The sequence below is a fragment of the Microbacterium sp. CFBP 8801 genome (genome assembly GCF_014839455.1).
Taxonomy (GTDB): domain Bacteria; phylum Actinomycetota; class Actinomycetes; order Actinomycetales; family Microbacteriaceae; genus Microbacterium.
This window is the reverse complement of the sequence record NZ_JACYNU010000004.1, coordinates 113338-168033: the sequence shown is the minus strand read 5'-3', so window position 1 is coordinate 168033 and position 54696 is coordinate 113338. Positions and strand designations below refer to the sequence as shown.

Here is a 54696-nt window from a genome sequence, read left to right as displayed (position 1 = left end):
GTCGTCGCGCGGTTCGTCGACGCAGCGGTGGGTGCGCGGCATGGAGGGGTCCGCGGTCGAGGTGCTGCTGGAACGGCTGGAATCGCGGGAGTGGCCGGGCTGAGGCTGCGGCCGTCGGTTCAGGAGCGGTGCAAGCGGCGCTTCAACCAGGCCGTCATGCGACCGGTGTGACGGTCGGTGAACTCGTTCGCGAGCTGGAATGCCTCGTCGCCGATGTTCGCGCCGGCGTTGATGGCCTCGATCGACCGCAGTGCGCGTTGTTCCTGTTCGTCGTCGTGGGCCATGGTGTCCAGCGTACGAGCGTCGGGAGGTCGGGGCGTCGGTCGTTGCGGTGAGAACGACGAAGCCCGCCTCGCGAGACGCGGGGCGGGCTTCGTGGTGATGCGGGGTGTGCCGGAACTCAGAAGTCCCAGTCGTCGTCTTCCGTCGCCTCGGCCTTGCCGATGACGTACGACGAACCCGACCCGCTGAAGAAGTCGTGGTTCTCGTCGGCGTTGGGCGAGAGGGCCGACAGGATCGCGGGGTTCACGTTCGTCACCGACGACGGGAACATCGCCTCGTAGCCGAGGTTCATCAGCGCCTTGTTGGCGTTGTAGTGCAGGAACTTCTTCACGTCTTCGCTGAGTCCGACCGAGTCGTACAGGCTCTGCGTGTACTGCACCTCGTTGTCGTAGAGCTCGTACATGAGCGAGAAGGTGTAGTCCTTGAGGTCCTGACGACGTGCCTCATCGACCGTCTCGAGTCCGCGCTGGAACTTGTAGCCGATGTAATACCCGTGCACGGCCTCGTCGCGGATGATGAGGCGGATCAGGTCGGCCGTGTTCGTGAGCTTCGCCCGGCTCGACCAGTGCATCGGCAGGTAGAAGCCCGAGTAGAACAGGAACGACTCGAGCAGGGTCGAGGCGACCTTGCGCTTGAGCGGGTCGTCGCCACGGTAGTAGTCCATGACGATGCGCGCCTTCTTCTGAAGGAACTCGTTCTCGGTCGACCAGCGGAACGCCTCGTCGATCTCTTTCGTCGAGCACAGCGTCGAGAAGATCGACGAGTAGCTCTTGGCGTGCACCGACTCCATGAACGCGATGTTCGTGTAGACGGCTTCCTCGTGCGGGGTGAGCGCATCGGGGATGAGCGAGACCGCGCCGACCGTGCCCTGGATCGTGTCGAGGAGCGTGAGCCCCGTGAACACGCGCATGGTGAGCGTCTGCTCTTCGGGGGTGAGCGTGTTCCACGACTGGATGTCGTTCGACAGCGGCACCTTCTCGGGGAGCCAGAAGTTGTTCACCAGACGGTTCCAGACCTCGAGGTCCTTGTCGTCTTGGATGCGGTTCCAGTTGATGGCCTGCACGTGGTTCAGCAGCTGCAGCTTTTCAGCCATGGCGTTCCTGCGTCCTCTATCGGTGGATGGTCAGCGGCTCAGAGCATGCACGAGACGCACTCGGTCATGTCGGTGCCCTCGAGCGCCAGCTGACGCAGACGGATGTAGTAGATGGTCTTGATGCCCTTGCGCCACGCGTAGATCTGGGCCTTGTTGATGTCGCGGGTGGTGACGGTGTCCTTGAAGAACAGCGTCAGCGACAGGCCCTGGTCGACGTGCTGCGTGGCCGCGGCGTACGTGTCGATGACCTTCTCGTAGCCGATCTCGTAGGCGTCCTGGTAGTACTCCAGGTTCTCGTTCGTCATGAACGGAGCCGGGTAGTAGACGCGACCGAGCTTGCCTTCCTTGCGGATCTCGATCTTCGAGGCGATCGGATGGATCGAGCTCGTGGAGTTGTTGATGTACGAGATCGACCCGGTCGGCGGCACGGCCTGCAGGTTCTGGTTGTAGATGCCGTGGGCCTGCACCGAGGCCTTCAGCTCACGCCAGTCGTCCTGCGTGGGGATCTGCACGCCCGCGAACAGCTCGGTCGCCTTCGCCGTCTGCGGCACCCACACCTGGTCGGTGTACTTGTCGAAGAACTCCCCCGACGCGTACGTCGAGTTCTCGAAGCCGTCGAAGGCCGCGCCACGCTCGATGGCGAGGCGGTTCGATGCCCGCAGCGCGTGGAACAGCACCGTGTAGAAGTAGATGTTCGTGAAGTCGATACCCTCTTCGGAGCCGTAGTACACGTGCTCACGAGCGAGGTAACCGTGCAGGTTCATCTGGCCGAGGCCGATGGCGTGCGAGCGGTCGTTGCCGTCTTCGATCGAGCGCACCGAGGCGATGTGGCTCTGCACGCTCACGGCGGTGAGGGCGCGGATCGCGGTCTCGACCGTGAGGCCCAGGTCGCCGCCGTCCATCGCCAGGGCGATGTTCATCGAGCCCAGGTTGCAGGAGATGTCCTTGCCGATGGTGTCGTACGAGAGGTCTTCGTTGTACGTCGTCGGGGTGTTGACCTGCAGGATCTCGGAGCACAGGTTCGACATGTTGATGCGGCCGGCGATGGGGTTCGCCTTGTTCACCGTGTCTTCGAACATGATGTACGGGTAGCCCGACTCGAACTGGATCTCGGCGAGGGTCTGGAAGAACTCGCGCGCGTTGATCTTCGTCTTCTTGATGCGCGGGTCGTCGACCATCTCGCGGTACTTGTCGGTGACCGAGATGTCGCCGAACGGCTTGCCGTAGACCTTCTCGACGTCGTACGGCGAGAAGAGGTACATGTCTTCGCCGTTCTTGGCGAGCTCGAACGTGATGTCGGGGATGACGACACCCAGCGAGAGCGTCTTGATGCGGATCTTCTCGTCGGCGTTCTCACGCTTGGTGTCGAGGAAGCGCAGGATGTCGGGGTGGTGGGCGTTGAGGTACACCGCACCGGCACCCTGGCGGGCGCCGAGCTGATTGGCGTAGCTGAAGCTGTCTTCGAGGAGCTTCATCACGGGGATGATGCCCGAGGACTGGTTCTCGATCTGCTTGATCGGCGCACCCGACTCGCGGATGTTCGACAGCAGGAGGGCCACGCCGCCGCCGCGCTTCGACAGCTGCAGGGCGGAGTTGATGCCGCGGGCGATCGACTCCATGTTGTCTTCGATGCGCAGCAGGAAGCACGAGACGAGTTCGCCGCGCTGCGCCTTGCCGGCGTTGAGGAACGTCGGGGTGGCGGGCTGGAAGCGTCCCGAGATGATCTCGTCGACCAGCTGCACCGCGAGACGCGGGTCGCCGTCGGCGAGGGCGAGGGCGGTCATGACGACGCGGTCCTCGAAGCGCTCGAGGTAGCGCTTTCCGTCGAAGGTCTTGAGCGTGTAGCTCGTGTAGTACTTGAACGCGCCGAGGAAGGTCTCGAAACGGAACTTGGCGCCGTAGGCGCGGTCGTTGAGCTCCTGGATGAAGTCCATCGAGTACTTCGCGAGCACGGTCGGCTCGTAGTACTCCTTCTCGACGAGGTAGTCGAGGCGCTCCTTGAGCGAGTGGAAGAACACGGTGTTCTGGTTGACGTGCTGCAGGAAGTACTCCCGCGCCGCCCGCTTGTCGGCATCGAACTGGATGTTGCCGTCGGCGTCGTACAGGTTCAGCATCGCGTTCAGGGCGTGGTAGTCCAGCCCCTCGAAACGGGCCTCGGTCTTGAATTCCGCCTTGAAGTGCACGTCGGTCAGTTCAGCTTCCACCATCGTTCCAATCCCTGGGTGACGCGCTCGACGTCGTCTGGCGTGCCGAATACTTCCAGCCGGTACAGGTGCGGCACGGTGCACTTGCGGCTGATGATGTCGCCGGCGAGGCAGAATGCGTCGCCGAAGTTCGTGTTCCCCGCGGAGATGACGCCGCGGATGTTGCGTCGGTTCCGCTCCTCGTTGAGGAAGCGGATGACCTGCTTGGGGACCGCGCCCTTCTCGACGCCCCGGCCGGCACCCCCGCCATAGGTGGGGGTGACCAGCACGAAGGGTTCGTCGACGTGGAGGGGCGGATCGATCGGTCGCATCGGAATGCGCACGGCCCGCTTGCCGAGCTTCTCGATGAAACGTGCGGTGTTGCCCGACACGCTCGAGAAGTAGACCAGCAGCGGAGCCTCGGTCGCCGACAGGACAGCGCTCATGACGGGAGTCGTCGAGGCTGTCGAGGGATCAAGCGAGGCGCGAGGCGAGCTCATCGATCTTGTCGGGACGGAAGCCCGACCAGTGGTCCTCGTCGGTGATGACGACGGGGGCCTGCAGGTAGCCGAGCGACTTGACCTGCTCGAGTGCCGACGGGTCTTCTGACAGGTCGAGCACGTTGTATTCGATGCCCTTCGAGTCGAGCGCACGGTAGGTCGCGGTGCACTGGACGCAGGACGGCTTGGTGTAGACCGTGATCGCCATGTTGTCTCTCTCTCCCCTGAAAATTCTTCGTCCGAGCAAGCAGGGCTAGCCGGGACCTCAATACTACATATGGGGACCGACATCGGAAGTCACCACAAGGGGTAGTAGTTACATCCGTGTGATTTTCCACCGCCTCTCCCCATGTACAACACAGGTTGTCCACGATTTCATCCACAGATCCCACTCCTCTCCGAAGCCGTTCGACCGGCGCGATTCCGCGGTTGTTAACAGCGGCGCGCCGACTTGTCCACAGATCGGACGCTAGCGAGGGGTTCCGACATTGCACAGGTCGGCCGATCCACTCTCCGGCGTGTCGCGGGCGTGTCGCCCCGGTGGGCCCTTCCCCCTCGTCGCCCGGGGTCGGAACACCGCCGTTCCCCGATGTCGGAGGGGGGAGATAGCGTTGTGCGGTGGCCGGCTACCGCGAACTCCTCCAGACCCCCGGCGTGGGTCGCATCATCGCCGCACAGTTGACGGCGCGTTTCCCCAACGGCATGACGAGCCTCGCCGTTCTGCTGCACATCGAGCACGTCACCGGCTCCTATGGGGCCGCGGGCCTGGTCCTCGCCGCGACCAGCATCGGGCAGGCCGTCGCCGGTCCCGTCACGAGCCGCTGGATGGGCATCTGGGGCATGCGCCGGGTGCTCTCGGTGACGCTCCTCGTGTGCGCCGCCGCCATCGCCACGCTCGCCCTGATCGAGATGCCCCTGCCCCTGTACATGGTCCTGGGCCTGGTCGCCGGCCTGTCGACTCCGCCGGTGCAGTCGGCCGTGCGCACCATCTACCCCAAGATGGTCCCGTCGAAGCAGCTCACTCCCCTGTATTCGCTCGACGCCTCCCTGCAAGAGATCATCTGGGTGCTCGCGCCCGTGCTCATCACCCTCGTGGCGACCCAGGTCGGCACCGTCCCCGGTCTGCTGCTCGTCGTCGTCATCCTGCTCGGTGGCGGTGCTTGGTTCATCCTCAGCCCCGAGGTCGGACGCGTGCGCATTCCGCGCAGCCGCCGCGGCCTCGGCCGGGTGCTCGGCAAGCCGCCGGTCGTTCTCGCGACGGCGACGGGGTTCCTGCTCATCGGCGCCTGCGCCGCGGTCGAGGCGGGTGTCGTGGCGACGTTCGACCACGGCGGCCTCGAGGCGGGACTCATCCTCGCCGTCTTCGCCGTCGGCAGCCTCGCGGGCGGGCTCTCGTTCGGCCACATCCCCATCGGTCCCTGGGCCATGGCCCGTCGCTTCGCGATCGTCGCGCTCGGACTCTCGCTCACCGTCTTCTCGCTCAACGCGTGGTGGATCGGCGCGACGCTCCTCGTCGCCGGCGCGGGCATCGCCCCGGCGCTCGCGGTGATGTTCGCGATGACCTCGGCGAGCGTGCGGTTCAGCGAGACCGCCGAGGCGTACGGCTGGATCAGCACGGGGCAGCTCATCGGAGCCGCCGCGGGCTCGGCCGTCGCCGGCTTCCTCGTCGACGGCATCGGCCCGCAGGGGGCCTACGTCGCCGCGGCCGCGTTCGCCGTCGCCGGGTTCATCGTCGCGGCGGTGTTCGTGCGCGGCTTCCCCGACCTGCGCCACCGCGACTCGAGCCCCATCCCCGACACCGAGCCTGTCGAGACCATCACCTGAGCCCGGATGCCGCATCCCCGGCATCCGTCGCCCTCACCGGCGCACGTTCACCCTGCCCGCGCGGGTCACGCATCCGGCGCGGGCTCCCCGGCCAGCGCGAGCTCCCCTGCCTGCGCCGACTCTCTGGCCCGCTCAGGTCTCGGCCGTCGCGAACTCCGCCTCCGGCGCGGGACGAAGGGAGGACCAGGGACGAAGGGAGGGCGAGACACCGGCATCCCCTCCTCCGTTCGTCCCTCACCCTCCGCTCGCCCCACACGCGAACGCCTGCACTCAAACGCACGGACGCAGCTCACCCGCACGCGAACACGCGCAACTCGACCGCACGCAATCCGCCCGCACGCGAAAGCCCCGCACCCAAACACCCACACGCGAACGCCCGCGCCCCACACACCCCCGCGTAGACGCCGCTACGCCGACGTCACTGCGTCCGCCGCAGCAGCTCCAACACGGCGAGCGCGTACGCGTCGGCCGGCTCGGGGTGGTCGAAGACGAGCGAGGCGCCCGCGACCGAGATCTCGACCTCGTAGGTGTCCGACAGTCGGCGCAGCGACCGGAAGGTCGCCCTCAGCAGCTCGCGCAGCTGCGACTCCGACGGCAGCCACAGCGCTTCCTCGGTGGCGACGGAGTCCAGCGCCCACTCCGTCGTGCCGTTGAATGCGAGGATGCGCCCGGTCGGATAGTCGCGGGGTTCGACGGTCATCTCGCTGACTGTGAAGACGTCGGCCTCGAACTCGGGCTCGTCGAGCTGGAAACGGTCGCCGGAGCGGGGATGCCACACCAATCCCGCCTCGCGCAGGGCCAGGGCCATCTCGGTCGAGATCATGGCATCCATTCTGGGGGCCGTCGCGCGATGCCGGGCCGAAGCGTGCACGCGGACGCGATCGATTCCCCCTGACGCCATGCGTCTCCGCGCGCTCCGGCGAGCGCGAGCGACGAGCAGAATGGATGCCATGACCTCCCCCGTCACCCTGCCCCGCCTGTCGTGGGGCGATCCCCGCGGACCGCGGGTGCTGCTCGCGCACGGTCTCGGCTCCGACGGCGCCCTGATGTGGCGGTACGCCTCGGCGTTGGCCGACGCGGGATGGCACGCCGTGGCCGTCGATCTGCGCGGACACGGTGACGCCCCGCGCACCCTCGACTACCGCATCGACGCGTACGCCGCCGACCTGTCGGGCACGGTGCCGGCGGGCGGGGGCGCGTGGGACGCGGTGGTCGGGCATTCCCTCGGCGGGGCGGCCGCCACGGTGGCCGCCGCGAACGACCGTTCGTGGACGCGTCGACTCGTGCTCGTCGACCCCGCGATCCGGTTGTCCGACGACGACCGCGCGATCGTCAGAGCGAGTCAGGAGCAGTCGTTCGCCGACCCGAGCGAAGAGGCCGTGCGCGCGGCGCATCCCACCTGGCATCCGATCGACGTGGAGCTGAAGGCGCGGGCGACGCGGCGCGCGAGCCGGTGGGCCGTCGAGCAGACGAGCACGCAGAACGACATCTGGGACGTCCGCGCGCAGGCCGCCGCCCTCGCTTTGCCGACGCGCATCATCGGCGCCGACCCCGCCGTGCACTCGATCTTCACCGGTGACCTGGCCGCCGAGGTCCTGCAGAACCCGGTCATCACCCTCGAGATCGTCGCGGGGGCGGGGCACTCACCTCACCGTGATCGCCCCGAGGCCGCGATCGCCGCCCTTCTCGCCGCGCTGGCGTGACAGGCCCCGGTGACGACGGCCGGAGCGGCGTCGGATCGTGCTGCAGCTTTCGGCACCCGCTGCCACCCCGCCCGCGATGTCGGCGCACCCGAGCAGAATGGATGCCATGACCCCGTTCGATCCGGCGCAGTACCTGCCCGATGACCTCCTCGCGCGCATCCGCGAGCGGGCCGTGGTGCACGACCGCGACAACACCTTTCCGCACGACGACCTCGACGAGCTGCGCGCGGCCGGGTATCTCGGCATCCTGGTGCCGGCGGAGCTCGGCGGCGCGGGACTGACCCTGGCCGACGCGTCGGTGCTGCAGCAGCGCCTGGCGGGGGCCGCCCCGGCGACCGCGCTCGCGATCAACATGCACCTGGTGTGGACCGGGGTGGCGAAGGTGCTGCGCGATCGTGGGATCGACGACCTCGAGTTCGTCCAGCGCGGGGCCGCCGCGGGCGAGGTGTTCGCCTTCGGCATCAGCGAGGCCGGCAACGACCTGGTGCTCTTCGGCAGCGACACCGACGCCGTCCCCGACGGCGACGGTGGGTATGCCTTCACCGGCACGAAGATCTTCACCTCGCTCTCGCCGGTGTGGACCCATCTGGGCGTCCACGGGCTCGACACCACGTCGCCCGACGCACCGAAGATGGTGTTCGCCTTCCTCGACCGTGACGAGGCCGTCGTCACCCGCGACGACTGGGACACCCTCGGCATGCGCGGAACGCAGAGCCGCACCACCGACCTGCGCCACGCCCGCGCATCGGCCGACCGCGTCGTGCGGCGCATCGATCCCGGACCGCAGCCCGACGCCCTCGTCTTCGGCATCTTCGCCGTCTTCGAGATCCTGCTCGCATCGGTCTACACGGGCATCGCCCGGCGCGCGCTCGACCTCGCGGTCGAGGCGGCGACGTCGAAGCGGTCGAAGAAGACGGGCACGACGTACGCGAACGACCCCGACATCCGTCGACGCGTCGCCGGAATGGCGATCGCCTACGAGGCGCTGCCCCCGCAGCTCGCCGCCCTGAGCGCCGACGTCGACGCGGTGGTCGACCACGGCTCCCGGTGGTTCTCGCTGCTGGCCGGCGTCAAGCACCGCGCCGTCACCATGGCCAAGTCGGTCGTCGACGATGCGGTCCTCGTCGCCGGCGGATCGGCGTACTTCTCGCGCACCGAGCTGAGCCGCCTCTACCGAGACGTCCTCGCCGGCATGTTCCATCCCTCCGATCCCGAATCGGCGCACTCCACCGCCGCCTCGGCCTGGCTCGGGCCGGTGACCGCGTGATGGCCCGCACCCCGTCGACCCTGCTCAGCCCGGCCGACCAGGAACGCCGCCGCGCGCTACGCGTGATGAAGGGCGTCGCCCTCGGTGCGCTGCTGGGCATGGCGGTCATCTTCGCGATCTCGTTCTCGCTGCAGCGCGAAATCGAGTGGATGCAGTACGTCCGCGCCGCGGCCGAGGGCGGAATGGTCGGTGCACTGGCCGACTGGTTCGCCGTCACGGCGCTGTTCCGGCATCCGCTGGGCCTTCCCATGCCCCACACCGCGATCATCCCCCGACGCAAGGACGAGATCGGCAAGCAGCTCGGCGAGTTCGTCGAGACCAACTTCCTCGAGGGCGACGTCGTGCGCACGAAGCTCGAGTCCACGCCGCTCGCCGCCCGCGCGGGAGCCTGGCTCGCCGAGCCCGCGCACGCCGACCGCCTCGCCGCCGAGGGCGCGACGCTCGCGACCAGCGTGCTCACGGCACTGAGCGACGACGACGTTCAGACGCTCATCGAAGACCTCGCCCGCGAGCACCTGCTCTCGCCCGACTGGGGCCCCTCGATCGGCGGGTGGCTCGAACGCGTCGTCGGGTCGGGCGCCCACCACGGCGCCGTCGACCTCGCTCTCGACAACATCGCCGTGTGGCTCGGCAACAACCGCGAGGTCTTCGACGGCCTCGTCTCGCGCCGCATGCCGACGTGGGTGCCGAGCATGGCCACGCGACTCGTCGACGACACCGTCTACCGCGAGGCCGTGCAATTCGTCGACGCCGTGCGCGCCGACCCGCGGCACCAGGCTCGCGGGGCGATCGACGGCTACCTCCGCCGCCTCGCCGACAACCTGCAGCACGACCCCGCCACCATGGTGCGCCTCGAAGAGGCCAAGGCCTCGGTGTTCGACAGCCCGCGCGTGCGTCAACTCGCCGCCGATGCCTGGAACACCGCGAAGAGCGGACTGCTGCGCGCCCTCGCCGACCCCGAGAGCGCCCTGCGCCGCCGGGCCTCGGCCGCCCTCGCCGAGGTCGGGAGCCGCCTGCAGCACGACGAGACCCTGCAGAAGCGGGTGGACGGGTGGGTGACCGACGCCGCCGTGTTCGTCGTCGGGCGCTACCGCCACGACATCGCCTCGATCATCACCGACACCGTCGAACGGTGGGACGCCGAAGAGACGACCGAGAAGATCGAGCTCATGGTCGGTCGCGACCTGCAGTACATCCGCTTGAACGGCACGATCGTCGGCGCCCTCGCGGGCCTCGCGATCTTCACGATCGCCCACCTCGCATGGGGCTCGTGAGTGTCTCGTGTTGTCTCCCGGCAGCCCGGCGTGAGGCTCCGGCCGCGGGGCGGAGAGGGCCGTCGACTCGAGGCGGCCCGGCGCGAAGGTCCGGGAGCGGGGCCGCGACGGCCGTCCTCCGGCGGCGCGGCGCACAGCTCCGACGACCGTGCCGTGACGGCGATCGCGTCGCACCGCCCGTCGGGGTCACCGGGTGGGTAGCCTGGGGCGCGTGAGCGACGGTTCGGGGCTCGAGGTCCTCTTCACCTACGGCACGCTGCAGCTGCCCGACGTACAGCTCGACACGTTCGGCCGCCTCGTCGGCGGCGACGCAGACGCGCTTCCCGGATACCGCCTCGAGTGGACCGACATCGACGACGAGCGCGTCGCGCAGGTCTCGGGCCTCGACAAGCACCCGATCCTGCGGCACACGGGCGACGCGCACGATCGCGTGTTCGGTCGCGTCCTGACGTTGACCGCCGAGGAGCTCGACGCGGCCGACGAGTACGAGGTGTCGCTGTACCGCCGTGCCTCGGTCACCCTGGCGAGCGGCATCCGAGCATGGGTGTACGTGGCCGCATGAGCGCTCTGTCCCTGGGTCCGCTCCGGCCGCGCGCCGGCGACGTGTCCGTGCGCGCCGGCCGCACCGCGGGGCGACGACCCTCCCCCGCCTCACACCCCGGTGCCGCCAGCGCCGACACCGACCACGCCCGCACCGTGCGGCTTCCCGCGCTGTGCACGCTCGAACTCCTGCCCGGATTGGCGGAAAGACGATGATCCAACTCATCCTCGCGCGACACGCAAAATCGGACTGGGCCGACGAGGGCCTCGACGATCATGACCGCCCGCTCGACGACCGGGGACGCCGAGATGCGCCGGTCATGGCGCGCCGCGTGGTGCGTCAGGGCGTGCGCCCCGAGGTGCTGCTGTCGAGCACGGCACTGCGCGCCCGCCAGACCGCCGAGGCCTTCGGCCGGGCGTTCGAGGTCGACGTCGTCGAGCAGGCCGACCTGTACCTCGCCGACCCCGACCATCTGCTGGCCGCCGCCCGCGCCGCCGGCGTCGACGAGGTCATGGTGGTCGCCCACGACCCGGGCATGAGCGCGCTGGTGTCGCGCCTGGCTGATCGCGACGAGCGCATGGTCACGTGCGCCGTGGCCGTGTTCACCTGGCACGAAGGAACTTGGGACGACGTGGATGCCACCCCGCCCGACGAGTTCGAGCTGCTGACGCCCTGAGAGCCGCGGTCGGCCGCACCCGCGTACCCACCCGCCCTTCGCGCGGGGCACCTGCCGTCGTATCGGTCAGGCGCGACCTGATTCGATCCGCGCGAGGGCGGCCTCCGCAACGGCACCCGAGAGGACGAGGTCGGTGACGGCCTCGATCTCGGGAGAGACGAATCGGTCGGGTCCGGGGCCCGCGACCCGCGTGCGCACGAGGTCGCGCACGGCGCCGGTGGCGACCGCGGGGGCGAGCGGGGCGCGGAGGTCGAGGGCACGGCATCCGGTCATCACCTCGATGGCGAGCACACGGGCGAGCCCGTCGACGGCGCGACGGAGCTTGCGGGCACCGGCCCAGCCCATCGACACGTGGTCCTCCTGCATCGCGCTCGAGGGGATCGAATCGACCGACGCCGGCACGGCCAGGCGCTTGAGCTCCGAGACGATGCCCGCGGCGGCGTACTGCGCGATCATCAGGCCGCTGTCGACGCCCACCTCGTCGGCGAGGAACGGCGGCAGACCGTTGCTGCGGGCCACGTCGAGCGCGCGGTCGGTGCGTCGCTCCGACATGGATGCCACGTCGGCGACCGCGATGGCGAGGAAGTCCAGCACGTAGGCCACCGGGGCGCCGTGGAAGTTGCCGTTCGACTCGACGCGCCCATCGACGGTGACGACCGGGTTGTCGACGGCCGAGAGCAGCTCGCGGTCAGCGACGGCCGCCGCGTGCGCCACCGTGTCGCGGGCTGCGCCGTGCACCTGGGGCGCGCAGCGCAGCGAGTAGGCGTCCTGCACGCGCGTGCACTGCGGGCCCCGGTGGCTCGCGACGATCGGCGAGCCGGCGAGGAACGCCCGCAGGTTCGCCGCCGACGCGGCCTGACCGAGCTGGGGACGAAGAGCCATCAGGTCGGCGGCGAAGACGGCGTCGGTGCCCAACTGCGACTCGATCGAGATCGCGGCCGACACGTCGGCGGTCGTCAACAGCATGTCGATGTCGTGCAGGGCGAGCAGCAGCATGCCCAGCATGCCGTCGGTGCCGTTGATGAGGGCGAGCCCCTCTTTCTCGCGCAGGGCGAGCGGGGCGATGCCGGCAGCGGCGAGCGCCTCGGCGGCCGTCGTGGCGCGTCCTTCGCCGTCGCGCACCTCGCCCTCGCCCATGACCGCGAGCGCCACGTGCGACAGCGGGGCCAGGTCTCCCGAGCAGCCGAGCGAGCCGTACTCGCGCACCACCGGGGTGATGCCGGCGGTCAGCAGCGCCGCGTACGTCTCGACCACGGCGGGACGCACGCCCGTGCGCCCTGTCGCGAGGGTCTGCAGGCGCAGCAGCATCAGGGCGCGCACGACCTCGCGCTCGACCTCGGCGCCGGTGCCGGCGGCGTGCGAGCGGATGAGGCTGGCCTGCAGCTGGGCGCGCCGGTCCTCGGCGATGAACGTCGTCGCAAGGGCGCCGAAGCCCGTCGAGATGCCGTAGTGCGGCTGCGGGTCGTCGGCGAGCGCCTCGATGAGTGAGCGGCTGTCGGCGACCCGGCGCAGCGCCTCGGCGGCCACCTCGACGCGGGCGTCGTGACGGGCGACGGCGACGACGTCGCGGGGGGCGAGGGGGGTGGATCCGACGGTGACGCTCGAGTTCATGCCCTGATTCCATCGCGGCGAGGGCCCCGTGTGGCGGGGATCTGGCATCGTGTGTCTGTCATGCCAGACATTCCTGCCCCGCAGGTTCCCGCCGCCGACCAGACGCTGCGGATCCTCTCACTGCTCGCGCGCCAGCCCGGGCCGGTCGCCGCGCAGACGATCGCGACGACGCTCGGCATCCCCCGATCGAGCATGTACCACCTGCTCGCCACCCTCGAGCAGCACGGGTACGTCGTGCACCTGCCCGGCGACCGGCGCTGGGGGCTCGGCACCGCGGCCTTCGAACTCGGCGGCGGCTACACCCGGCAGCAGCCGCTCGCCCGCCTCGGGCGCCCGCTGCTCGCCGCCCTGTCGGACCGCGTCGGCGAGAGCGCGCACCTGGCCGTGCTCACCGGGCGCGACGTGCTGTACATCGTCGAGGAGCGCGCCCCGCGCCGCCCCGCGCTGGTGACCGACGTCGGGGTGCGCCTGCCCGCGCACCTCACCGCGACGGGACGCGCGATGCTCGCAGCCCTCCCGCGCGAGCAGGTGAGGGCGTCGTTCCCGGATGCCACGGCCCTCACGCAGCGACACGGTCTCGGTCCCGCGACCCCGCGCGCGCTGCGCGAGATGCTGCGCGACGTGCGCGCCGCCGGGTTCGCGAGCGAAGACGGCGAGGTCACCCCCGGGTTCCGTTCGGTGGCCGCGGCCGTGCGGGATCACACCGGGTGGCCCGCCGCTGCCGTGGCTCTCACCTGGCCGGCCGAGGGCGCGGAGCGCGACGCCGCCGCCCTCGCCGAGGCGGCTTCGGCGACGGCCGCGGAGCTGGCCCGCCGGATCGGCCGCCCCGGCTGAGGCTCGTCGCCCCGCCTCCCGGCCCGGCCCGCGCGAGTCCGGCCCGCGCGAGCTCAGTCCCCGCCCGCCGCCCCGCCCCGCACGACGCAAACCCCCGGTGAGTGTCCAAGACACGCTGCGCCCCGCCCCTCCCGGGCGGCGTGTCTCGGACACTCAACGGACTCGTGTCCGCAGCGGTCGCGCCGCAGCGCGGGCGAAGCGAGGCACGCCGCCGCGCGCCGTCCCGCCCGCCCGGCCGACGCACACCCCGTCGAGTGTCCAAGACACGCCGCACCCCGCCCCTCCCGGACGGCGTGTCTCGGACACTCAACGGTCTCGGCGTCCGCGCCACCGCGGGCCGGGCGTCCGCGCCCGTCATGCCACAGTCCGCCGAAGCGCGCCCCGCCCGCCGCCCCGCCCGCCACAAACCCTCCCGAGTGTCCAAGACACGCCGCACCCCGCCCCTCCCGGACGGCGTGCCTCGGACACTCAACGAGCCAGGCGTCCGCGCCACGCCGCGAGCCGGGCCGCCGCACCGCCGCACCGCCGCGCCGCCGCGGACGCGCCCGCACCACCGCAGCCCGGGCACCCGCGCCGCGCAACCCGCCCCGCGTCTCAGCGCACGACGAGCCGCGGCTCCACCAGCACGTGCGCGGCGCCGGCGACGGCCGCGCGGGGGGCGACGATGGTGCCGTTCTCGCCCATGAGCAGGTCGAGGGCTCCGGATGCCACCCGCTCGGGGAGCTGCTCGACGCTCGACAGCCCGAGAGCCTCGACCGCCGGGGTGTTGTCGAAGCCGACGATGACGATGTCGTCGCGCCCGGCGACGCTGGCGGCGAGATGGGCGCCGATCGCCAGGGAGTCGCTCGCGCAGACGATCGCGCCGATGCCGGGGGTGTCCGCCAGTCCCGCGGCGACGGCGTCGCGGGCTGCGGCGACGTTCTCTTCGACCGTCCACCGCACCGGCTGGCGCCCGGCGTCGGCGACGGCCTCGCGCCAGCCTCGCTCGCGTTCGTCGCCGGTGCCCGACCCGCGGGGCCAGCCGAGGAACGCCACCGGTCCCGCTCCGTGCTGCAGGGCGTGTCGCGTGGCGGCGCGGGTGCCCGCCGCGCCGTCGACGTCGACCCACAGGTGCGCGGGGGCTTCGACGTCGTCTTCTCCCCAGGGGCGACCGAACGAGACGAAGGGGAGGTTCCGCGCCGTCAGCCACCCGGTGCGGGGGTCGCCGTGGAACGTTCCGGTCACCACGACGGCGTCGACCTCGCCACCTTCGAGCAGGTCGCCGAGGCGCGCGATCTCTTCTTCCGGGGTGCGCGCGGCGTAGAGCAGGACGCGCATGTCGCGCTCTCCCGCCCGTTCGGTGAGGGCGTGCACGAAACGGTCGAGCACGACGCCCGAGATCCCCCCGGCATAGGGATCGAGGTGGATGCCGATGGTCGAGCTGCGGCGCGTGCGCAGACGCCGGGCCGCGGCGTGCGGCCGGTAGCCGAGCTCGGCAATCGCGGCCTCGACGCGCAGCCGCGTCGACTCGCGCACGATGTCGGGGGTGTTCACGACGTTCGAGACGGTCTGGCGCGAGACGCCCGCGACACGGGCGACGTCGTCGACGGTGGGCGCCTTCGCCATGCGACCCCCTCGCTCGTCGATTCGGGCGGACCGACGCCGTCCAGACCGTCAGCCTAAGCCGCGCGACAACCGCTTGACAGACGCCGCTCCCCCTCCTTACCGTAGTCGCACCACAGTTTGAACGTTCAAACTCTGGCCCTCCGAGCACCGCGGAGGGGTCGCATGCCTCATCGAAGGAGAGAGACACATGACACGGCACACTCCCATCCGCCGCGCGCGCACCTGGCTCGGCGCCGGCGCTCTGCTGGCCACCGGCGCCCTCGCGCTGACTGCCTGCGGCTCGGGCTTTTCCGACACCCCCGGCGAGAACCAGGCGTCCGGCAGCGGAAAGCTCAGCCTGCTCATCGGCTCCTCGGGCGACGCCGAGACGAAGGCCGTCACCGACGCGGTCGCCGCCTGGAGCGAGCAGTCCGGCGTCGAGGCCGAGGTGCAGACCGCGAACGACCTGCCCCAGCAGCTGTCGCAGGGCTTCGCCGCCGGTTCCCCGCCCGACCTCTTCTACCTCGCGCCCGAGGCCCTCGCGGGCTACGCCGCCAACGGATCGATCGCGGCCTACGGCGACGACCTGGCGAACAAAGACGACTTCTACTCCTCGCTGGTCGACAACTTCACCGTCGACGGCACCTTCTACTGCGCACCCAAGGACTTCTCGACGCTCGCGCTGATCATCAACGCCGATCTGTGGTCGGCCGCCGGACTCACGGATGCCGACATCCCCACGACGTGGGACGAACTGGCATCCGTCGCCCAGCGCCTCACGGTCGACGGCCGCGTCGGACTCGCGTTCGGCGCCGAGTACCAGCGCGTCGGCGCCTTCATGGCGCAAGCGGGCGGCGGCCTCGTCACCGACGGGCAGGCCACGGCCGACAGCCCCGAGAACGTCGAGGCATTGACCTACGTCAAGACGCACCTGAACGACGGCACCTTCGCCTTCGCGTCCGACGTGGGCGCGGGCTGGGGCGGCGAGGCGCTCGGCACCCAGAAGGCCGCGATGGTCATCGAGGGCAACTGGATCACCGGCGCGATGTCGGCCGACTACCCCGACGTGAACTACACCGTCGCCGAGCTTCCCGCCGGCCCCGGCGGCAAGGGCACCCTGCAGTTCACCAACTGCTGGGGCATGGCCGCCGACGGCGGCAACCAGGAGCAGGCCCGCTCGCTCGTGGAGTACCTCACCGGCACCGACCAGCAGCTGGCGTTCTCGCAGGCCTTCGGCCCGATGCCCTCGATCCAGTCCGCCGCCGACGCATGGACGAGCGCGAACCCGACGCTGACGGCATTCCTCGCCGGCGCCGAGTACGCCCAGTTCCCGCCGAACATGGCGGGCGCGGCCGACGTCATCACCGACTTCAACGCCCAGCTCGAGTCGCTGAAGACCGGCGACCCGCAGGCGCTGCTGCAGACGGCGCAGTCCAACCTCGAGGCCATCGTCAAGTAATCGCGCCCACGAAACGCGAACCCCTCATGAGTGCTCTCACCACCGCGTCCCGCCGCGCCGGGTTCCCCTCCTCGGGGATCCGGCGCGGCGAGGCCGCCGCCGGCTGGCTGTTCACCGCCCCCGTGCTGATCATCCTCGGCGTCTTCCTGCTCGTTCCCGTGCTGATGGCGCTGTGGGTGAGCTTCTCGGACTGGACCGGGCGCGGCAGCCCCTTCTCGCCGAACGTGAACTTCGTCGGCGTCGACAACTACGCCGCCGTCACCACCGGCGGGGGTCTGGCCGAACGCGACTTCGGAACGGCCCTGCGCAACAACGGCTGGTACGTGCTGCTGGTCGTGCCCCTGCAGACCGCGCTCTCGCTCTTCCTCGCCGTGCTGGTCAACCGCGCGGTCCTGCGCGGTCGCGGGCTGTTCCGCACCGCCTTCTACTTTCCCTCGGTCACGAGCTCGGTGGCCATCACCGTGCTGTGGCTGTTCCTCTTCTCGGCCTCGGGCGCCGTCAACGAGGTGCTGTCGTGGCTCGGCATCAACGGTCCCAACTGGTTCAGCGACCCGTCGGGTGTCGTGCACAACCTCCTCGGCGCCGTCGGCATCACGAGTGGTCCCGCCTTCCTCACCGGCAACACCCTGCTCGGGGTGTCGTGGTGGGACTGGCTCGCGGGTCCCTCGGTGGCGATGTCGGCGTTCATCGTCATGGCCGTGTTCACGACCTCGGGAACCTTCATGCTCCTGTTCATCGCGGGTCTGCAGAACATCGGCGGCGACGTGCAGGAGGCCGCCATGATGGACGGCGCGACCGGATGGCAGCGGTTCTGGCGCGTCACCCTCCCCCAGCTCAAGCCCGTGCTGTTCACAGTGCTGACCCTGGGCCTCATCGGCACGTGGCAGGTGTTCGACCAGATCTACACCGGCACGCAGGGAGGCCCGGGCAAGACGACGCTGACGCCCGCGTACCTCAGCTACTCGTCGGCCTTCCTGTCGCAGCAGTGGGGCCAGGGAGCCGCGATCGCCTTCGTGCTGTTCGTCATCATCGTCGCGCTGACGATCCTGCAGCGCTTCGTGCTGCGCGACCGTCCCGTCTCGCGGCGCCGCATCCGGCAGTACGAGGTGCGCACCGGCACCAAGGGAGGCACGCGATGACCGCCACGGCATCCCCCGCGACCACCGTCCTCGCGGAGCAGCGGATCGAGGGGCCCCGGCGTCCCCGCCGGCACCGCCTGGCGGGCAAGGCCCTGCGCTGGCAGATCGGCCTCTACGTCCTGCTCATCGTGCTCGCCGTCATCTACATCTATCCGTTCCTGGTGCAGGTGGCGACCTCGTTCAAGACGGATGCCGCGGCGGCGGCCGATCCGATCTCGCTCGCACCGCAGCCCTTCACGTGGGCGGCGTACGAGCGCCTGTTCCTGAACTCCGACTTCCCCGTGTGGTTCGGCAACTCCGCCATCGTGACCGTCTTCGTCACCCTGGGCCGCGTGTTCTTCAACTCCCTCGCCGGCTACGCGCTCGCCCGCCTGCAGTTCCGCGGACGCGGTCTCGTGTTCGCCGGACTCGTCGGGGTCATGGCGGTGCCCACGGTGGTGCTGCTGATCCCGAAGTTCCTCGTGATCAACCAACTCGGCATCTACGACTCGTACGCCGGCATGATCCTCCCGCTCCTCGTGGATGCCGCGGGCGTGTTCATCATGAAGAACTTCTTCGAGTCGATCCCCCCGTCCGTCGAGGAGCAGGCGCGCGTCGACGGCGCCGGCACCTTCCGCATCTTCTGGTCGGTCGTGCTGCCCATGGCGCGCCCCGCGCTCATCACGATCGTGATCCTGTCGTTCCAGGGATCGTGGAACGAGCTGAGCCATTTCGTCGTCTCGACCCAGTCCCCCGAGCTGACCACCCTCACCAAGGGCGTCGCCGCCCTCGCGAGCGGTCAGCTCAGCCAGGGCAGCCAGTTCCCCCTCAAACTCGCGGCCGCGGCCATCATGACGATCCCCGTCGCCGTGGTGTTCTTCGTCTTCCAGCGCCGCATCATGAACGCCAGTGAAGGAGCCGTCAAAGAATGACCACCGCCCCCACCACCTCGCCCGCCTCGCGCGTGTCCGGGACGACGGCCACCCCGACTCCTGTGCAGCCCCTGTTGAACGACGCCGTCATCGCGCTCCGCGCTCCCACGCAGGTGTGGTCCGATTCGACCGGCGACATGGGCTCCGCCGCCGTGCACGGGGTCTACCACGGCGATGTGCGGCACGTGCGGTCGCTGACCGCGAGCTGCGACGACTCCCCCGTCGAGTGGATCTCGACGGCTCCCGACGGCGCATCGCGCATCGTGTTCGGCGGTCTGCTGCGCGCGCTCGACGACGCGACCCCGGATCCCAAGGTGCGACTGCTGCGCGATCGCCGGGTGTCCGACGGGCACCTCAGCGAAACCTGGACCCTGCGCTCGCGCGTCGATCACCCCGTCGTGACGACCCTGCACCTCGCACTCCGTCCCGAGTTCGCGCAACTGCACGAGGTGAAGTCGGGGCACGCGCACCCGCGTCCCGCCGGCATCGAGCTCGCCGGCGATCGGGCGATCGTCGACGCCGGCCCGCAGGGACTCGAGCTGATCGCGCCGGGGGCACGTGTGGCATCCGGGGCCGGCGAGCTCACCGCCCGCTGGGACGTCGAGATCCCCGCTCTCGGATCGGTCGAGGTCGCGTGGACCCTCACCCTGCGCGACGACACCCTCGTCGTCGGCTCCGCCGCGGCGCCCGCGCGGTGGAACGCCGGCGCCGTCGCGCAGACGACCACCGACCCGCGGCTCGGTCGGTGGCTGCACACCGCGCTCGACGATCTCGACGCCCTGCGGCTCGTGCTGCCCGAGCACCCCGACGACGAGTTCTTCGCCGCCGGAGCGCCGTGGTTCTTCACGCTCTTCGGCCGCGACTCGATCTGGGCCGCGCGTCTGACGCTGCCGCTGGACCGAGCGATCGCGGAGTCCACGCTGCGCGTGCTCGCGCGGCTGCAGGGCGCCGACGACGACGCGTCGACCGCGCAGGAGCCGGGCAAGATCCTGCACGAGCTGCGCGCCTCGGCGCTCGAGATGCCCGGCGAGGGCATCGTGCTGCCGCCGAAGTACTACGGCAGCGTCGACTCCACGCCCCTGTGGATCTGCCTTCTCGCCGACACCTGGCGCGCCGGCATGCCCGACGCCGAGGTGCGGGAGCTGCTCCCCACGCTGCGCGCCGCGCTCGGCTGGATCCGCGACAGCGGCGACAGCGACGGCGACGGCTTCCTCGACTACATCGACCGCCTGGGCACGGGCCTGTCGAACCAGGGGTGGAAGGACTCCGGCGACTCGATCCAGTGGCGCGACGGGCGACTCGCCGAGGGGCCGATCGCGCTCTGCGAGGTGCAGGCCTATGCCTACGAGGCGGCTCTCGCCGGTGCCGACCTGCTCGACACGCTCGGGAGCGAGTCGGATGCCAGCGAGGCGGCGTTCTGGCGCGGATGGGCGGCCGATCTGAAGGCGCGGTTCGCCGAGAGCTACTGGGTCGAGACTCCCGAGGGCCGGTACCCCGCCGTCGCGCTCGACCGCGACAAGAAGCCCGTCGACACCCTCACCAGCAACATCGGGCATCTGCTGGGGACCGGCATCCTCTCACCCGACGATGAGGCGCACGTCGCGGGGCTGCTCCGCGGCGAGAGCCTGTCGAGCGGGTACGGCGTCCGCACGATGTCGACCGCGGCCGCGGGCTACTGGCCGCTGTCGTACCACGGGGGCAGCGTGTGGGTGCACGACACCGCGATCGCCGCCCACGGCATGCTGCGCGCCGGGCTCCGCGCCGACGCGCGGGCGGTCGTCGAGGGGCTGCTCGACGCGGCCGAGGGCTTCGCCTACCGCGTGCCCGAGCTGCACTCCGGCGACCCGCGCACCCATTCGTCGGCGCCGACGCCGTACCCCGCGGCGTGCCGCCCCCAGGCCTGGTCGGCCGCCGCCGCGGTGGTGTGCCTGGCCGCGCTCACGACCTCGCCCGGAGCCTAGCCGCCGGGCGGCGGCGGCCTCCCCCGACCGCCGTCGTCCGGCCTTTCGACACGTCGCGCGACCCGACGCTCTCAGGCGACCCGCGTCACCGTGCCGCCGGTGAGTCCAACCAGCTCGTCGAACGTCAGGGGGAACACCGTGTGCGGGGTGCCGCCCGCCGCCCAGATCTCGGCGAACTCCACGAGCGCCTCATCGACGATCGTCGTCAGCGGGGCCGGGTGCCCGGTGGGGGCGACGCCCCCGATGGGCTGCCCCGTGGCCGCGAGCACCTGATCGGGCGTCGCCCGGCGGATGCTCCCGCGCCCGAGCCGCTCCGCCAGCGCCGTCGTGTCCACGCGGTGCGCGCCGCTCGTCATCACCAGCAGCGGCTCGTCGTCGCTCCAGAACACGAGGCTGTTGGCGATCGCCCCCACCTCGATGTCGAGCGCGGCCGCCGCGAGCGCGGCCGTGGAAGCGGCATCCGGAAGCACGATGATCGCCCCCTCGATGCCCGCGGCCTCGAGTGAGGCGGCGACGAGACGGCTGCGAGCGGGAAGGGCGTGATTCATGGCGTCAGCCTAGGTGTTCCCCCTCGCTCCCTCGCGAGAGCACACGGTCCGCGCGAGGTCGCACCTCCTCGCGGGTGCTCTCGCGCCGATCGTGGGCTCTCGGCATCCGCTGCGCGACGCACTCGCGCAGGCCGCACTCGCGCACGCCGCGGGCCCGGGTCACAATGGAGGGTGGATGCCGCAACGCCGCGGCACCCGCTGAGTACCGCCCACAAGGCGGTCGACGACAAGGAACGCGATGACCCACGCCCTCCCCCTGCCCGATTTCACGCACGAACGCGTGGAGGTGATCACGGGGCGGCGCAGCGGTCTGCTCGTCGCCGTCGCCCTCCACTCCTCGGTTCTCGGCTCCGCTCTCGGCGGCGCGCGACTGTGGACCTACCCGTCGTGGACCGACGCGGTCGGCGACGCGCTGCGCCTGTCCGCCGCCATGACGCTGAAGAACGCGGCCGCCGGTCTCGACGCCGGCGGGGGTAAGTCGGTGATCGGCCTTCCCGAGGGGACGGTGCTCGACACCGACCGGCGCCGTGCCGCCTTCCTCGACCTGGGTGACGCCGTCGAGAGCCTCGACGGGCTGTACCGCACCGCCGAAGACGTGGGATCCACGACCGAAGACATGCTCACCGTCAGCGAGCGCACCGCGCACGTGGTGGGTCTCCCCGACTCCGTCGGAGGCTCCGGCGAACCCGCCGGCCCCACGAGCTCGGGCGTCTACGCCTCGCTCATCGCCGCCCTGGAGCGTGCGGTGGGCACCGGCGACGTCGCGGGACGCCGCATCACGATCGCCGGCCTCGGCCAGGTCGGCGGCCGACTGGCCCAACGCCTGGCGTCGGAGCACGCCGCCCTGACCGTCACCGACGTCGATCCCGCCAAACGCGCCCGGGCAGCCGAGCTCGGTGCCGCCTGGGTCGAGCCGGGCGAGGCGCACCTGGTTCCGGCCGACGTGTTCGTGCCGGCCGGCATCGGTGGAGTGCTCACCGACGACGTCATCGACGCGCTCGACGCGCGCGCGGTGTGCGGTCCGGCGAACAACCCCCTGGCCGAGCGTGCGGGGGCGGAGCGGTTGTCCCGCCGCGGGATCCTCTACGCCCCCGACTTCGTCGTGAACGCGGGCGGCGTGATCTACCTCGACCTCGTGGCCAAGCGACGCGGCACCCTCGACGAGATCATGGGGCGCGTCGCCGGCATCGGCGACACCCTCCGCCGCGTCTTCGATGAGGCCGAGGCCCGCGGGGTGACCCCTCTGGCCGCCGCCGAGGGTCTGGCCGCCGAACGACTTTCCGTCGGAGCGGGCGCCGTCACCCCCGTGTGAACGAAAAAAGAATCCGGATGCCGCGGTCTCGCGGCATCCGGATTCTTTTCGGAAAAGGTCAGTGCGCGGCGTCGTAGGCCTCGAGAATTGTCGTCGAGATGCGCCCGCGCGCATTGATGTCGTGGCCGTTCTTTGCGGCCCAGGTGCGCACGTCGACGAGATCCCGTGACGATGTCGCCCGTCCGCGGGTAACACGGCGGCCACTCGGCGACGGCGACCCGACGGAACGACCCGCGGCGATGAAAGGCGCAAAAGCGTCACGGAGGGTCTGTGCGTTTTCAGCGGAAAGGTCGAGTTCGTAAGCCCGGCCGTCGAGGGAGAAACGAACCGTGTCCCCGTCGTCGAGAACCGTGCCGTCGAGATCGTCGATCAACTGGGTGATCTGCTTTTTAGCCATGCCGTCATCCTAAGTCGGGATTCCCGGGTGATCCGGTGTCTGCTATTGCAGATTCACCCGCCGAATCATCCGCTTTCATCGGGTCGATGAAGTGAGCGGACCACCCTCGACGGCCACGATGCGATGGTCGTCGTCGTGCGTCAGCTCGGTACCGAGGAATTGCGCATCCTGCGGCAACTGCAACGTGAATCGGGCGAACGCGGCCACGCGCAGACGGGCCGAATCCAGCTGAACCTCGAGAACGTGGCCGCCGACGAGCCGGTCGTCGCTGAGGAAATGCAGGTGCAGACCCGCCACCGTGATGCCCTGATAGATGCGGGGCATCCAGAAGCCCACAAGCGAGCCGGCGCGGTCGACGGTCACGGTCTCGATCTGCTCCGCCGCCACCTCGGCGAGCGGCCGGAAGGGCGCCTCCTGCCGCCGCGTGACGCGCGTCTTCACGCGGGAGACGACTCCGTCGAGGCGAACGACGTGGAACAGATTGCGGCTCGCGAGCCGTGCGTCGACCGCGTCGCCGATCCCGTCGAGATCGAGGCCCTCGACCTCCGCGGTCGCCGCGTCCGCCAGGGTGCAGACATCGACGAACGGCAGCACCTCACTGTCGTCCATCAGCCGGGGCGGGCCGTCGGTCGTGCACTCGAAGAGCTGTCCGTCGAGAACGACGACCTCACCGCCGAGGCCTTCGCAGCAGCCGATCCCGGTGTCGCCGAGAAGGCGCACGTCGGGAACGGCGATGCCCGACGAATAGACGCCGCCCAGAAGCGCATCGAGAACGGCGAATTGCGTGACCGACGTCGACGCGATCGGCGCCGTCCTCGAGGCGGATTCGGCCGATGTCAATTCAGGAATGGGCTTCCGTGTAGGCGTCGAGAACCGTCGCGGGAACACGGCCGCGGTCGCTCACGGTGTGTCCGTTCGCGCGCGCCCATTCACGAACGGCACCGAGATCGACGTCGTTCGCGCGGCGGGCCGGACGCGTGCGACGCGTGGTCGACGCGCCTCGCGATGCCGAACGCGCGGCGTCGACGAAAGGAGCGATCGCCGAATAGAACTTGTCGGCATTGCGGTCGGAGAGGTCGATTTCGTACGTACGACCTTCGAGAGAGAAAGTGATCTGCTTTCCCTGTCCTTCTTCGAGGACGGAACCGTCGAGATCGTCGACGAGGTGCGTGATGTGCTTGAGAGCCATAATACGAAAAACTTTACACCCGCATTCCCTGTATTCCTCACCGCGCGCGCGACGTGCTACACCCTCCGGCGTTCCCGCGGGGACGCTAGGCGCAACGGCGAAGACGGTACTACTCTCCGTGGGTGGTGTTCGCTCCCCGAGCACCACCCGAGACAGAGGAAGCACCGCGTGAGCCTTTTCCGTACGAAATCGGTGGAGCAGTCCATCGCCGATACCGACGAGCCCGAGTTCCGGCTGAAGAAATCCCTGACCGCGGTCGACCTCACCGTGTTCGGCGTGGGCGTCGTGATCGGTGCCGGCATCTTCACCCTCACCGGTCGCGTCGCGCACGACGTCGCCGGCCCCGCCGTGGTCATCAGCTTCATCGTCGCCGCGATCGCCTGCGGCCTGGCGGCCATGTGCTACGCCGAGTTCGCCTCGACGGTGCCGGTGTCGGGATCGGCCTACACCTTCTCGTACGCCTCGCTGGGCGAGCTGTTCGCCTGGATCATCGGCTGGGACCTCATCCTCGAGATGTTCCTCGGAGCGAGCGTCGTCGCGCAGGGCTGGAGCGCCTACCTCGGCACCTTCCTGCAGCAGATCGGCATCACGCTGCCGGCGGAGCTCTCGTACGGCGGTGTCGTCGACCTGCCCGCGATCCTGCTCGTCATCGTCTTGGGCGGCCTGATGACCCTCGGCATCAAGGAGTCGCTCCGCGTCAACATGGTGCTGGTCGCGGTCAAGCTGTTCATCGTGCTGTTCGTGATCATCGCGGGCATCATGTTCATCAACCCCGCCAACTACAGCCCCTTCGTCCCGGAATCGGTCCCGACCGAGTCGGCGTCGGGCCTCACGCAGCCGCTGCTGCAGTTCCTGTCGGGTCTGGAGCCCGCCACGTTCGGCGTCGGCGGCATCTTGGCGGGTGCGGCCCTGGTGTTCTTCGCCTACATCGGCTTCGACGTCGTCGCCACCACCGCCGAAGAGACCAAGCGGCCCCAGCGCGACCTGCCGATCGGCATCATCGCGTCGCTCGTGATCTGCACGATTCTCTACTGCGCCGTCGCGATCGTCGTCACCGGCATGGTGCCCTACGACCAGCTCAACCCGGCAGCGGCCCTGGCCAACGCCTTCGCGTTCCACGGACAGACGTGGATGGCCACCGTGATCGCTGCGGGAGCCGTCGCGGGCCTCACCACCGTGGTGCTGACGCTGATGATCGGCGCGACCCGCATCATCTTCGCGATGTCGCGCGACCGCCTGCTGCCCGGCAAACTGGCGAAGGTTCACCCCCGCTTCCGTACGCCGTGGGTGATTTCCGTCATCGTCACGGCCATCGTCGCGGTGGTCGCCGGGTTCACTCCCATCGGCGTCCTCGAAGAGATGGTGAACATAGGCACCCTGTCGGCGTTCGTGCTCGTGTCGGTCGGCGTCATCGTGCTGCGCCGCAACCGTCCCGACCTCAAGCGCGGCTTCCGCGTGCCGTTCAACCCGGTGCTCCCGATCCTCTCGGCGCTCATCTGCACGTACCTCATGCTCAACCTCTCGGTCGAGACCTGGCTGCGCTTCCTCATCTGGCTGGCCATCGGGTTCGCGATCTACTTCGCGTACTCGCGCCGTCATTCGCGCCTGGCGACGGGCGCTCCCCTCGACCCGTCGAAGCCCCGCGTGGTCTCGCCGCCGAAGGAGTAATCCCCTCGCGACACCGGATGCCACGACCCCGCCGTCCGTGCACGGCCGGGGTCGTGGCATCCGTCGTTCACCCCGTCGGGGCCATACATCGACGAAACGGACGCACCCCTAGGGTGAGAGAAATCGCGTCGTCGACGACGGTTCCGACATCCGGGGGGTTTCATGGGGATCGCACGCACGTGGGTCTTTCCGATTCTGCGCATCATTCTCGTGGCGATCCTCGCGGTCGCCCTCGTGAAGCTGGCGTTCTTCCCGGATCGGCCCGCCGACGCGGCCCCGGCCGAACCGACCGGCGCGATCGTCGAGCCCCGCGTGGTGGCCGCCCTCGGCACGATCACCAACGACGTCGTCATGAAGGCGACGGTCTCGGCCGACGCGGCCGTGCCGCTGAAGTCCACCGCCGCCGGCACGGTGAACAAGATCTTCATCGCCCAGGGGGCGCAGGTCAACGCCGGAGACGTCGTCTTCGACGTCAAGGTGCCGATCGAGCGCGACCCCGCCGACAGCGTGGACGCCGAGGGCAAGCCCAAGCCGGCCATCTTCCGGTGGGAGAACGTCACGGCGCCCGCCGGCGGCACCCTCAGCGCCCTCAGCGTCATCTCGGGCCAAGAAGTGACGATCGGCGCGGTCGCGGGCAACGTCGCGCCGCCGAGCTACTCGGTGTCGGGCACCCTGGAGCCCGCCCAGCAGTACCGGCTGCTCAACCGTCCCACCGAGGCCACCGTCACGATCACCGGGGGGCCCGCCGCCTTCACGTGCGGCAACCTGCGCATCACGACCCCGCTCGCCGGCAGCGGCGGCGGCGAGTCCTCGACGTCGGGGACCGAGGGCGCGGCGGCCGGCACGGGCGCCTCGGGCGCCTCGACGACCGCGACCTGCGGGGTTCCGGGCGAGGTGACGGTGTTCTCGGGGCTCGCGGCCGAGATGACCATCGCGGGCGGCCGCGCCGAGAACGTGCTGCTGGTGCCCACGACCGCCGTGCGGGGTGCGGCGCAGAGCGGCACGGTCTGGGTGAGCGCCGCCGATGGCAGCACCGAAGAACGCGCCGTCGCCCTCGGACTCACCGACGGCACCCAGGTGCAGATCACCCAGGGTCTCGCCGAGGGCGAGGAGATCCTCGAGTTCGCGCCCGGTGCCCTCGCCGCCGGGAACGAGGGGTGTACCACCTACCCCGACGGCTCGATGTTCTGCGAACCGGCGCCGGCCGGATGAGCCTGCTCGCGCTGCGCGAGGTCACCCGCACGGTGATCCCGCAGGATCAGCCCGCCCTGACGATCCTGTCGGGCGTCGATCTGACCATCGAGCCCGGCGACCACGTGTCGATCGTCGGTCGCTCCGGGTCGGGCAAGTCGACGCTCCTGAACCTGCTCGGTCTGCTCGACCAGCCCACCAGCGGTGAGATCACCTTCGACGACAAGCCCGTCCGCGCTCTATCGGCGGCGCGACGCGACCGACTGCGCGGGGCCGCGATCGGCTTCGTCTTCCAGCAGTTCAACCTGCTGCCCGGCCGCACGGCGCTCGAAAACGTGACCATGCCGCTGCTGTACTCGACCGGCCGCACGTTCTGGCGTCGCAAGAGGATCGCCGCCGAGATGCTCGAGCTCGTCGGGCTCGAGCACCGGCTCAACAGCATGCCCGACCGCCTGTCGGGCGGAGAACAGCAGCGCGTCGCGATCGCACGCTCGCTCGTGCGCGGGCCGCGCCTCATCCTTGCGGACGAACCTACCGGGGCTCTCGACCTCGACACCGGGCAGAGCGTGATGGAACTCATCGACGACGTCGCCACCCGGACGGGCGCCGCGCAGGTCGTCATCACCCACGACCCGATGATCGCGCGGCGCGCCCGTCGGCACTTCCGCCTCGATCGCGGCATCCTCACCCCCGTCGACGACCCGACTCTCGAGCCGCTGACGCGCCGCGACCGCAAAGAGATGGCGCCCGGTGCGGGTGCCGCGGCCCTCGTCCTCGCCGACCCTGCGGTCGCGCACGCCGGCGACGGGGCGGCCCCGACCGACTCCGACGCCCTCGCCGACCTGGGGTTCGCGCCCGATGCGCCCCTCCGCGTCGAGCCCTCCGCCCCGCCCGTCGCCACGGCATCCGGTGACGCGTCCGAGCAGGAAGACGCCTGATGCGCGCGCTGACCGCCCTCGTGGGCGCCCTGCTCGAAGCCTGGCAAGAGGTGCGGGTCCACCGCACGCGCGTGCTGCTGTCGCTCATCGGCGTCGCCGTCGCCGTCTGCTCGCTCACCACGGTGGTCGCCCTCGGCGCCATCGTGCAGCAGGCCAACCAAGAGCTCAGCGAGCGCTCGAGCGGCCGGCCGGCCACCCTGTACGTCCAGGCGTATCGCACCGACGGGTCCGCCCTCGACGCGGCGGCGATGGACACCGCCTGGTCGGAGGTCGTCGACCGCTACCAGGTGTCGTACGCCAGCCGCGTGCAGAGCATCCAGCAGCTCGTGCCCTTCTCGACCGGTGCCGCGCAGGTCGCGACGCAGGCCGTCGATCAGCCCTACGGCGAGATGCACCGCGTGCGCATGCTCGAGGGCGAGTGGTTCACGTCGGCGGATGCCGCACAGCTGGCCCCACAGCTCATCGTCAACGAGGTCTTCTGGGACCGCATGGGACGCCCGCCCCTCGAGAGCCACCCCCTCGTGGCTCTGGGCGGTCAAGGCGTGCCGAACGCCGCATCCGGGATTCCCGCGGGCGGGGTGACCGCCGTCGTCGTCGGCGTCACCCCGGCGGCGGACTACGAGGTGGAGCCCTCGATGTTCATGCTCGCCGGGCAACTGCAGGCGATGCAGGACGCCGCGACCGGGGAGCGCGGATCGTCGGCCGTCGCCGTCGATCCGTACGGCGGCGAAGCCCCGCAGACGCAGTACGAGATGTGGATCCCCCCGGAGCTCGCCGACCAGCTGACGACCCTCATCAAGCGCGACCTCGCGGGCTCCCTCGGCGAGGGAGTCGAGGTCAACGCCAACCGTCAGGACTGGGCGCAGTACGGTGACGATCCGTTCCTCGTGACCAAGATGGTGGTCATCGGCATCGCGGTGCTCGTGCTGCTGCTCGGCGCCCTGGGTCTGGTGAACATCGCGCTCGTGACGGTGAAGCAGCGCGTGCGCGAAATCGGCATCCGACGCAGCTTCGGTGCGACGGCCGGTCGCGTGTTCTTCGCGGTCATGATGGAGAGCGTCGTCGCCACCGTGGTCGCCGGCGCCGTGGGGGTCGCGGTGTCGATCATCGCCGTGCAGTCCCCCGCGATGCGCGATCTCATCGGACAGGGCATGGTCAGCGATTTCCCGCCCTTCCCCGTGGATGCCGCGATCACCGGCCTCATCGCCGCCACTGCCGTGGGTGCCCTCGCGGGGCTGCTGCCCGCGCTGGTGGCGGTGCGGGTGCGGGTGATCGACGCGATCCGCTACTGAACGCACGGTCGAACCGAATGCTGCGGTCGGACCGGGCCCGCCGATAGGTTCGGAGGGTGACCGACATTCCCCGTGACGTACCGCCGCCGTCCGCCCTCCCCGACGCCGTCGCACCGCCGACGTCGACCGACTCGCTGCCCGCCATGGAGCTCACCGGTCTGATGAAGCGGTTCGGCGAGAAGACGGCGGTCGCGGGGCTCGACCTCACCGTGCCCGCGGGGTCGTTCTACGGCCTCGTCGGACCGAACGGCGCGGGGAAGACCACGACCCTGTCGATGGCGACGGGTCTGCTCCGCCCCGATGCGGGCGTCGCCCGCATCCACGGCGTCGATGTCTGGGCGCAGCCGGTCGAGGCGAAGAAGCTCATCGGCAACCTCGCCGACGGCGTCCGCCTGTTCGACCGCCTCACCGGTGAGCAGCTGGTCACGTACACGGGCATGATGTTCGGCCTCGCGCGCGACGAGGTCGCCGCGCGCACCGCCGATCTGCTGCGCATCATGGACCTGGGCGAGGCGGCCGGCACTCCCGTCGTCGACTACTCCGCCGGCATGACCAAGAAGGTCGCCCTCGCGTGCGCCCTTGTGCACGCGCCCCGCCTGCTCGTGCTCGACGAGCCCTTCGAATCGGTCGACCCGGTCTCGGCCGCGAACATCGAGGACATCCTGCGCGGCTACACCGCGTCGGGCGGCACGGTCATCGTGTCGAGCCACTCGATGGACCTCGTGCAGCGCATGTGCGACCACGTCGCCGTCATCGCGCAGGGCCGGCTGCTGGCATCCGGGACCGTCGACGAGGTGCGCGCGGGCGCGACCCTGCAGGACCGCTTCGTCGACCTCGTCGGCGGACGCCACCACGCGGAGGGGCCCCAGTGGTTGCGACAGTCCTGAGGATCCGGTTCCGCGTGCTGGGCAACACCCTCACGCGGAGCCCCATGCAGCTGGTCGGCTTCATCTTCGGTGTCCTCGGCGCCCTCTGGATGCTGCTGCTGGCCGGGGTCGGCCTCTTCTTCATCGGCACCCTCGATTTCGACATCGCGCGGGCGGCGGTCACGGCCGGCGGCGCCGTGCTGACGCTCGGATGGGTGATCGGCCCGGTGTTCGCCGCGGGAATCGACACCACCCTCGACCCCGCCAAGCTCGCGCCGTTCCCCATGACGACGCGGCAGATGATGGTGGCCATCACCGCCGGCGGGCTCACCGGCATCCCCGGGATCGCCACGAGCCTCGGCGCCCTGTTGACCTTCCTCGTGTGGCTGCGCGAGCCCGTCGCGGCGATCGCCGCGCTCGTCTGCGTGCCCCTGGGCGTGCTCATCTGCGTGGTCGCCTCGCGGGCGGTGGCGGCCCTGGCGGGCGGCCTCGGCGGCGGACGACGCACGCGCGAGCTCATCGGCCTCATCGGCTTCGCGGTGCTCATCTTCGCCAGCCCCCTGTTGGTCGGCATCCTCAACGGCGTCCGCGCGGCGACCGACCAGGGCATGCAGGTGCAGTCGATCGTCGACGGTGTCGCGTGGACGCCGATCGGTGCGGCCTGGGCCGTACCGGGCGACCTCGCCGCCGGCGCGTGGCTTCCCGCGGTGGTGAGGTTCGTCATCGCCGCCGCCACGCTGTCGGCGGTCTGGCTGCTGTGGAACCGCAGTCTGGCAGCCTCGGTCGTCGCTCCCCCGGCCCGCTCCGCGGCTCGCCGGCGCTCGGGCTCGCTCGGCTGGTTCGGGGTCATGCCGTCGAGTCCCGTCGGCGCGACCTGGGCGCGTTCGCTCACGTCGTGGACGCGGGACATGCGCTACATCAAGCAGCTGCTGCTGATCCCGTTCGCGCCGGTGCTCATCCTGCTGTACTCGCAGTGGAACCTGTCGTCCCCGTTCTTCGCCCTGTCGGGGCTGCTCGTGGGCTTCTTCGCCGGGATCCTCGCGTACACCGACGTCTCGTACGACGGCACCGCCTTCGCCACGGTCATGCAGACCGGCATCCGGGGACGCGACGACCGCCTCGGACGCATGCTCGGCGCGGCGACCGTCAGCGTTCCCCTGGTCGTCCTCGCCGACCTCGTCACCCTCGGCATCGCCGCGCGCTGGGACCTGCTCCCGGCCGTGCTCGGCGGCTCTCTCGCCCTCACCCTGGTGGGGCTCGGGGTGAGCGCCGTGAGCTCGGCGTTCCTCGTCATCCCGACGCCGGCGCCCGGCGATTCGCCGTTCAAACGCGTGCCGGGATCGTCGTTCGCGATGTTCCTGACGTTCTTCGCGTGCTGGGTGCTCGTCGCCGTCCTGTCGTTGCCCGCCGTCATCCCCGCGCTGATCGCCGCGTTCGGCGGTTCGGCCGTGGCCGGATGGATCGCCCTCGCGGTCGGGCCCGTGCTCGGAGTCGTCGTGTTCGCGATCGGCATCGTGGTGGGCGGACGTCGTTTCGACGCGGGCGCTCCGGCGCTGCTTGCACAGCTGCGGACGTATCAGGGGGCGTGAACCGGCGCTCTCTCGGCAGCGTCAGCGTCAGCGTCAGCGTCAGCGTCGATACGTCGAAGCGCGGCGCTGAGAGAGGCCGCGGCTATCACACGTCTGCTCGGCGTACTGCCCCCTCGGTGTGGTGGCGGACGCGTGGAAACGTGGGGATCATGGTCTCCCCCCGCACCCTCATCCGCGATGACTCCCTTTCCCTTCTCATCCGCGGCTACGGCTTCGGCGCTCACCTCTGGCGTCGCGCCGATCGTGGCGCCCGCGCGGTGCCGTTCCGCCTTCTCGGGCGTGACGCGCTGTTCGTCCGCGGCGAAGAGGGGGTGCGCCTGTTCTACGACGAATCGCGCGTCAGCAGGCAGGGCGCGATGCCCGCGTTCATTCAGGAGTCGCTGTTCGGCCACGGCTCGGTGCACAGCCTCGACGCAGCCGACCACCGTCATCGCAAGGCCACCTTCGTCGACGTGCTGTACGACGACGACGAGGTGCGACGCCTGCTGCCCGAGCTCGACCGGCAGTGGCGAGGCGAGCTCGACGCCTGGATCGCGGGCGGTGACCACACGGCGTACGACGCGGCCGTGGGGGCCTTCGGCCGCGCGATCATGCGCTGGGCGGGTATTCCGGGCACACCTGCCGCGCAGACGCGCTGGGCGAGACGGCAGGCGCAGATCGTCGATGATTTCGGCGTGCCCTACTCGCCCGAGTACCTCTTCGCTCTCGCCAACCGTCGCTGGTCCGACCGTCACGCCGCCGCGCTCGTCGACGCGGTGCGGACGGGCACGCTCGACCCCGCGGAGGGCACGGCGCTCCATGCCTGGGCATGGCACCGCGACCGTTCCGGCCGGCTGCTGTCGGCGAAGCAGGCGGGCATCGAGGTGCAGAACAGCTTCCGCCCCATGATCGCTGTGTCGCGGTTCGTCGCCTTCGCCGCGAAAGAGCTGCACGATCGTCCCGAGTGGCGTGTGCGCATCGCGGACGAGACGGCCGAGCGCGACTCCCTCGTCGGTGGTGAGCTGGCGACCATGTTCGCTCAGGAGATCCGCCGCACCGCACCGTTCGTGCCGATGCTGCCGGCCTGGGCCGACACCGACATCGAACTCGATGGGCAGCGCGTCGCGAAGGGCGAGCGGGTCGTGCTCGACATCCTGGGCACCGACACCGACGCTCGCGAGTGGAAGCGCCCCGCGCACTTCGATCCCGAGCGCTTCCGCGGCATCGACGATTACGAGGCGCTCGAGGCGACCGCCTGTGTCCCCCACTGCACCCTCGCTCTCCGCCTCAACGCAGCGCACCGGAAGGAGCGAGATGGGGCAGAGACTGAACGTCCGCTCGACGGGACACGAGGAGGTGGAGAGGGTCTGGCAGCGGTTCGTGCCCAGCGCTCGGCTGGACCGCATCGATCCGAAACGGGTGTCGTTCTCGTGGGACTCCGTCGAGCTTCCCGGGTTCTCAACGGTGGCGTACGAGCTCGCGGCATCCGTGCATTCGTCCATCCGCATGGACGACCAGATCATGGCGTGCCGTCTCGTGGGCGACAGCGTGCGGCTGGAGGCCGACGGGCACAGCGTCGATCCGCGGCGGCCGTGGCTGGGGGCCGGCGGATCGACCGAGGCGCAGTGGACCCACACCGCCCGCGTCCGGGCGTTCGTGTTCGATCGCACGGATGCGGAACGCGTCGCTCGTCTCGCGACGGGCGATGATCGCCTGGTCTTACGGCGACTCGCGCCGTCTGCCCGCGACCGCGACGCGGGCCTGCAGTGGGAGCGCAGCTTCTCTTACGTCTCGACGGCACTGAACGCTGTGCACGACGACGCGATCCTCGCGGTCGAGTTGCGACGCCACGCGCTCATGTCGACCCTCAGCGCCTTCCACACGCCGTACCTCGACGCGATGCAGCGCACTCATCAGCGCTCGGCCGCTCCGCGGACCGTCCGCCGGGCCGTGGCTCACATCGAGGCGCACGCGCGCGAGCCCCTCACACTCGAGGACATCGCTGCGGCATCCGGGATCTCGGCACGCGGGCTTCAGCACGCGTTCCGCCGCGCACTCGACACGACGCCGACGGAGTACCTGCGACTCGTGCGACTTTCGGGGGCGCACGAGGAACTGCGCGCGGGGACGGCCGTGTCGGTGGCGGAGGTGGCGCGACGCTGGGGGTTCTCGAGCGCCTCGCGTTTCGCTCGCTACCATCGCGAGCACTACGGGCAGAATCCCGCTCAGATCGCACGCATGTTCTGACGCGACGTGTTCGGTCTCGCCGTTGCGCGAGACGTGTCGAGACCCCGACGAAGCGACCTCTCCCTTGCACAGTGAAAAGGAGCGGGCACGGTGCCCGCGGGAGGAACACGTGGGTAAATTCCTCTACGAGAGCGGCGTTCGACACGAATTCGAAGATCGTCTCCTCGCGCACCTGCAGGTGGTCGTGGGAAATAAGCTCCGCCGCGGTGAACCGTTCTACTTCGTCTGGAAGGACGACATCAGCACGGGAGGCGGCCGCACCTCGGTCTGGATGCACCCCGGCGCGAATCTCGTCTTCAAATTCCATGGCGGGCGGCCACCGACCTTGAACCGCGCGTGGCTCGAGGCGCTGATGTCCACCGCGAACCCCGCCACCGGCCTGTACGTCGTACCCGAGCCCCCCGAAGACAGCGTGCCCTCTGAGTCGTTCGCCTGAGCGGGTCCGTCGAAGTTCTCATCGACATCGCGGGAAAGCACGGGCCTGCTCGGCTTTGCGTGGTCTCTGCGGCAGGAGATGCTCGCCCATCGCGGCATCCGGGTGAAGATCGTGCTGCCGGCGAGCATCGATACGCCGATCTACCAGCGCGCCGCGAATGCGACGGGCCGCACGGCCCTTCCCGCTGCCCCCGGTGGTGTCCGCTGACCGGGTGGCCCGGGTGCGGTGAGCGGAGGCTGGTCGCGCATCCCGCTGCGCCGGCCACGCTGAGCTCACCGATGTCGGGGGCCCGGATGCCATGGCGAACCGGGCCCCCAGATCTCACGCCACGAGGGTCACGTCGTCTCGAAGCCTTCGCGCTGTGTGTTCTCATCGGCGACGCGCACGCCCCAGCGATACGCGAGCTTGCCGCCGAGCCAACCCGAGACGCTCAGCCCGGTCGCGGCGGTCGCGCTCAGCGCGAAGGCGACGCCCGGCACGCGACCCAGGTCGAGCATCCGCACGAGGAGACTCGTCGAGAACAGGCCCATCGCAGTGACGTTCAGAACGAGATGCGCCACGGCCGTGCGCCGGGCGGGCGTGCCTTTCGGGATGCGCGACATATCGAGCAGCCCGAGCACCGAGGCCCCAACGGCTCCTGCGAGCCCGATGGCGATGAGCCATCTCGAGCCCTGAGCGAAACCGCGCGGGTCGTCGGCGGCGAAGCCGAGCAGGTCGAAGACGAGGCTCGACGACCACGCCCCGAGGGGGATGGTCACCGCGACCGGGTGGAACGGGTGCCCATAGGGGCCCGCGACGACCGCTCGAGGTACCTTGGCAGCCCTCATCGCGAGGAAGCTCGCTCCGCTTCGCGGCGCCGAGATTGTCGCCGGGCCCGGTGTCACGGCATCCGTCCCGCTCATTCTTTGCGGAGCGCGTCCTGCGCGCGCCCGGCGAGCTTTTCGACCGGGTTCGGCAGCTCGGTCGTGCCATAGAAGCGCACGTCGGGCTTGGTCGGCGGCGGCATCGGAACGCCCGCAGGCGGCTCGGGCAGGTAAGTGAATTCGCCCCTACCGTCGGGAGTCGGACCCGAAGCCCAGGTTCCCTCCCCCGCGTGCTTTCCATCGCTGAAGTTGATGTACTGATACGCCACGTCGCGGTCCTCCTTATCGAGGGGGAAGTTGCTGGGAACGGGGAGCTTTTCGTAGCCCTCGGCTTGGAGCTCGGCGGCGGCGGCGGCCCATTGATTCTGGTGCATCGTGTCACGGGCGAGCAGGAACGCGAGAAGGTCTTTCACCCCGTGGTCGTCTGTCTGGTGATAGAGCCGCGCGACCTGCACGCGGCCCTGCATCTCGGCATTGGCATTGGCGGTGAAGTCGGCGAGCAGGTTGCCGCTGGCAGTGATGAAGCTGCCCTGCCAAGGGTTGCCGTTGGAGTCGACCGGGCGCGCGCCGGCGCCGGCGACGATGCCGTGCTGGATGTCGGTGCCGCCGATGACGGCCGCGACCGTGGGGTCATCCTGGACGGCCTCTTCGGTGATGCCGAGCGGCGGCTTCTCGAGCAGCTGGGCGATCATGACCGCGAGCATTTCGACGTGCCCCATCTCCTCCGCGCCGATGCCGAACACCAGGTCGCGGTACTTGCCGGGCATGTGCATGTTCCAGGCCTGGAACTGGTACTGCATCGCGACCGAGATCTCGCCGTACTGCCCGCCGAGCACCTCCTGGAGCTTGCGGGCGTAGACCGCATCGGGCTTGTCGGGGGTCGCCGAGTGCTGCAGCTCTTGCCGGTGGAAATACATCGTGTTCTCCTCGTTGCGTCCTGGGGGAGGGTGCCGACCAGATGACTGATCGACGCGTATCCCCTAACAGACGGCGGATCCGACGAGATGCACATGGGGGTTGTGTGCCGCCGCGCCGTGCGTGACAATCGCACGCTCAGGTCCGTCTTGTCGTCAGCGCGGGCGGAAACCGTCGCGACGCGTAACGACTTTTCGCCCATCGCCGCAAGCCCCGCGACAACAGTCACCGGGCACGAGCAAGCTGCCCGCAGGGAGGGACATTCATGGCGAAATTCAGGTACGCGGCGGCTGTGGCGGCCGTCTCACTGCTGCTGGGGGGCTGCGGGGTACGGATTCCCACTGATCCGTCTGGAACCCTGGACGCGGTCCAGGGCGGTGTTCTGCGCGCCGGGGTGACCCCGAATGGCGAGTGGGTTCGCATGGACGAGAACGAACCGACTGGTTCAGAAATAGACGCACTCACCCGCTTCGCTGAGTCCCTCGACGCCGATGTGGAGTGGACGGTGGGGTCCGAGCAAGCTCTCGTGCGTGGGCTGGAAGACGGCGAACTCGACGTCGTCGCTGGTGGCCTGACCGATCAGACCCCCTGGACGAACAAGGCGGGAATGACCAGGCCCTACGCCGAGGCGACGCTCGCGGACGGCTCGACTGTCGAACTCGTCATGCTCGTTCCGCTCGGAGAGAACGCTTTCGTGTCGACCCTGGAGACATTCCTCACTGATGAGGCCGCGCGGGTGGGTGCAGCGCCATGAACAGCGGCACGGTTCGTTTCGGGCGCCGCGCACTCCCTGAGCGACAGGCACGAGTGTTACGGCGCGCCATCCGGCTTGAGTGGATCACGATCGGCCTCCTGTCCGGCACCGCCACTCTCGTCTTCCTCGTGCTCGGCAACTCGCAGGCGATGAAAGCGGCGTGGATCGAAGACCTGCTGTCCTTCATCCCTCCCTTCGCGTTCCTCATCGCGGTGCGGCTCGCTCGGCGCCCTCCCACCCCGCGGCACCCGTACGGATACCACCGTTCCGTCGCCGTCGGGCACCTCGTTGCCGCAGTCGCATTGACCGGCATGGGCGCCTTCCTCATCGTCGACTCCGGCGTGGGACTCGTCACGGCAGAGCACCCCACCATCGGAACGGTCAACCTGTTCGGGGTCACTATCTGGCTCGGATGGCTCATGGTCGCGGTCATGGCCCTCACCGCCGTCCCGCCGGTCATCATCGGTCACCTCAAGCTCACGCTCGCCAACGAACTGCACGACAAGGTGCTCTACGCCGACGCCGACATGAACAAGGCTGACTGGATGACGTCGGTGGGCACCATTGTGGGTGTCCTCGGGATCGGTGTGGGGCTGTGGTGGATGGACGCGGCGGCCGCGATCTTCATCGCCATCAGCATCGTGCACGACGGCGTGAGCAACCTGCGCGCGGCCGTCGTAGACCTCGTCGACGGGCGGGCGACCACCTTCGACGACACGCAGCCGCACCCCCTTGCTGACCGCGTCGACCAGTACTTGGCCGGCCTTTCCTGGGTCGCAGAGGCCGGTAGCCGCGTGCGCGACGAAGGACACGTCTTCCACGTCGAGGCCTTCGTCGTGCCACAAAAGAAAAGACTGTCTCTGGACGATGTCGAAAGCGCACGAGAAGGATGCATCTCGCTCGACTGGAAACTGCAGGATGTCGTCATCGTCCCCGTACCGAAGCTCCCGGGCATCGTTGTGACGACGCGCTCGAGCATGTGGCACACGGGCGTGAACAAGAGAAAACGCCCGACCTGACACAATTTCTTGTGTCGGGTCGGGCGTCTCGTCGGTGGACCTGAGGGGATTCGAACCCCTGACCTCCTCGATGCGAACGAGGCGCGCTACCAACTGCGCCACAGGCCCGGAAACCTCGACAACACTATCACGCAGAGCGGCGTGCCTCGAACTCGAGCGCACTCTCCGCTCGGGTCCCCGACACCGCATTCCGACTCGGGCATACCGCCGGCTCTCCCTTACGGGGAGGGGTGGGCTCAGGCGCCGACCGCGCGCCGCTCGAGCAGCTGACGCACGTGGTCCTCGATCTCGCTGTCGTCGACGTATCCCATCGACGCGTAGGGCGACGACGGAGCCGCCGCGGCTGCGGGGCGTGCCGTCTCGATCGGGGTGGGCGCCTGCTGCGCGGCGATCTCGCGAGCAGCTTCTTCGCGAGCGGCAGCGCGCAGCGCCTCGCGGGCGATCTGCTCGTCGACGACCGCGGCGGCGCGAGAACCGGCCGAGGCGACCAGCGGGCGCGGAAGCTCGCGCGGGGTCCAGGTGGGACGCGGTTCGGGAACGAGGGCGACGTCTTGCACCACGGCCGAGACGCGCGGGGCGGCGACCTCGAGGGGACGCACGCCTGTGCGCGCGGCGATGACCGACACGCGACGCAAGAGGACGAGAGAGGCAAGCACCACCACGGCGCCGGCGACGAGGAGCACGGGAACGGCGCCCGCGACGACCTGGATCACTCCGACACCCGCCGCGATCGCGCCGAGCAAGGCGACGACCGTCACCGAGAGACGGAAGCGGCGGCGCGCACGGGCACGACGCAGTTCGGGGCGCGCGACGGCGGCAGCGCGCTCGCTGTTCGCCCGTTCGACCGCGGCGGCGCGTTCAGCGCGCGTGGTCTCGAGGGCCGCGGCGCGCTCGGCGCGGGCGACCTCGACCGCCGCGGCGCGTTCGGCGCGGGCCAGTTCGATGGCGGCGGCGCGCTGCTCTTTCACGACGTCGAGATCGCGGGCGTTCTCGAGGCGCGCCACCTCGAGGCGGGCTTTCGCGGCGGCCAGCTCGGTCTGCGCCTTGTGCGCCTGCACCTGACGAGCGAGCTTCTGCTGCTGGTGGGCGGTGCGGGTGGTGAGCTCGAGGCGCACCTCACGGGGGGTCTCAGCCGTCTCAGCGAGAACCCGGAGCGCCTGGTTCAGACGCACCGCGTTACGCTCGGCGGCGGTGAAACGGTGCCGGCTCTGCCACGACGGCAAGAGGTACACCAACCAGAGCGCGACGGCGACGAAGACGATCACGCCACCGCTCAGTACCTGCCCACCCATGGCTCAAAGGTAGGTCACCGAGAGATCACACCTCGGCATCCTCCCGCGTGTCGTGCCGAGAGTTTCGCCGATCAGGCGCACAAAGAGAGAACAGACCCGGTCACAGCCGATCGGACGGCGGAATACGCGCCGCATCGGGCGGCACCTGACCCCGCGTCCACCGGTCGAGCACACCGTGCGGCACCTCTTCGCGCACGAGGGCGAAGGCGTAGTGGTCGCGCCAGTCGCCGTCGATATGGATGTATCGGCGGCGGAGTCCCTCGTAGCGGAAGCCGAGCTTCTCGACGACGCGCAGACTCGCGTGGTTCTCGGGCCGGATGCAGATCTCGACGCGATGCAGGTTGAGCTCGGTGAAACACACGTCGGTGGCCATGGCCACGCTCACGGTGGTGATGTTGCGCCCCGCGTACTCTTCGGCGACCCAGTACCCGATCGTCGCCGAAGCGAGCGACCCGCGCGACACCCCCCACACGTTCAGCTGCCCGGCGACCTCGTCGTCCCACGTCATCACGAAGGGGACGCCGAGGCCGTCACGGTACTGCTGCAGAAGACGACGGATGCCGAGGCGCATGTCGAACGAGACCGGCCCGTCGGGGCTGGTCGCCTCCCACCGGCGCAGCCACGAGCGATTGTCGATCAGTTGCTGCTGGAGCACCCGCGCATCGCGGTTGCGGATGAGACGGATCGAGACCTCGTCGTGCCGCCTCGGAACCGACAGATCCATGGCTTCTCGCCGGGTCAGAGACCCGCTGCGAACTCCTTGAACCACGGGCGCAGGGCCGGACCGAGGTCGTCGCGGTCGGCGGCGAGCTGCACGATGGCCTTGATGTAGTCGACGCGGTCGCCGGTGTCGTAACGGCGGCCGCGGAAGACGACGCCGTACACGCCGCCGCCGTCACCGCCACCGGTGGCGAGCTCTTCGAGCGCGTCGGTCAGCTGGATCTCGCCGCCCTTACCGGGCTCGGTGTGCTCGAGGATGCCGAACACGTCGGGGCCGAGCACGTAGCGACCGATGATCGCGAGGTTCGAGGGGGCGTCCTCGGCCTTGGGCTTCTCGACGAGCTGGGTGACCTTGACCACGCCCTCGTCGTCGGTGGCCTCGACGGCGGCGACGCCGTAGAGGTGGATGTGCTCGGGGTCGACCTCCATCAGGGCGATGATGGTGGCGTTGCGCTTGTCGTACTCCTGCATCATCGTGGTGAGCAGGGGGTCGCGCTCGTCGATGAGGTCGTCGCCCAGCAGGACGGCGAAGGGGTGGTCCCCCACGTGGGCGCGCGCACGCAGCACGGCGTGGCCGAGGCCCTTCGGCTCACCCTGGCGCACCATGTGCACGTCGGCGAGGTCGGAGGAGTGCTCGACCTTGGCGAGCTTGTCGCTGTCGCCCTTCTCGCGCAGCTTGGCCTCGAGCTCGGGCATCGAGTCGAAGTGGTTGGCGATGTTGTTCTTGTTGCGGCCGATGATGATGAGGACATCGTCGATCCCGGCCGCGGTGGCCTCTTCGACGACGTACTGAATGGCCGGTTTGTCGACGACCGGAAGCATCTCCTTCGGCATCGCCTTGGTGGCGGGGAGGAAGCGCGTACCGAGTCCAGCGGCCGGAATCACGGCCTTGAAGGGCTTATGAGGCATGGGCATACCCTACCGGGGTCTGCGGACACCGCCGGTAGGACGCTCGCACGTAGACTGACCGCATGCCGGATCGCATCGAGCAGGCCAAGCGCGCACTGCGCGCCGACCTGCGCGAACGCCGCCAGGGCATCTCCGCTCACGCACGCGAAGAGGCCGAGGCCGGGATCACCCGTCAGCTCGACGAGCTCGTGGCCCGCCTCGGCGCGCGCAGCATCTCGTGCTTCCTGTCGACGCCCACCGAACCCGGCACCCACGCCTTCGTCGCCGGCGCCGTGGCGCGCGGCATCCGGGTGCTCCTTCCCCTCACACGCGAAGACGGTCTGCTCGATTGGACCATCGCCACACCCGACGCCGAGATCGCCGAGGGCCTGTTCGGTCTTCCCGAACCCGTCGGCGAGGTTCTGGGTCCCATCGCCGTCAACGACGTCGACCTGCTCATCATCCCGGCCGCCGCGGTCGACGCGCACGGAATGCGCCTGGGATGGGGGCGCGGATACTTCGACAAGACCCTCGGTTCGATGGAGAAGTGCCCGCCGGTCTACGCGGTCATCTTCGACTCCGAACTCATCGACGACGTACCGCGCGACGTGCACGACCAGCCCGTCACGGGCGTGGTCACCCCCACGCGCACGCTGCCGCTCGCCGCACACACCGCCTGATCACCCGAAGGAACAGCACGATGCCCACCTACGCCTACGCCTGCAAGCAGTGCGGTCACCGTTTCGAGACCGTGCAGTCCTTCTCGGATGCCGCCCTCACCGAATGCCCCGAGTGCGGCGGCGAGGTGCGCAAGCAGTACGGCTCGATCGGCGTCACCTTCAACGGCTCGGGCTTCTACCGCACCGACTCCCGCAACTCCTCGTCGAGCAGCTCGTCGTCGTCCGGCGCAAGTGCTGGCGGCGCCTCGAGTTCTTCGACATCATCGAAGGCGCAATCGAAGCCGTCCGCCCCGTCCTCGGCATCCTGACTCCGAGTCGGCGCGGCCAGAGGGGAGCAAGCGCATGATCAAGGGATTCAAGGAGTTCATTCTCCGCGGGAACGTCATCGACCTCGCCGTCGCCGTCGTCATCGGCGCAGCCTTCACTGCGGTCGTCAACGCGATCGTCGCGTCGCTCATCAATCCGCTGGTCCAAGTGTTCTACCAGCCGAACGACAACGGCGAGTTCGGGCCGTCGATCACGGGCATCTACGGCCAGCAGGTGGTGTTCCCCCTCGGCGGCCTGCTGACGGCGATCATCAGCTTCCTCGCCGTCGCACTGGTGGTGTACTTCGTCTTCGTCTACCCCATGAACCACTGGAAGGCCCGCGCCGCGGCGCGCGCCGGTGTGGCCGACGCGGCCTCGGACGAGCCCAAGCTGCCCACCGAGCAGGAGCTGCTCGTTCAGATCCGCGACCTGCTGGAGCGCCAGAACAGCACGCGGTGATCGCCACTCTCTGACAGCCGCGCACCGCGCCGTGAGTCCCCACCGGGGGACTTCCGGCGCGGTGCGCGTCTCGGCAGGGGCCGGGCCCGTTCAGTAGTGCGGGGGAACGTCGCGCAGCATGCGCTCGTCGTTGGGACCGGATGCCACGGGCCCGGCCGACGCGCCCCGCGCGGGGTCGTCGGCGGGCGCGGGTTCCGCGGTCGTTCCGGGTGCCGGCATCAGCCGGGCGCGGCGAGACCCGCGCACGCGCACCACGGGCTGCCGAACGGCGTGCGGGGTGGGCGTCCCGGACGCGGGAGCGACGTCGACGGCGACCGGTTCCACCGACCCGTCCGCGGTCTCGATCGATGCCGACGAGTCGTCCGATCCGACGAGGGGGCCAGGCCCGGCGGCATCCGGGGTCGTACTCATCGCCGGCTCAACCGGGAAGATCGAGTGGCTCGGTGGTCGTGTCGGGTGCGGCGGCGTCTGCGGGGGCGGCCCCCAGCAGCTCGGCGATGCGCGACGCCACACCGGCGGGGTCGCTGTACAGGTCGAACGCGTGCACGCGCACGTAATGCCAGCCCAGGCGACGCAGGATCTGCGGGCGCAGACGCAGTGTCTCGCGCAGGGACTCCCCGATCGTCTCGGGATCGCTCTCGGCGACGACGGCCTTGCCCTGATATCGCGCCACGAGCGGCAGGAGTCCGTGGTAGTCGACGTCGACCTCGACACCGAAGCGGCGGAGTTCGCGCGCGAGGGCCCGCGTGAGCGGGTCGGCGAGGTCTTCGAGCCGACTCTCGCGACCACGCGCGGCGAGGTTTCCGAGGATGCCCATGAGCGTCGCCGCCCCGTGCTCGAGGCGTCCGTCGTCGAACGACGACGGGCGGATCGACGACACGATCACCATCGAACGCCGCGCGCGCGTCATGCCGACCGTGAGCAGACGCTCGCCGTCGGGGGTCGACAGGTCGCCGAAGTCGCTCAGCACGCGACCGTGACGGGTCAGGCCGAAGCCCAGCGAGAAGATCACGCGGTCGCGACTCTCGGCCACCGACTCTTCGAGGGTCAGCACCGAGAAGGGCTCTGCCGCGTCGCGCGAGACGAACTCGGCGACGTCGGAGCGACCGGCCAGAGCGGCCACCACCGACGCGCGCACGCGCTCGGCGTGCGTGCGGCTGGCCGTGACGACCATGAGCGACTCGGACGCGCGGTTGACGGCGTGCTCGACCACGAGGGTCACCACGCGGGCGACCTCGGCATCGGGGCTCTCGACGGCACCGCTGATGGGGTCGGGGGCGCCGACACCGCCCTCGACGTAGTCGACGCTGAGGCTTCCGCGGCCGAGATACGACCCGGCCCAGGGCAGCGACACGATCTCGCCGCCGTAGAACGCGTCGTTCACCAGCTGCGAGAGGTCTTCACCGCCTGCGCGGTAACTGCGCGTGAGGGTCTCGACGGGGAAGAGCTCCGCGATGCGCTCGAAGATCGAGATCTCATCGAACGGCACCTCGTCGGCCTCCTCGGTAGCGGGAGCCACCGATGCGCTGACGCGGAACGGCGTGGGCTTCTGCACCACGGGGTCGCCGAAGAGCACGACCTGGCGCGCTCGACGCAGGGCCGGCGTGGCCTCGGTGAGGCAGAGTGCGGCGGCATCCGCCACGATCACGACGTCGAACGCGAGGTCCCACGGCACGTCGGGCACCTCGTACGGCGACGCCAGCCACACCGGCGCGAGCGTGCGCAGCAGGGTGGGAGCGGCATCCGAGATCTCTTGAGCGGTGTGCAGGCCGTCTTTCAGCGAACGCTTCAGCGCGGCGGCCTCGTCGGCGTGATCGACGATGCCGATGCGCCACTGCGTGGCGAGCTGGGCGGCCAGGAGCGGACCGGCGGCAGCGGCGTGCGCCTCATCGACCAGACGGAAGTCGCGCTCGAGGCGGTCGACGACGCTCGTGTTCGCCCCCAGCAGCGCGCGATCGGTGCGCAGGAGGTGCTCGAGCGCTGACTGCCACCAGGCGAACTCGAGTTCGGCGCCCACGCGCTCCTCGGGAACATGGCGCACCGACAGCTCGACGAGCAGCTGCTCCAGGCCCAGACGCGCGAGCTCGGAGCGCAGCTGTGCGCGCTCGACGAGGTTGTCGAAGAAGGTGGACTCGGCCGCGAGGCCCGCCAGCGTCCGCACGAGACGCTGCACGGGCAGGGTTGCGAGGCGGTCGGAGCCCTGACGGCCGAGGATCTGGTCGAGCTCGCCGAGCAGGGCGTCGGTGCGCTGCCAGGCGACGTGCACGTCGGCCAAGCCCAGCGGCACCTCGGGGGTGACGCCCGCTTCGACGACACGCTGCCATTCGGTGCGCTGCTGCTGAATGCGCACGAGCGCCTCGTACATGTCGGTGACGTGCACCCCGGGGCGCACGTACTCCTTCGACAGGCGCTTGAGCCGGCGGCGGTTCGGACCGCTCATGGCCGAGGCGTCGCGGCGCGGGGAGTGCGCGTCGATGAGTTCGCCGAGGGGGCGCTCGAACACGCTGGGGCTGAAGCGATCGAGCGACTCGCGGATGCCGTGCAGCAGCTTGAGGTAGGCGCCGAGCTCGGAGACCGTCTGGAACGGCCGCATGCGCGTCTGGGCGATGAGTTCGTAGCCGCGCTCCAGCAGACGGGGAACGTCCTGCGCGTGGAGCTTGCCGGCCAGCTCGTGCGCGGCGCGCGCGTCTTCGGTGCGCGTGAAACTCACGCCGTACCAGGGCGAATCGTCGGGACCGAAACGGAACTCACCCAGACGGGCGGCCATCGCGAGGGCACGCGCGGCGGCGTCGCGACGACCCGCGAGACGCTCGAGCGTCGTGAGGTCGAAACGCGCCTCGGTCGAGGGCGCCGGGGACTGGGATGCCAGTGAGGTGAGCGCGCGCAGCACGTCGAGCGCCGAGACGCCCAGCGCGAGGTGCGGCTCGGTCACGGCCGAGCGGTAGTCGCGCAGCACCGTGCGAAGGCGCACGAGGGCGTCGTCGATCTCGGCGACCTTGGGCTGCTCGGCCTTCTCGTTGCGACCGATCGCGCGGATGAGGTCGCGCCGTACGTGGTGGGGTGAGACGGCGAGACCGGCCAGGCCGACACCGGCGAGGCGGTGGCGGATGCCGTCGAGGGTCGAGCGCCGAGCGCTCACCACGAGCACGCGCTTGTTGTCGTGCACGAGCTGGCCGATGGCGTTGATCACGGTCTGCGTGCCGCCGGTGCCCGGCAGCGTGTGCACCGCGAGCGAGTGCCCCGCGGCGATGCGCGCGAGCACGCGCTCCTGCTCGGCGTCGGCGTCGAGCAGCAGGGTGTCGGCCGCGGGGGTGCGCTCGTCGGGGCTGACGATCACCGGCTCGTCGCGGCGGACGGTGACGCGGGCCCGGTCGTCGGGGTGACCGGCGAGCGCGTTCAGCAGGGTGTCGTCGAGGTGCTGCGTGTCGCGCACCATGCCCGAGCCGACGTCGGCGAACGACGAGATCACCAGGCGCGGGTGGACGACGAAGGTGGGCACGTGCGTGGTGAGCCGGCGGATGTGGTCGATGACCGGCTGCGGCTTGAACACGCCCTGGTCGTACGCGAGCCCGGCGAGGGCCGCGCTGTCGATCTGGATGCCGAGGTGCGTGCGGAAGGCGCGCGCGAGCTCGGGGTTCATCACGAAGGCGCCGTGGAGCTTGAGTTCGAAGTCGCCGTGGTGACGACGGATGGCGAGCGGACGCAGCAGCACGGGGGCCGACCACTCCACTCCCCCGATCTTCCAGGCGGCGAGACCGACGGCCAGGTGGACGGGCTCGAGACCGCGGGCGGTGCGCAGCTCGACGTTCTTGGCGGTGATGCGCTCCGCGGCCATGCGGGCGGTGCGCAGCGCCACCTCGTCGCGGAAGAGGTTCGAGAGCATGGTGGCGCGCCCGGTGATGAACTGCGGGAGCGAACCGGGGTGTGCCTTGGTGATGTCGATGCCCGCGTCGAGCGCGTCATCGAAGCGCAGCAGAGTCGAACGCCCACCCAGGGCGGCAGCTTCCGCGCGGATGCGATCGCGTTCCGGGTCGGCGACGTGCCGCACCACGATCCCGGGCTCCGACAGCCGCAGCTCCGCCGGGTCGACGGTCGCTGCCGGACCGTCTTCGTCGGCACCGATCACGGTACCCTCCTCAGCTCGCCACACACCTGCCAGACTAAGCCGGGCATCCGAGGATCTCCTGTAGTGGGGCCGAGTTTCGCCGTAATCGGCGACACGCCGCACCACCGGCGATTCCTCCCCAGGCGGCGACGTGGCGGCGTCGTCCACCATTCGCGGGAACGCCGCTGCACCGCCACCTCCGCCTCGTGAAGATGGGCGCATGAACAGAGTCACCAGCACCGAGTACGACAGTCCGATCGGGCCCGTCCTCCTGACGTTCGTCGACGACGCCCTCGTGCGACTCGACGTGGCGCACGGCGGCATAGAGCGAGCCCGAGCCGACATCTCCCAGCGACTGGGCGTGGTGCCCGACCCCGATCCCGGCGCCGGCGCCGACCTCGTCGCTCAACTCGACGAGTACTTCGACGGGCGCCGTCGGGAGTTCGACGTCGACCTCGACTGGCGTTTCGTGCGCGGCTTCACGCGGGCTGCGCTCGAGGCAACGCGCGAGATCCCCTACGGCGAGGTCGCCGCCTACGGCGAGGTGGCGATGATGGCCGGCGTCGCCCGCGCTGCGCGCGCGGTGGGCACCGCGTGCGCGGCGAGCCCGTTCTCGATCGTGGTCCCGGTGCATCGCGTGGTGCGCGCCGACGGCTCGATCGGCGAGTACGGCGGTCACCCCGAGGTGAAGCAATACCTGCTCTCGCTCGAGAGCGCGGCGGTGGCCTCGGAGTCGCTGAGCGAACCCGTCTGACGACGGACGCGACGACGCCCGGCCCGCCGGAGCGGAGCCGGGCGTCGAAGCGGTCAGTGGTCGGAGGCCTTCTCGGCCCCGAAACCGGTGAGCGAACGCACCTCCATCTCGGCGGCCTTGCCTCGATCCTCGGCCGTGCGCGAAGTGACCGAGCCGAGCCACCCCAGGAAGAACCCGAGCGGGATCGAGACGACACCGGGGTTGTTCAGCGGCCAGATCGCCACCCCGGTGTTCGCGAACACGCTGGTGGGCCCACCCCAGAACACCGGCGAGAGGAAGATCAACAGCAGAGCCGATGCCAGACCGCCGTACATGCTCCACGCGGCGCCGCGCGTGGTGAAGCGACGCCAGAAGAGCGAGAACAGGATCGTGGGCAGGTTGGCCGAGGCGGCGACGGCGAAAGCGAGCGCCACCAGGAACGCCACGTTCTGCCCCTGCACGCCGATACCTCCGACGATCGCCAGCACGCCGATGACGATCACGGTGCGCCGGGCCACCTTGACCTCGCCGTCGGGCGGCACGTCGCCCTTCTTCACGACGTTGGCGTAGATGTCGTGCGCGAACGAGGCCGCCGCGGTGATCGTGAGACCGGCCACGACCGCCAGGATGGTCGCGAACGCCACCGCCGAGATGAAGCCGAGCAGCAGCGGTCCGCCCAGCGCCAGAGCGAGCAGCGGTGCCGCAGCGTTCACGCCGCCGGGAGCGGCGAGGATCGCCTCGGAGCCCACGAGCGCGCCCGCGCCGTACCCCAGGACCAGCGTGAGGAGGTAGAACATCCCGATCAGCCAGATGGCCCACACCACCGAACGACGCGCCTCTTTGGCGGTCGGCACGGTGTAGAAGCGCATGAGCACGTGCGGAAGCCCCGCGGTGCCCAGCACGAGGGCGAGGGCGAGGGCGATGAAGTCCCACGGGTTCGCGCCGTACTGCAGGCCGGGTCCGAGGATCGCCTCCCCCTTGGGCGAGGCGGCCACCGCACTTTCGAGCAGGGTGTTCAGGCTGAAGCCGTTGATCGCGAGTACCCAGATCGTCATGACCAGCGCCCCGCCGATGAGCAGGAACGCCTTCACGATCTGCACCCAGGTGGTGCCCTTCATTCCGCCGATGAGCACGTAGACGATCATGAGCAGGCCGACGACCGCGACGACGATCGACTGCCCGACGCGCTCGGTGATGCCGAGCAGCAGCGAGACCAGACCACCGGCGCCCGCCATCTGGGCCAGCAGGTAGAAGAAGCAGACCGCGAGGGTGGTGAGGGCCGCGGCCATGCGGACAGGGCGCTCCTTGAGGCGGAACGACAGCACGTCGGCCATCGTGAACTTGCCGGTGTTGCGCATGAGCTCGGCCACCAGCAGCAGCGCGACCAACCACGCGACGAGGAAGCCGATCGAGTAGAGGAAGCCGTCGTAGCCGTTGATGGCGATCGCGCCCACGATGCCGAGGAAAGACGCCGCCGACAGGTAGTCGCCGGCGATGGCGAAGCCGTTCTGCGGGCCGGTGAACGAGCGGCCGGCCGCGTAGTAGTCGGCCGCGGTCTTGCTGTTGCGGCTGGCCCGGATGACGATGAACAGCGTCACGGCGACGAACGCGCCGAAGATCGAGATGTTCAGGACCGGGTTGTTCTCCACGGTGTCGACCGCGGCGGCGACGGTGGCGACGACGTCGTTCACGACTCCCCCCGTTCCGTGCGCTCGAGCTCAGCGCGCAGGGCCTCGGCGCGCGGGTCGAGCCGACGGTTGGCGTAGGCGACGTAACCCATCGTGATGGCGAACGTCGTGACGAACTGTCCCAGCCCGAGCACGAGTCCGACCGTGATCGCCCCCGACACCGGCTGCGCCATGAACGCCGGAGCGAACGACGACAGCAGGACGTAGGCGAAGTACCAGACGAGGAACGCCACCGCGAGAGGGAACACGAAGCGGCGTTGACGCCTCTTCAGGTCCTGGAACGGTGCCGATTCTTCGACCGCGATGTAGTCGACTCCGCCCCCGGGGGCAGGGTCGATCCTTCTGTCCGTCATGTGGCCTCCTTGCCTCATGGGACCGGCGCAGCGTTGCGCCGATGGGGGATACGACCGGGGTCGTGGAAACGCTCCCGGTGATACTGTCGACGCTACGAAACGCGGCGACGAAGCCGTCACCCCCGGAAGTAGGTAGTGCGTGAAAGCACCGTCCCCTCTTCGAGACGATGCGACGCTCGTGTCGCATGCCGTTGCCGAACTCGCCCGGCGCACCCACTTCCCCGTCGCCTTCGGCGGGCTCGAGCACGACGGCGCCGTGCACGTCTCGACCATCGTCGGGGCCCGCACGCGCAGCATCGAGGGCCTCGTGGTCCACGCGTCCCGCGGCCTCGGCGGACGCGCCCTCGTCGAGCGTCGGCCACGCATGACCCTCGACTACCGCACGTCGCGGACGATCACGCATGACTACGACCGCGCCATCCTCGGCGAGGGCATCGCCACCCTGTTCGCCGTCCCCGTGCTGGTCGGCGGGACCGCGCGCGGGGTGCTCTACTGCGGATCCTGGGCCCAGTCGCAGGTCGGCGAGGTCGAGGCGCGGCCCGCGTTCGACGTCGCCGGCGAGCTCGGAACCGAGCTGCGCGTGCGCGCCGAGGTCGAACGCCGCCTCGCCACCTCCCCCGCCTCCGAGAGCGGCCTCAGCACGGGCGCGCGCGAAGAGATCCGCGAGAGCTACGCGCAACTGCGCAGCATCGCGGCGACCGTCGGCGACGACGACGTGCGCCGGCGCCTCGAAGACCTCGAGGCACGCTTGGCCGCCCTGACCGGCGACGCTCCCGCGCGATGCGAAGACCCCGACGTGCATCTCTCGCCCCGCGAGATCGACGTGCTCGCGTGCGCGGCCGTGGGCTCGACGAACAGCGAGATCGCTGCCTCTCTGCAGCTCCGCGAGACCACCGTGAAGTCGTACCTCGCCTCGGCGATGTCGAAGCTCGACGCCTCGACGCGCCACGCCGCCGTCACCCGCGCGCGGCGCGCGGGGCTGCTGCCCTGACCCCCGGCGGCCCGGTGGGAATTGCCTGGAAATGGCTTCCCCAGGTTGAGGACGCCGTCGATTCTCGGCATCGTGGCTGGCTCCTGTCGTCGACAAAGAAGGAGAGTCACCCATGCTGACACTCACCGATGAGGCCACGACCGCCGTCAAGACCATCACCGCCCAGTTCCCGGACGCGCCGCAGGGTGGCGTCCGCATCGAGGGCGCGGGATCCCCCGAGTCGCAGTTCGCGCTGTCGGTGGTCGACGCCCCCGAAGCGAACGACGCCGTGGTCGAGAACGCCGGAGCGCGCGTCTTCCTCGACGCCGACGCCGCAGCCGTCCTCGACGACCGCGTGCTCGACGCGCAGATCGACCCGCAGGGCTCGGTGCAGTTCGCGGTGACCACCGCCGCCTGACGTCCTGCCCCGCGATCGATGCCCCGGCCGCGTGCCGGGGCATCGTCGTGTGCGCGCGGGCGCGGCCGGGATCAGCCCCGGAAGACCACGACCTCATCGGTCAGCTCGTCGTATACGAACTGCAGCGCCGTGTCCGCCGGGTACTCGGTGCGCTCCCGCTCGGGTGCGTCGTCGAAGAGGCGGATGGTGGTCGCCGCGGGGAACGTGCCGGCGGCGCAGGCCTGGGGAACGTACTGGCCGTCGTACGAGAACGCCCCGCCCCCTTCGACCGTGAGCAGGTCGGGCTGGTACACCGTGATGCAGGCGACGCCACGGCCGTCGGTGCGACCCGGGTCGGCGACGACGACGCGGAAGCCCTGGAACTCGGTGTACGCCACGGTCCCCCCGGGGGCTCCCGCCGTGAAGAAGTCCGGCGTGACGTACGACGGGTCAGGGCTCAGGCGGGCCACCTGGACGGCATCGGCCTGCAGGGGGTGCGTCTGCACCCGCTGCACCAGCACGAGCGCCACCACCGCCACGACGATCACGAGGGCGCTGACGACCGCCAGGACGATCGTCGACCGACGCGGGCGCGACCAGGTGATCCGGCGGGCGCCCGACGAGTCGGCGTCGGACGGCGCCGCCTCGGCGACGTCGTCGGTCGAGGCGCCCCCGCCCTCATCGGTCTCGGCAGAGGAAGGGTCGGTGGGTTCGGCGGCGCGCCGCTCCAGCTCCGCGAGCCGCGCGAGCGCCACCGGGTCGGAGGCGATGTCCGCCGTCGGCGAGTACGCGCGGCGGCGCAGGCGGGCGAGTTCGTCGTCTTCATCGGTCGACATGAGCCGATTCAATCAATCCCGGCGTGCAGCGACGTGCTGCGCATCGCGTCCGGCCGAGAAACGCACCGCGATCACCGCTCCCCCTCACGGTGCGTCGCCCAGCGATAGCCCCTCGCACGGTGACCTCGTCGGTCGCCGTCGGATCAGTGGCCGACGAATTCCGGCGCACGCTTCTCTCGGAACGCCGCGAAACCCTCGCGATAATCGTCCGTTCGAGCGAGGGAGGCCTGCGCGCGGTTCTCGAGCGCCAGGGCCTCCCACAGTCCCCGTCGCTCATCGCGGATCGCGGTCACGATCCGCTTGCTGGCGAGGAACGCCGCCGTCGGCCCCCTCGCCGCGCGACGGGCGGCGAGGGCGACGGCATCCTGGATCTCGGATGCCGGGACCACCCGCGAGAAGAGTCCCGCGCGCACGGCCTCATCGCCGGTCAGCAGGCGGCCCGTGTAGATGAGGTCGAGCGTGGCGTGGGTGCCGAGACGCTCGACGAAGAGCGCGTGGCCCCCCGAGTCGAGGGTCGCGCCCAGGGCGGCGAAAGGAGAGCCGATCTTGGCGTCGTCGGCGACGAACACGACATCGGTCGCGATGAGCAGGCCCAGGCCCACGCCGAGGCACGCCCCGTGGGCGGCGGCGAACGTGGGCGCCGGGAAAGACGCCATGCGCTGCAGCAGCGGTGCGAGCGTGTCGTCGAGGTACCCCGCCACGTCGTCGGTCGCCGGGTCGACGCCGGCGATGTCGCGGCCGGCGCAGAACGCGGGGCCCTCCCCGCGCAGCAGCACGGCGCGCGCACCGTCGGCCTCGGCGCGGTCGTAGGCCGCGGCGAGCGCACGCAGGTCGTCGATGCCGAGCGCGTTGCGTCGCGACGGCGCGTTCAGGGTGATGGTGGTCACACCATCGGCGAAGACGTCGTCGATCACGGCATCCCTCTCATCCGTCGTAGTCGACGCGCACGGTGTCGGACGTCGGGTGCGACTGGCACGTCAGCACGTACCCGCGCTCGATCTCGTCGGGTTCGAGCGCGTAGTTCTCGGTCATCGACACGGCTCCCTCGACCACCCGCGCACGGCACGTGCCGCAGACGCCCCCCGCGCAGGCGAAGGGCACGTCGGGGCGCACGCGCAGGGCTGCCGCGAGGATCGTCTCGTTCGCCGAGACCGGACTGTCGACGTGGGCGGACTGCCCGTCGAGCGTGAAATCGATCGAGCGCACCGGCTCGTCGGCGCGGACGCGCACGGGGCGCGCTCCCCCGGTCTGCGCCGGGGCGTCGCCGTCACCCGCGGTGAACAGCTCGAAGCGCACGCGCTCGCGCAGCACTCCCACCTCGGCGAGGGTCTCGCGGCAGAGTTCCACGAGCGCGAAGGGTCCGCAGAGGAACCACTCGTCGACGGCGGCGGGGTCGATGAGCCGCGACAGGATGAGGCGCAGGCGCTCTTCGTCGATGCGCCCCGAGAAGACCGGAGCGGCACGCTGCTCGCGCGAGAGCACGTGGTGCAGCGTGAGGCGGGCCGGGTAGCGGTCTTTCAGGTCGGCCAGCTCGTCGACGAACATGACGTCGGTCGAGGAGCGGTTGGCATAGACGATCGTCATGCGGGCGTCGGCGGAGCGCTCGAGCACATCGGCGGCGAGCGCCATGATCGGCGTGATGCCGGAGCCGGCGGCGATCGCGACGACGTGGCCCGTGGCGACGGAGGCCTTCGAGACGAACGTGCCCTGCGGGCTCATCACCTCGACCTCATCTCCCGGGCGCAGCCCCTCGTGCGCCCAGCTCGAGAAGCGGCCGTCGGGGTCGCGCTTGATGCCCACGCTGACGGCGCCCCGGGTCGGCGGACGGCACAGCGAGTACGAGCGACGCAGTTCCTCTCCCTCGACCGTGGCGCGCAGGGCCACGTACTGCCCGGGCGCGTAGTCGAAGGCATCGACGAGATCGTCGGGGACGGCGAAGGTCACCTCGATCGCAGTGGGGGTGAGGGGCCGCACATCGGCGACACGCAGCGTGTGGAACCGGGCGCGCGCACGGGGACCCGTTGCCGGCCCGCGCGTCGCGGCCGGGGTCGTGGCATCCGTCATCGTCATCAGAGCGCCTTGAAGTGGTCGAAGGGTTCGAGGCAGGCGCGGCACTCCCAGAGCGCTTTGCACGAGGTGGAGCCGAATCGCGAGAGTTCGCGGGTGTCGAGCGAGCCGCACTGCGGGCACGCCACGCTCAGTCGCAGGCGGATGGGACCCGCGGGCGCCCTCCCCGACGGCGGGGCGATGCCGTAGGCGGTGAGCTTGCGTCGGCCCTCGTCGCTCATCCAGTCGGTCGTCCACGCGGGGCTCAGCGTCGTCTTCACGATCGTGCGGTCGAAACCGGCCGAGGTGAGCGCGAGCACGATGTCGTCGCGGATCGCGTCGACCGCGGGGCATCCCGAGTAGGTGGGGGTGATCGTCACGGTGACCGTGTCGCCGTCGACCCGCACGTCTCGGAGCACGCCGAGGTCGTCGATGGTGAGCACGGGCACCTCGGGGTCGACGACGGCGGCGGCCACGGCGCGGGCGTGCTCGACGCTCACCACGTCGCTCCCGGGTGCCTGCGGGCGAGCACCTGCATCTCGGCGATCAGCGGTCCGAAGGCGGGGTGATGGATGCCACGGCGCCCACCCGCCGACGAACCCGGAACCGCGGGGACGGGCACGTCTTCGTCGGCGAGCACGGTGGCGAGCACCGCGTCGACACGGCCCCGCAGACTCGAGGGACGCACGGCGACACCGGCGAGCCGGTCGTGCAGCGGCTCGTCGCGGAACAGCTCGTCGAGGTACGGCCAGGTGTCGTCGAGGGCGACCAGGAACCGCCGCCGCGACTCCTCGGTTCCGCCGGCGAGCCGCAGCGTCCACTGCACGGCGTGATCGCGGTGGTAGTCGACTTCTTTCTCGGCCTTGGCGGCGACGGCGGCGAGCACCGGATCGGTGGATGCCGTGAGGTCGCGGTACAGCTCGAGAAGGTACGTCGAGGCGAGCAGCTGCCGGGCGATCGTGTGCGCGAAGTCGCCGTTCGGCAGCTCGAACAGCCACATCGAGCGGAACTCCGCCTCGTCGCGCCCGTAGGCGAGATCGTCTTCGCTGCGGCCGTCGTAGCTGCCGGCGTAGCGCAGCAGGGAGCGCGCGTGACCGAGCAGGTCGAGGGCGATGTTGCCGAGCGCGACATCTTCTTCGATCTCGGGGGCGCGCGCGATCCAGCCGCAGAGGTTCTGC

57 protein-coding genes and 1 tRNA gene (2 of these 58 cut by a window edge) are annotated in these 54696 nt (G+C 70.2%); 31 read left to right on the top strand and 27 right to left on the bottom strand.

Going from position 1 to position 54696, the window contains the following annotated elements:
• On the top strand, nt 1-103 hold the 3' end of the coding sequence (locus IFR11_RS07005; protein WP_191915681.1) for a nucleoside hydrolase. 824 nt of this gene lie to the left of the window's left edge; 103 of the gene's 927 nt are visible here — the last part of the coding sequence; the start codon falls outside the window, past its left edge; it ends in the stop codon at nt 101-103.
• A 16-nt stretch (nt 104-119) separates the two neighbouring features.
• On the opposite strand, the gene IFR11_RS07000 is transcribed toward IFR11_RS07005, so the two are convergent.
• The 5 genes from IFR11_RS07000 to nrdH all read right to left on the bottom strand — a co-directional run bounded on the left by IFR11_RS07000 (nt 120) and on the right by nrdH (nt 4266).
• A complete protein-coding gene (locus IFR11_RS07000) occupies nt 120-284 on the bottom strand; it encodes a hypothetical protein (protein WP_156459490.1) in 165 nt (54 codons plus the stop codon).
• A gap of 116 nt (nt 285-400) precedes the next feature.
• Complete coding sequence (nrdF, locus tag IFR11_RS06995) at nt 401-1375, bottom strand: class 1b ribonucleoside-diphosphate reductase subunit beta (RefSeq protein WP_055838028.1); 975 nt, start codon at nt 1373-1375, stop codon at nt 401-403.
• A gap of 38 nt (nt 1376-1413) precedes the next feature.
• Nucleotides 1414-3582, bottom strand: a complete 2169-nt coding sequence (nrdE, locus tag IFR11_RS06990) for a class 1b ribonucleoside-diphosphate reductase subunit alpha (protein ID WP_055838031.1) — start codon at nt 3580-3582, stop codon at nt 1414-1416.
• Nucleotides 3564-4004 carry a class Ib ribonucleoside-diphosphate reductase assembly flavoprotein NrdI gene (gene nrdI / locus IFR11_RS06985; protein WP_055838034.1) on the bottom strand — a complete coding sequence of 147 codons (441 nt, stop codon included), beginning with the start codon at nt 4002-4004 and terminating at the stop codon, nt 3564-3566. The genes nrdE and nrdI overlap by 19 nt, the downstream gene beginning before the upstream one ends.
• 28 nt (nt 4005-4032) lie before the next feature.
• Nucleotides 4033-4266, bottom strand: a complete 234-nt coding sequence (gene nrdH, locus IFR11_RS06980; RefSeq protein ID WP_055838040.1) for a glutaredoxin-like protein NrdH — start codon at nt 4264-4266, stop codon at nt 4033-4035.
• A 410-nt stretch (nt 4267-4676) separates the two neighbouring features.
• Here nrdH and IFR11_RS06975 point away from each other — a divergent pair, with 410 nt between their 5' ends.
• Entirely contained in the window at nt 4677-5882 is a 1206-nt protein-coding gene (locus IFR11_RS06975; RefSeq protein ID WP_055838043.1) for an MFS transporter, read from the top strand.
• Nucleotides 5883-6300: 418 nt separating this feature from the next.
• Here the strand turns inward: IFR11_RS06975 and IFR11_RS06970 are convergent, their stop codons facing one another.
• On the bottom strand, nt 6301-6705 hold the full coding sequence (locus IFR11_RS06970) for a hypothetical protein (protein WP_055838046.1): 405 nt from the start codon (nt 6703-6705) through the stop codon (nt 6301-6303).
• Between the two features lie 127 nt (nt 6706-6832).
• On the opposite strand from IFR11_RS06970, the gene IFR11_RS06965 reads away from it, so the two are divergent.
• The 6 genes from IFR11_RS06965 to IFR11_RS06940 all read left to right on the top strand — a co-directional run bounded on the left by IFR11_RS06965 (nt 6833) and on the right by IFR11_RS06940 (nt 11343).
• Complete coding sequence (locus tag IFR11_RS06965; protein WP_191915680.1) at nt 6833-7585, top strand: alpha/beta fold hydrolase; 753 nt, start codon at nt 6833-6835, stop codon at nt 7583-7585.
• Nucleotides 7586-7691: 106 nt separating this feature from the next.
• Complete coding sequence (locus IFR11_RS06960) at nt 7692-8852, top strand: acyl-CoA dehydrogenase family protein (RefSeq protein ID WP_055838050.1); 1161 nt, start codon at nt 7692-7694, stop codon at nt 8850-8852.
• Nucleotides 8852-10126 carry a DUF445 domain-containing protein gene (locus tag IFR11_RS06955; protein ID WP_191915679.1) on the top strand — a complete coding sequence of 425 codons (1275 nt, stop codon included), beginning with the start codon at nt 8852-8854 and terminating at the stop codon, nt 10124-10126. The genes IFR11_RS06960 and IFR11_RS06955 overlap by 1 nt, the downstream gene beginning before the upstream one ends.
• Nucleotides 10127-10337: 211 nt before the next feature.
• Nucleotides 10338-10688, top strand: a complete 351-nt coding sequence (locus IFR11_RS06950) for a gamma-glutamylcyclotransferase (protein ID WP_191915678.1) — start codon at nt 10338-10340, stop codon at nt 10686-10688.
• Nucleotides 10685-10882 carry a hypothetical protein gene (locus tag IFR11_RS06945; RefSeq protein WP_191915677.1) on the top strand — a complete coding sequence of 66 codons (198 nt, stop codon included), beginning with the start codon at nt 10685-10687 and terminating at the stop codon, nt 10880-10882. Before IFR11_RS06950 ends, IFR11_RS06945 begins: the two co-directional genes overlap by 4 nt.
• A complete protein-coding gene (locus IFR11_RS06940) occupies nt 10879-11343 on the top strand; it encodes a SixA phosphatase family protein (protein WP_191915676.1) in 465 nt (154 codons plus the stop codon). The genes IFR11_RS06945 and IFR11_RS06940 overlap by 4 nt, the downstream gene beginning before the upstream one ends.
• A 66-nt stretch (nt 11344-11409) precedes the next feature.
• On the opposite strand, the gene hutH is transcribed toward IFR11_RS06940, so the two are convergent.
• On the bottom strand, nt 11410-12954 hold the full coding sequence (gene hutH, locus IFR11_RS06935; RefSeq protein WP_191915675.1) for a histidine ammonia-lyase: 1545 nt from the start codon (nt 12952-12954) through the stop codon (nt 11410-11412).
• Between the two features lie 60 nt (nt 12955-13014).
• Here hutH and IFR11_RS06930 point away from each other — a divergent pair, with 60 nt between their 5' ends.
• Nucleotides 13015-13788 carry an IclR family transcriptional regulator gene (locus tag IFR11_RS06930; RefSeq protein WP_191915674.1) on the top strand — a complete coding sequence of 258 codons (774 nt, stop codon included), beginning with the start codon at nt 13015-13017 and terminating at the stop codon, nt 13786-13788.
• Between the two features lie 594 nt (nt 13789-14382).
• Here the strand turns inward: IFR11_RS06930 and IFR11_RS06925 are convergent.
• Nucleotides 14383-15393: a LacI family DNA-binding transcriptional regulator gene (locus IFR11_RS06925; RefSeq protein ID WP_191915673.1), complete on the bottom strand. Its 1011-nt coding sequence runs from the start codon at nt 15391-15393 to the stop codon at nt 14383-14385.
• Nucleotides 15394-15580: 187 nt separating this feature from the next.
• On the opposite strand from IFR11_RS06925, the gene IFR11_RS06920 reads away from it, so the two are divergent.
• Genes IFR11_RS06920 through IFR11_RS06905 form a run of 4 tightly spaced genes read left to right on the top strand, consistent with a single transcriptional unit; the run spans nt 15581 to nt 20842 of the window.
• Nucleotides 15581-16831, top strand: coding sequence for a sugar ABC transporter substrate-binding protein (locus IFR11_RS06920; protein ID WP_191915672.1), 1251 nt, complete (start codon nt 15581-15583; stop codon nt 16829-16831).
• Nucleotides 16832-16857: 26 nt separating this feature from the next.
• Complete coding sequence (locus tag IFR11_RS06915; protein WP_191915671.1) at nt 16858-17970, top strand: carbohydrate ABC transporter permease; 1113 nt, start codon at nt 16858-16860, stop codon at nt 17968-17970.
• Complete coding sequence (locus tag IFR11_RS06910) at nt 17967-18881, top strand: carbohydrate ABC transporter permease (RefSeq protein WP_191915670.1); 915 nt, start codon at nt 17967-17969, stop codon at nt 18879-18881. The genes IFR11_RS06915 and IFR11_RS06910 overlap by 4 nt, the downstream gene beginning before the upstream one ends.
• Nucleotides 18878-20842 carry a glycogen debranching N-terminal domain-containing protein gene (locus IFR11_RS06905; protein WP_191915669.1) on the top strand — a complete coding sequence of 655 codons (1965 nt, stop codon included), beginning with the start codon at nt 18878-18880 and terminating at the stop codon, nt 20840-20842. The genes IFR11_RS06910 and IFR11_RS06905 overlap by 4 nt, the downstream gene beginning before the upstream one ends.
• 71 nt (nt 20843-20913) lie before the next feature.
• Here the strand turns inward: IFR11_RS06905 and IFR11_RS06900 are convergent, their stop codons facing one another.
• Nucleotides 20914-21390, bottom strand: a complete 477-nt coding sequence (locus tag IFR11_RS06900) for a YbaK/EbsC family protein (RefSeq protein ID WP_055938006.1) — start codon at nt 21388-21390, stop codon at nt 20914-20916.
• A gap of 238 nt (nt 21391-21628) precedes the next feature.
• Here IFR11_RS06900 and IFR11_RS06895 point away from each other — a divergent pair, with 238 nt between their 5' ends.
• Complete coding sequence (locus IFR11_RS06895; protein ID WP_191915668.1) at nt 21629-22702, top strand: Glu/Leu/Phe/Val dehydrogenase family protein; 1074 nt, start codon at nt 21629-21631, stop codon at nt 22700-22702.
• Between the two features lie 58 nt (nt 22703-22760).
• Here the strand turns inward: IFR11_RS06895 and IFR11_RS06890 are convergent, their stop codons facing one another.
• The 3 genes from IFR11_RS06890 to IFR11_RS06880 all read right to left on the bottom strand — a co-directional run bounded on the left by IFR11_RS06890 (nt 22761) and on the right by IFR11_RS06880 (nt 24453).
• The gene (locus tag IFR11_RS06890) at nt 22761-23099 is read right to left on the bottom strand and encodes a histone-like nucleoid-structuring protein Lsr2 (protein WP_055838082.1); all 339 of its coding nucleotides are present in this window, start codon (nt 23097-23099) and stop codon (nt 22761-22763) included.
• Nucleotides 23100-23174: 75 nt separating this feature from the next.
• Nucleotides 23175-23939, bottom strand: a complete 765-nt coding sequence (locus IFR11_RS06885) for an acetolactate decarboxylase (protein WP_197978917.1) — start codon at nt 23937-23939, stop codon at nt 23175-23177.
• Nucleotide 23940: 1 nt separating this feature from the next.
• Complete coding sequence (locus IFR11_RS06880; protein ID WP_327037595.1) at nt 23941-24453, bottom strand: histone-like nucleoid-structuring protein Lsr2; 513 nt, start codon at nt 24451-24453, stop codon at nt 23941-23943.
• 3 nt (nt 24454-24456) lie between these two features.
• Between IFR11_RS06880 and IFR11_RS06875 the strand changes: the two genes are divergently transcribed.
• The 9 genes from IFR11_RS06875 to IFR11_RS06835 all read left to right on the top strand — a co-directional run bounded on the left by IFR11_RS06875 (nt 24457) and on the right by IFR11_RS06835 (nt 34494).
• Nucleotides 24457-25956 carry an amino acid permease gene (locus IFR11_RS06875; protein WP_055838090.1) on the top strand — a complete coding sequence of 500 codons (1500 nt, stop codon included), beginning with the start codon at nt 24457-24459 and terminating at the stop codon, nt 25954-25956.
• A gap of 162 nt (nt 25957-26118) precedes the next feature.
• Complete coding sequence (locus IFR11_RS06870) at nt 26119-27168, top strand: efflux RND transporter periplasmic adaptor subunit (RefSeq protein WP_191915667.1); 1050 nt, start codon at nt 26119-26121, stop codon at nt 27166-27168.
• On the top strand, nt 27165-28085 hold the full coding sequence (locus IFR11_RS06865; RefSeq protein ID WP_191915666.1) for an ABC transporter ATP-binding protein: 921 nt from the start codon (nt 27165-27167) through the stop codon (nt 28083-28085). The genes IFR11_RS06870 and IFR11_RS06865 overlap by 4 nt, the downstream gene beginning before the upstream one ends.
• A complete protein-coding gene (locus tag IFR11_RS06860) occupies nt 28085-29377 on the top strand; it encodes an ABC transporter permease (RefSeq protein WP_191915665.1) in 1293 nt (430 codons plus the stop codon). The genes IFR11_RS06865 and IFR11_RS06860 overlap by 1 nt, the downstream gene beginning before the upstream one ends.
• A gap of 143 nt (nt 29378-29520) precedes the next feature.
• Nucleotides 29521-30264 carry an ABC transporter ATP-binding protein gene (locus tag IFR11_RS06855; RefSeq protein ID WP_055939325.1) on the top strand — a complete coding sequence of 248 codons (744 nt, stop codon included), beginning with the start codon at nt 29521-29523 and terminating at the stop codon, nt 30262-30264.
• Entirely contained in the window at nt 30246-31832 is a 1587-nt protein-coding gene (locus IFR11_RS06850; RefSeq protein WP_191915664.1) for a hypothetical protein, read from the top strand. Before IFR11_RS06855 ends, IFR11_RS06850 begins: the two co-directional genes overlap by 19 nt.
• A 149-nt stretch (nt 31833-31981) precedes the next feature.
• Nucleotides 31982-33520, top strand: a complete 1539-nt coding sequence (locus IFR11_RS06845; RefSeq protein ID WP_244630632.1) for a cytochrome P450 — start codon at nt 31982-31984, stop codon at nt 33518-33520.
• Nucleotides 33468-34058 carry a helix-turn-helix transcriptional regulator gene (locus IFR11_RS16740; RefSeq protein WP_342030259.1) on the top strand — a complete coding sequence of 197 codons (591 nt, stop codon included), beginning with the start codon at nt 33468-33470 and terminating at the stop codon, nt 34056-34058. The genes IFR11_RS06845 and IFR11_RS16740 overlap by 53 nt, the downstream gene beginning before the upstream one ends.
• Nucleotides 34059-34167: 109 nt before the next feature.
• Nucleotides 34168-34494, top strand: a complete 327-nt coding sequence (locus tag IFR11_RS06835) for a DUF7882 family protein (RefSeq protein ID WP_191915662.1) — start codon at nt 34168-34170, stop codon at nt 34492-34494.
• 335 nt (nt 34495-34829) lie between these two features.
• Here the strand turns inward: IFR11_RS06835 and IFR11_RS06830 are convergent, their stop codons facing one another.
• Together IFR11_RS06830 and IFR11_RS06825 are read right to left on the bottom strand one after the other, a co-directional pair.
• On the bottom strand, nt 34830-35321 hold the full coding sequence (locus tag IFR11_RS06830; RefSeq protein WP_244630631.1) for a DUF2231 domain-containing protein: 492 nt from the start codon (nt 35319-35321) through the stop codon (nt 34830-34832).
• Between the two features lie 71 nt (nt 35322-35392).
• Nucleotides 35393-36274 (bottom strand): manganese catalase family protein, encoded by an 882-nt coding sequence (locus IFR11_RS06825; RefSeq protein WP_191915660.1) that lies wholly within the window; start codon nt 36272-36274, stop codon nt 35393-35395.
• A 263-nt stretch (nt 36275-36537) separates the two neighbouring features.
• On the opposite strand from IFR11_RS06825, the gene IFR11_RS06820 reads away from it, so the two are divergent.
• Nucleotides 36538-37026, top strand: a complete 489-nt coding sequence (locus tag IFR11_RS06820) for a transporter substrate-binding domain-containing protein (protein ID WP_191915659.1) — start codon at nt 36538-36540, stop codon at nt 37024-37026.
• On the top strand, nt 37023-38045 hold the full coding sequence (locus tag IFR11_RS06815; protein WP_191915658.1) for a cation transporter: 1023 nt from the start codon (nt 37023-37025) through the stop codon (nt 38043-38045). Before IFR11_RS06820 ends, IFR11_RS06815 begins: the two co-directional genes overlap by 4 nt.
• Before the next feature lie 35 nt (nt 38046-38080).
• Here the strand turns inward: IFR11_RS06815 and IFR11_RS06810 are convergent.
• From IFR11_RS06810 to galU, 4 genes are all read right to left on the bottom strand, one after another.
• Nucleotides 38081-38153: transfer RNA gene (locus IFR11_RS06810), tRNA-Ala, on the bottom strand.
• Nucleotides 38154-38281: 128 nt separating this feature from the next.
• Complete coding sequence (locus tag IFR11_RS06805; RefSeq protein ID WP_191915657.1) at nt 38282-39337, bottom strand: large exoprotein; 1056 nt, start codon at nt 39335-39337, stop codon at nt 38282-38284.
• A 100-nt stretch (nt 39338-39437) separates the two neighbouring features.
• Entirely contained in the window at nt 39438-40061 is a 624-nt protein-coding gene (locus IFR11_RS06800; protein ID WP_191915656.1) for a GNAT family N-acetyltransferase, read from the bottom strand.
• A 14-nt stretch (nt 40062-40075) separates the two neighbouring features.
• A complete protein-coding gene (galU, locus tag IFR11_RS06795) occupies nt 40076-40966 on the bottom strand; it encodes a UTP--glucose-1-phosphate uridylyltransferase GalU (protein ID WP_055939342.1) in 891 nt (296 codons plus the stop codon).
• A 62-nt stretch (nt 40967-41028) separates the two neighbouring features.
• Here galU and IFR11_RS06790 point away from each other — a divergent pair, with 62 nt between their 5' ends.
• From IFR11_RS06790 to mscL, 3 genes are read left to right on the top strand one after another with little or no spacing between them, the layout of a single operon-like run.
• Complete coding sequence (locus tag IFR11_RS06790; protein WP_191915655.1) at nt 41029-41625, top strand: 5-formyltetrahydrofolate cyclo-ligase; 597 nt, start codon at nt 41029-41031, stop codon at nt 41623-41625.
• A 20-nt stretch (nt 41626-41645) separates the two neighbouring features.
• Nucleotides 41646-41933 carry an FmdB family zinc ribbon protein gene (locus tag IFR11_RS06785; RefSeq protein ID WP_191915654.1) on the top strand — a complete coding sequence of 96 codons (288 nt, stop codon included), beginning with the start codon at nt 41646-41648 and terminating at the stop codon, nt 41931-41933.
• A 34-nt stretch (nt 41934-41967) separates the two neighbouring features.
• Nucleotides 41968-42390: a large conductance mechanosensitive channel protein MscL gene (mscL, locus tag IFR11_RS06780; protein WP_055838120.1), complete on the top strand. Its 423-nt coding sequence runs from the start codon at nt 41968-41970 to the stop codon at nt 42388-42390.
• Between the two features lie 90 nt (nt 42391-42480).
• Here mscL and IFR11_RS06775 read toward each other — a convergent pair whose 3' ends face one another.
• Both IFR11_RS06775 and IFR11_RS06770 read right to left on the bottom strand, forming a co-directional pair.
• Nucleotides 42481-42801, bottom strand: a complete 321-nt coding sequence (locus IFR11_RS06775; RefSeq protein ID WP_191915737.1) for a hypothetical protein — start codon at nt 42799-42801, stop codon at nt 42481-42483.
• Nucleotides 42802-42808: 7 nt separating this feature from the next.
• Complete coding sequence (locus IFR11_RS06770; protein ID WP_191915653.1) at nt 42809-46516, bottom strand: AAA family ATPase; 3708 nt, start codon at nt 46514-46516, stop codon at nt 42809-42811.
• A gap of 199 nt (nt 46517-46715) precedes the next feature.
• Here IFR11_RS06770 and IFR11_RS06765 point away from each other — a divergent pair, with 199 nt between their 5' ends.
• Nucleotides 46716-47249 (top strand): methylated-DNA--[protein]-cysteine S-methyltransferase, encoded by a 534-nt coding sequence (locus IFR11_RS06765; RefSeq protein WP_191915652.1) that lies wholly within the window; start codon nt 46716-46718, stop codon nt 47247-47249.
• 53 nt (nt 47250-47302) lie between these two features.
• Here IFR11_RS06765 and IFR11_RS06760 read toward each other — a convergent pair whose 3' ends face one another.
• Both IFR11_RS06760 and IFR11_RS06755 read right to left on the bottom strand, forming a co-directional pair.
• Complete coding sequence (locus IFR11_RS06760; RefSeq protein ID WP_191915651.1) at nt 47303-48919, bottom strand: sodium:solute symporter family transporter; 1617 nt, start codon at nt 48917-48919, stop codon at nt 47303-47305.
• On the bottom strand, nt 48916-49269 hold the full coding sequence (locus IFR11_RS06755) for a DUF485 domain-containing protein (RefSeq protein ID WP_055838132.1): 354 nt from the start codon (nt 49267-49269) through the stop codon (nt 48916-48918). Before IFR11_RS06755 ends, IFR11_RS06760 begins: the two co-directional genes overlap by 4 nt.
• Before the next feature lie 139 nt (nt 49270-49408).
• Between IFR11_RS06755 and IFR11_RS06750 the strand changes: the two genes are divergently transcribed.
• Nucleotides 49409-50260: a helix-turn-helix transcriptional regulator gene (locus IFR11_RS06750; protein ID WP_055838134.1), complete on the top strand. Its 852-nt coding sequence runs from the start codon at nt 49409-49411 to the stop codon at nt 50258-50260.
• Between the two features lie 112 nt (nt 50261-50372).
• Entirely contained in the window at nt 50373-50657 is a 285-nt protein-coding gene (locus tag IFR11_RS06745; RefSeq protein ID WP_055838140.1) for a hypothetical protein, read from the top strand.
• A 71-nt stretch (nt 50658-50728) separates the two neighbouring features.
• Here the strand turns inward: IFR11_RS06745 and IFR11_RS06740 are convergent, their stop codons facing one another.
• From IFR11_RS06740 to paaC, 5 genes are all read right to left on the bottom strand, one after another.
• A complete protein-coding gene (locus IFR11_RS06740; RefSeq protein WP_191915650.1) occupies nt 50729-51472 on the bottom strand; it encodes a hypothetical protein in 744 nt (247 codons plus the stop codon).
• 143 nt (nt 51473-51615) lie between these two features.
• A complete protein-coding gene (locus IFR11_RS06735) occupies nt 51616-52386 on the bottom strand; it encodes an enoyl-CoA hydratase-related protein (protein ID WP_191915649.1) in 771 nt (256 codons plus the stop codon).
• Between the two features lie 10 nt (nt 52387-52396).
• Nucleotides 52397-53542, bottom strand: a complete 1146-nt coding sequence (gene paaE / locus IFR11_RS06730; protein ID WP_191915648.1) for a 1,2-phenylacetyl-CoA epoxidase subunit PaaE — start codon at nt 53540-53542, stop codon at nt 52397-52399.
• Complete coding sequence (paaD, locus tag IFR11_RS06725; RefSeq protein WP_055838153.1) at nt 53542-54021, bottom strand: 1,2-phenylacetyl-CoA epoxidase subunit PaaD; 480 nt, start codon at nt 54019-54021, stop codon at nt 53542-53544. Before paaD ends, paaE begins: the two co-directional genes overlap by 1 nt.
• On the bottom strand, nt 54015-54696 hold the 3' portion of the coding sequence (gene paaC / locus IFR11_RS06720; RefSeq protein WP_441005409.1) for a 1,2-phenylacetyl-CoA epoxidase subunit PaaC. The gene runs 251 nt beyond the window's last position; the window shows 682 of its 933 coding nt (coding positions 252-933); its start codon lies beyond the right edge, outside the window; it ends in the stop codon at nt 54015-54017. The genes paaD and paaC overlap by 7 nt, the downstream gene beginning before the upstream one ends.

Bases quoted from the DNA above. Each gene is read 5' to 3' on its own strand.
- IFR11_RS07000 (WP_156459490.1), bottom strand. From the start codon at position 284: ATGGCCCACGACGACGAACAGGAACAACGCGCACTGCGGTCGATCGAG.
- nrdF (WP_055838028.1), bottom strand. From the start codon at position 1,375: ATGGCTGAAAAGCTGCAGCTGCTGAACCACGTGCAGGCCATCAACTGG.
- nrdE (WP_055838031.1), bottom strand. From the start codon at position 3,582: ATGGTGGAAGCTGAACTGACCGACGTGCACTTCAAGGCGGAATTCAAG.
- nrdI (WP_055838034.1), bottom strand. From the start codon at position 4,004: ATGAGCGCTGTCCTGTCGGCGACCGAGGCTCCGCTGCTGGTCTACTTC.
- nrdH (WP_055838040.1), bottom strand. From the start codon at position 4,266: ATGGCGATCACGGTCTACACCAAGCCGTCCTGCGTCCAGTGCACCGCG.
- IFR11_RS06970 (WP_055838046.1), bottom strand. From the start codon at position 6,705: ATGATCTCGACCGAGATGGCCCTGGCCCTGCGCGAGGCGGGATTGGTG.
- IFR11_RS06965 (WP_191915680.1), top strand. From the start codon at position 6,833: ATGACCTCCCCCGTCACCCTGCCCCGCCTGTCGTGGGGCGATCCCCGC.
- IFR11_RS06960 (WP_055838050.1), top strand. From the start codon at position 7,692: ATGACCCCGTTCGATCCGGCGCAGTACCTGCCCGATGACCTCCTCGCG.
- IFR11_RS06955 (WP_191915679.1), top strand. From the start codon at position 8,852: ATGGCCCGCACCCCGTCGACCCTGCTCAGCCCGGCCGACCAGGAACGC.
- IFR11_RS06945 (WP_191915677.1), top strand. From the start codon at position 10,685: ATGAGCGCTCTGTCCCTGGGTCCGCTCCGGCCGCGCGCCGGCGACGTG.
- IFR11_RS06940 (WP_191915676.1), top strand. From the start codon at position 10,879: ATGATCCAACTCATCCTCGCGCGACACGCAAAATCGGACTGGGCCGAC.
- hutH (WP_191915675.1), bottom strand. From the start codon at position 12,954: ATGAACTCGAGCGTCACCGTCGGATCCACCCCCCTCGCCCCCCGCGAC.
- IFR11_RS06930 (WP_191915674.1), top strand. From the start codon at position 13,015: ATGCCAGACATTCCTGCCCCGCAGGTTCCCGCCGCCGACCAGACGCTG.
- IFR11_RS06925 (WP_191915673.1), bottom strand. From the start codon at position 15,393: ATGGCGAAGGCGCCCACCGTCGACGACGTCGCCCGTGTCGCGGGCGTC.
- IFR11_RS06920 (WP_191915672.1), top strand. From the start codon at position 15,581: ATGACACGGCACACTCCCATCCGCCGCGCGCGCACCTGGCTCGGCGCC.
- IFR11_RS06915 (WP_191915671.1), top strand. From the start codon at position 16,858: ATGAGTGCTCTCACCACCGCGTCCCGCCGCGCCGGGTTCCCCTCCTCG.
- IFR11_RS06910 (WP_191915670.1), top strand. From the start codon at position 17,967: ATGACCGCCACGGCATCCCCCGCGACCACCGTCCTCGCGGAGCAGCGG.
- IFR11_RS06905 (WP_191915669.1), top strand. From the start codon at position 18,878: ATGACCACCGCCCCCACCACCTCGCCCGCCTCGCGCGTGTCCGGGACG.
- IFR11_RS06900 (WP_055938006.1), bottom strand. From the start codon at position 21,390: ATGAATCACGCCCTTCCCGCTCGCAGCCGTCTCGTCGCCGCCTCACTC.
- IFR11_RS06895 (WP_191915668.1), top strand. From the start codon at position 21,629: ATGACCCACGCCCTCCCCCTGCCCGATTTCACGCACGAACGCGTGGAG.
- IFR11_RS06890 (WP_055838082.1), bottom strand. From the start codon at position 23,099: ATGGCTAAAAAGCAGATCACCCAGTTGATCGACGATCTCGACGGCACG.
- IFR11_RS06870 (WP_191915667.1), top strand. From the start codon at position 26,119: ATGGGGATCGCACGCACGTGGGTCTTTCCGATTCTGCGCATCATTCTC.
- IFR11_RS06865 (WP_191915666.1), top strand. From the start codon at position 27,165: ATGAGCCTGCTCGCGCTGCGCGAGGTCACCCGCACGGTGATCCCGCAG.
- IFR11_RS06860 (WP_191915665.1), top strand. From the start codon at position 28,085: ATGCGCGCGCTGACCGCCCTCGTGGGCGCCCTGCTCGAAGCCTGGCAA.
- IFR11_RS06855 (WP_055939325.1), top strand. From the start codon at position 29,521: ATGGAGCTCACCGGTCTGATGAAGCGGTTCGGCGAGAAGACGGCGGTC.
- IFR11_RS06845 (WP_244630632.1), top strand. From the start codon at position 31,982: ATGGTCTCCCCCCGCACCCTCATCCGCGATGACTCCCTTTCCCTTCTC.
- IFR11_RS06830 (WP_244630631.1), bottom strand. From the start codon at position 35,321: ATGAGGGCTGCCAAGGTACCTCGAGCGGTCGTCGCGGGCCCCTATGGG.
- IFR11_RS06825 (WP_191915660.1), bottom strand. From the start codon at position 36,274: ATGTATTTCCACCGGCAAGAGCTGCAGCACTCGGCGACCCCCGACAAG.
- IFR11_RS06820 (WP_191915659.1), top strand. From the start codon at position 36,538: ATGGCGAAATTCAGGTACGCGGCGGCTGTGGCGGCCGTCTCACTGCTG.
- IFR11_RS06815 (WP_191915658.1), top strand. From the start codon at position 37,023: ATGAACAGCGGCACGGTTCGTTTCGGGCGCCGCGCACTCCCTGAGCGA.
- IFR11_RS06805 (WP_191915657.1), bottom strand. From the start codon at position 39,337: ATGGGTGGGCAGGTACTGAGCGGTGGCGTGATCGTCTTCGTCGCCGTC.
- IFR11_RS06800 (WP_191915656.1), bottom strand. From the start codon at position 40,061: ATGGATCTGTCGGTTCCGAGGCGGCACGACGAGGTCTCGATCCGTCTC.
- galU (WP_055939342.1), bottom strand. From the start codon at position 40,966: ATGCCTCATAAGCCCTTCAAGGCCGTGATTCCGGCCGCTGGACTCGGT.
- IFR11_RS06790 (WP_191915655.1), top strand. From the start codon at position 41,029: ATGCCGGATCGCATCGAGCAGGCCAAGCGCGCACTGCGCGCCGACCTG.
- IFR11_RS06785 (WP_191915654.1), top strand. From the start codon at position 41,646: ATGCCCACCTACGCCTACGCCTGCAAGCAGTGCGGTCACCGTTTCGAG.
- mscL (WP_055838120.1), top strand. From the start codon at position 41,968: ATGATCAAGGGATTCAAGGAGTTCATTCTCCGCGGGAACGTCATCGAC.
- IFR11_RS06775 (WP_191915737.1), bottom strand. From the start codon at position 42,801: ATGAGTACGACCCCGGATGCCGCCGGGCCTGGCCCCCTCGTCGGATCG.
- IFR11_RS06765 (WP_191915652.1), top strand. From the start codon at position 46,716: ATGAACAGAGTCACCAGCACCGAGTACGACAGTCCGATCGGGCCCGTC.
- IFR11_RS06755 (WP_055838132.1), bottom strand. From the start codon at position 49,269: ATGACGGACAGAAGGATCGACCCTGCCCCCGGGGGCGGAGTCGACTAC.
- IFR11_RS06745 (WP_055838140.1), top strand. From the start codon at position 50,373: ATGCTGACACTCACCGATGAGGCCACGACCGCCGTCAAGACCATCACC.
- IFR11_RS06740 (WP_191915650.1), bottom strand. From the start codon at position 51,472: ATGTCGACCGATGAAGACGACGAACTCGCCCGCCTGCGCCGCCGCGCG.
- paaE (WP_191915648.1), bottom strand. From the start codon at position 53,542: ATGACGATGACGGATGCCACGACCCCGGCCGCGACGCGCGGGCCGGCA.